54 protein-coding genes, 1 other RNA gene and 1 pseudogene (2 of these 56 cut by a window edge) are annotated in these 55,024 nt (G+C 69.0%); 34 read left to right on the top strand and 22 right to left on the bottom strand.

Annotated elements, in window-relative coordinates; genetic code table 11:
- The 7 genes from AC1DSC_RS13715 to AC1DSC_RS13685 form a co-directional block, all read right to left on the bottom strand.
- Window positions 1-338, bottom strand: the 5' portion of a protein-coding gene (locus tag AC1DSC_RS13715; protein ID WP_012746000.1) for a TfoX/Sxy family protein. 25 nt of this gene lie to the left of the window's left edge; only the first 338 of its 363 coding nucleotides appear in the window; it begins with the start codon at window positions 336-338; the stop codon falls past the left edge of the window.
- A gap of 76 nt (window positions 339-414) precedes the next feature.
- Window positions 415-1,596 carry an amidase gene (locus AC1DSC_RS13710; protein ID WP_018903681.1) on the bottom strand — a complete coding sequence of 394 codons (1,182 nt, stop codon included), beginning with the start codon at window positions 1,594-1,596 and terminating at the stop codon, window positions 415-417.
- A gap of 34 nt (window positions 1,597-1,630) precedes the next feature.
- Window positions 1,631-2,623 (bottom strand): ABC transporter ATP-binding protein, encoded by a 993-nt coding sequence (locus AC1DSC_RS13705; protein ID WP_436289895.1) that lies wholly within the window; start codon window positions 2,621-2,623, stop codon window positions 1,631-1,633.
- A gap of 52 nt (window positions 2,624-2,675) precedes the next feature.
- The gene (locus AC1DSC_RS13700; RefSeq protein WP_369664213.1) at window positions 2,676-3,713 is read right to left on the bottom strand and encodes an ABC transporter ATP-binding protein; all 1,038 of its coding nucleotides are present in this window, start codon (window positions 3,711-3,713) and stop codon (window positions 2,676-2,678) included.
- A 342-nt stretch (window positions 3,714-4,055) separates the two neighbouring features.
- The gene (locus tag AC1DSC_RS13695; protein ID WP_369664214.1) at window positions 4,056-4,970 is read right to left on the bottom strand and encodes an ABC transporter permease; all 915 of its coding nucleotides are present in this window, start codon (window positions 4,968-4,970) and stop codon (window positions 4,056-4,058) included.
- A 4-nt stretch (window positions 4,971-4,974) separates the two neighbouring features.
- Window positions 4,975-5,928, bottom strand: a complete 954-nt coding sequence (locus AC1DSC_RS13690; protein WP_018903677.1) for an ABC transporter permease — start codon at window positions 5,926-5,928, stop codon at window positions 4,975-4,977.
- Window positions 5,928-7,586, bottom strand: coding sequence for an ABC transporter substrate-binding protein (locus AC1DSC_RS13685; protein ID WP_018903676.1), 1,659 nt, complete (start codon window positions 7,584-7,586; stop codon window positions 5,928-5,930). The genes AC1DSC_RS13690 and AC1DSC_RS13685 overlap by 1 nt, the downstream gene beginning before the upstream one ends.
- Before the next feature lie 95 nt (window positions 7,587-7,681).
- On the opposite strand from AC1DSC_RS13685, the gene pyrC reads away from it, so the two are divergent.
- From pyrC to htpX, 4 genes are all read left to right on the top strand, one after another.
- A complete protein-coding gene (gene pyrC / locus AC1DSC_RS13680) occupies window positions 7,682-8,713 on the top strand; it encodes a dihydroorotase (protein WP_018903675.1) in 1,032 nt (343 codons plus the stop codon).
- Entirely contained in the window at window positions 8,710-9,534 is an 825-nt protein-coding gene (locus AC1DSC_RS13675; protein WP_018903674.1) for an NYN domain-containing protein, read from the top strand. Before pyrC ends, AC1DSC_RS13675 begins: the two co-directional genes overlap by 4 nt.
- Window positions 9,531-10,271 (top strand): DUF3025 domain-containing protein, encoded by a 741-nt coding sequence (locus tag AC1DSC_RS13670; protein ID WP_018903673.1) that lies wholly within the window; start codon window positions 9,531-9,533, stop codon window positions 10,269-10,271. Before AC1DSC_RS13675 ends, AC1DSC_RS13670 begins: the two co-directional genes overlap by 4 nt.
- A gap of 152 nt (window positions 10,272-10,423) precedes the next feature.
- Window positions 10,424-11,296: a protease HtpX gene (htpX, locus tag AC1DSC_RS13665; protein ID WP_012746012.1), complete on the top strand. Its 873-nt coding sequence runs from the start codon at window positions 10,424-10,426 to the stop codon at window positions 11,294-11,296.
- A gap of 78 nt (window positions 11,297-11,374) precedes the next feature.
- Here the strand turns inward: htpX and AC1DSC_RS13660 are convergent, their stop codons facing one another.
- From AC1DSC_RS13660 to cysK, 6 genes are all read right to left on the bottom strand, one after another.
- On the bottom strand, window positions 11,375-11,920 hold the full coding sequence (locus AC1DSC_RS13660; protein WP_018903672.1) for a hypothetical protein: 546 nt from the start codon (window positions 11,918-11,920) through the stop codon (window positions 11,375-11,377).
- Window positions 11,917-12,360 (bottom strand): hypothetical protein, encoded by a 444-nt coding sequence (locus tag AC1DSC_RS13655; RefSeq protein WP_012746014.1) that lies wholly within the window; start codon window positions 12,358-12,360, stop codon window positions 11,917-11,919. The genes AC1DSC_RS13660 and AC1DSC_RS13655 overlap by 4 nt, the downstream gene beginning before the upstream one ends.
- Window positions 12,361-12,505: 145 nt before the next feature.
- Window positions 12,506-13,393 carry a ProQ/FINO family protein gene (locus tag AC1DSC_RS13650; protein WP_018903670.1) on the bottom strand — a complete coding sequence of 296 codons (888 nt, stop codon included), beginning with the start codon at window positions 13,391-13,393 and terminating at the stop codon, window positions 12,506-12,508.
- A 56-nt stretch (window positions 13,394-13,449) separates the two neighbouring features.
- Window positions 13,450-14,079, bottom strand: coding sequence for a flavin reductase family protein (locus tag AC1DSC_RS13645; RefSeq protein WP_018903669.1), 630 nt, complete (start codon window positions 14,077-14,079; stop codon window positions 13,450-13,452).
- Window positions 14,080-14,090: 11 nt separating this feature from the next.
- Window positions 14,091-15,731 (bottom strand): NAD(P)/FAD-dependent oxidoreductase, encoded by a 1,641-nt coding sequence (locus AC1DSC_RS13640; RefSeq protein WP_369664215.1) that lies wholly within the window; start codon window positions 15,729-15,731, stop codon window positions 14,091-14,093.
- Window positions 15,732-15,803: 72 nt separating this feature from the next.
- Complete coding sequence (cysK, locus tag AC1DSC_RS13635) at window positions 15,804-16,724, bottom strand: cysteine synthase A (RefSeq protein ID WP_018903667.1); 921 nt, start codon at window positions 16,722-16,724, stop codon at window positions 15,804-15,806.
- Window positions 16,725-16,817: 93 nt separating this feature from the next.
- Between cysK and rnpB the strand changes: the two genes are divergently transcribed.
- From rnpB to AC1DSC_RS13600, 7 genes are all read left to right on the top strand, one after another.
- Window positions 16,818-17,165: RNase P RNA component class A (gene rnpB / locus AC1DSC_RS13630), an RNA gene on the top strand.
- Between the two features lie 103 nt (window positions 17,166-17,268).
- A complete protein-coding gene (locus AC1DSC_RS13625; protein WP_018903666.1) occupies window positions 17,269-17,748 on the top strand; it encodes a MarR family winged helix-turn-helix transcriptional regulator in 480 nt (159 codons plus the stop codon).
- Window positions 17,749-19,827: an FUSC family protein gene (locus tag AC1DSC_RS13620; protein WP_018903665.1), complete on the top strand. Its 2,079-nt coding sequence runs from the start codon at window positions 17,749-17,751 to the stop codon at window positions 19,825-19,827.
- A complete protein-coding gene (locus AC1DSC_RS13615) occupies window positions 19,824-20,030 on the top strand; it encodes a DUF1656 domain-containing protein (RefSeq protein ID WP_018903664.1) in 207 nt (68 codons plus the stop codon). The genes AC1DSC_RS13620 and AC1DSC_RS13615 overlap by 4 nt, the downstream gene beginning before the upstream one ends.
- 10 nt (window positions 20,031-20,040) lie before the next feature.
- On the top strand, window positions 20,041-20,976 hold the full coding sequence (locus tag AC1DSC_RS13610; protein WP_018903663.1) for an efflux RND transporter periplasmic adaptor subunit: 936 nt from the start codon (window positions 20,041-20,043) through the stop codon (window positions 20,974-20,976).
- The gene (locus tag AC1DSC_RS13605; RefSeq protein ID WP_018903662.1) at window positions 20,973-22,463 is read left to right on the top strand and encodes an efflux transporter outer membrane subunit; all 1,491 of its coding nucleotides are present in this window, start codon (window positions 20,973-20,975) and stop codon (window positions 22,461-22,463) included. The genes AC1DSC_RS13610 and AC1DSC_RS13605 overlap by 4 nt, the downstream gene beginning before the upstream one ends.
- Before the next feature lie 2 nt (window positions 22,464-22,465).
- The gene (locus AC1DSC_RS13600) at window positions 22,466-23,680 is read left to right on the top strand and encodes a multidrug effflux MFS transporter (RefSeq protein ID WP_018903661.1); all 1,215 of its coding nucleotides are present in this window, start codon (window positions 22,466-22,468) and stop codon (window positions 23,678-23,680) included.
- A 10-nt stretch (window positions 23,681-23,690) separates the two neighbouring features.
- On the opposite strand, the gene AC1DSC_RS13595 is transcribed toward AC1DSC_RS13600, so the two are convergent.
- The 3 genes from AC1DSC_RS13595 to AC1DSC_RS13585 are packed head-to-tail and all read right to left on the bottom strand — an operon-like array spanning window position 23,691 to window position 26,681.
- The gene (locus AC1DSC_RS13595; RefSeq protein ID WP_012746025.1) at window positions 23,691-24,239 is read right to left on the bottom strand and encodes a hypothetical protein; all 549 of its coding nucleotides are present in this window, start codon (window positions 24,237-24,239) and stop codon (window positions 23,691-23,693) included.
- A gap of 58 nt (window positions 24,240-24,297) precedes the next feature.
- Window positions 24,298-25,011: an RNA pseudouridine synthase gene (locus AC1DSC_RS13590; RefSeq protein WP_018903660.1), complete on the bottom strand. Its 714-nt coding sequence runs from the start codon at window positions 25,009-25,011 to the stop codon at window positions 24,298-24,300.
- The gene (locus AC1DSC_RS13585; protein WP_018903659.1) at window positions 25,008-26,681 is read right to left on the bottom strand and encodes an MBL fold metallo-hydrolase; all 1,674 of its coding nucleotides are present in this window, start codon (window positions 26,679-26,681) and stop codon (window positions 25,008-25,010) included. Before AC1DSC_RS13585 ends, AC1DSC_RS13590 begins: the two co-directional genes overlap by 4 nt.
- A 119-nt stretch (window positions 26,682-26,800) precedes the next feature.
- Between AC1DSC_RS13585 and AC1DSC_RS13580 the strand changes: the two genes are divergently transcribed.
- Window positions 26,801-27,844 (top strand): Bug family tripartite tricarboxylate transporter substrate binding protein, encoded by a 1,044-nt coding sequence (locus AC1DSC_RS13580; protein WP_012746028.1) that lies wholly within the window; start codon window positions 26,801-26,803, stop codon window positions 27,842-27,844.
- Here the strand turns inward: AC1DSC_RS13580 and AC1DSC_RS13575 are convergent.
- A complete protein-coding gene (locus AC1DSC_RS13575) occupies window positions 27,831-28,787 on the bottom strand; it encodes a DMT family transporter (RefSeq protein WP_051127990.1) in 957 nt (318 codons plus the stop codon). The genes AC1DSC_RS13580 and AC1DSC_RS13575 overlap by 14 nt on opposite strands.
- A 138-nt stretch (window positions 28,788-28,925) precedes the next feature.
- Between AC1DSC_RS13575 and AC1DSC_RS13570 the strand changes: the two genes are divergently transcribed.
- The 5 genes from AC1DSC_RS13570 (at window position 28,926) to AC1DSC_RS13550 (ending at window position 34,209) form a co-directional block, all read left to right on the top strand.
- Window positions 28,926-30,128: an amidohydrolase family protein gene (locus tag AC1DSC_RS13570; RefSeq protein WP_369664218.1), complete on the top strand. Its 1,203-nt coding sequence runs from the start codon at window positions 28,926-28,928 to the stop codon at window positions 30,126-30,128.
- 116 nt (window positions 30,129-30,244) lie between these two features.
- Window positions 30,245-30,529: a hypothetical protein gene (locus AC1DSC_RS13565; protein ID WP_018903656.1), complete on the top strand. Its 285-nt coding sequence runs from the start codon at window positions 30,245-30,247 to the stop codon at window positions 30,527-30,529.
- A 54-nt stretch (window positions 30,530-30,583) separates the two neighbouring features.
- Window positions 30,584-31,327, top strand: a complete 744-nt coding sequence (locus tag AC1DSC_RS13560) for a hypothetical protein (protein WP_018903655.1) — start codon at window positions 30,584-30,586, stop codon at window positions 31,325-31,327.
- Window positions 31,328-31,568: 241 nt separating this feature from the next.
- Complete coding sequence (locus tag AC1DSC_RS13555) at window positions 31,569-31,799, top strand: hypothetical protein (protein ID WP_018903654.1); 231 nt, start codon at window positions 31,569-31,571, stop codon at window positions 31,797-31,799.
- Between the two features lie 43 nt (window positions 31,800-31,842).
- Window positions 31,843-34,209 carry a phosphocholine-specific phospholipase C gene (locus tag AC1DSC_RS13550; RefSeq protein WP_436287284.1) on the top strand — a complete coding sequence of 789 codons (2,367 nt, stop codon included), beginning with the start codon at window positions 31,843-31,845 and terminating at the stop codon, window positions 34,207-34,209.
- Between the two features lie 22 nt (window positions 34,210-34,231).
- On the opposite strand, the gene AC1DSC_RS13545 is transcribed toward AC1DSC_RS13550, so the two are convergent.
- Window positions 34,232-35,203, bottom strand: coding sequence for an alpha/beta hydrolase (locus tag AC1DSC_RS13545; protein WP_018903652.1), 972 nt, complete (start codon window positions 35,201-35,203; stop codon window positions 34,232-34,234).
- A gap of 391 nt (window positions 35,204-35,594) precedes the next feature.
- On the opposite strand from AC1DSC_RS13545, the gene AC1DSC_RS13540 reads away from it, so the two are divergent.
- Together AC1DSC_RS13540 and AC1DSC_RS13535 are read left to right on the top strand one after the other, a co-directional pair.
- Window positions 35,595-36,407, top strand: a complete 813-nt coding sequence (locus AC1DSC_RS13540; RefSeq protein WP_018903651.1) for a TSUP family transporter — start codon at window positions 35,595-35,597, stop codon at window positions 36,405-36,407.
- 63 nt (window positions 36,408-36,470) lie between these two features.
- Window positions 36,471-36,830: a hypothetical protein gene (locus AC1DSC_RS13535; protein ID WP_018903650.1), complete on the top strand. Its 360-nt coding sequence runs from the start codon at window positions 36,471-36,473 to the stop codon at window positions 36,828-36,830.
- 325 nt (window positions 36,831-37,155) lie between these two features.
- Here the strand turns inward: AC1DSC_RS13535 and AC1DSC_RS13530 are convergent, their stop codons facing one another.
- Window positions 37,156-37,305 (bottom strand): hypothetical protein, encoded by a 150-nt coding sequence (locus AC1DSC_RS13530; protein ID WP_412510422.1) that lies wholly within the window; start codon window positions 37,303-37,305, stop codon window positions 37,156-37,158.
- 440 nt (window positions 37,306-37,745) lie between these two features.
- Between AC1DSC_RS13530 and AC1DSC_RS13525 the strand changes: the two genes are divergently transcribed.
- Window positions 37,746-39,881, top strand: a complete 2,136-nt coding sequence (locus tag AC1DSC_RS13525; protein WP_038106759.1) for an alpha/beta hydrolase domain-containing protein — start codon at window positions 37,746-37,748, stop codon at window positions 39,879-39,881.
- On the opposite strand, the gene AC1DSC_RS13520 is transcribed toward AC1DSC_RS13525, so the two are convergent.
- Entirely contained in the window at window positions 39,844-40,536 is a 693-nt protein-coding gene (locus tag AC1DSC_RS13520; RefSeq protein ID WP_230537745.1) for a LysR substrate-binding domain-containing protein, read from the bottom strand. The genes AC1DSC_RS13525 and AC1DSC_RS13520 overlap by 38 nt on opposite strands.
- Before the next feature lie 92 nt (window positions 40,537-40,628).
- Window positions 40,629-40,772 (bottom strand): annotated as a pseudogene (locus AC1DSC_RS13515) (helix-turn-helix domain-containing protein); the annotation flags it as partial.
- Between the two features lie 61 nt (window positions 40,773-40,833).
- Between AC1DSC_RS13515 and AC1DSC_RS13510 the strand changes: the two are divergent.
- From AC1DSC_RS13510 to AC1DSC_RS13475, 8 genes are all read left to right on the top strand, one after another.
- Window positions 40,834-41,211 carry an I78 family peptidase inhibitor gene (locus tag AC1DSC_RS13510; protein WP_038106754.1) on the top strand — a complete coding sequence of 126 codons (378 nt, stop codon included), beginning with the start codon at window positions 40,834-40,836 and terminating at the stop codon, window positions 41,209-41,211.
- Between the two features lie 17 nt (window positions 41,212-41,228).
- The gene (locus AC1DSC_RS13505) at window positions 41,229-41,888 is read left to right on the top strand and encodes a 2-hydroxychromene-2-carboxylate isomerase (RefSeq protein ID WP_018903647.1); all 660 of its coding nucleotides are present in this window, start codon (window positions 41,229-41,231) and stop codon (window positions 41,886-41,888) included.
- A 7-nt stretch (window positions 41,889-41,895) separates the two neighbouring features.
- Window positions 41,896-42,780, top strand: a complete 885-nt coding sequence (dapF, locus tag AC1DSC_RS13500) for a diaminopimelate epimerase (protein ID WP_012746049.1) — start codon at window positions 41,896-41,898, stop codon at window positions 42,778-42,780.
- Window positions 42,777-43,475, top strand: coding sequence for a DUF484 family protein (locus AC1DSC_RS13495; RefSeq protein WP_012746050.1), 699 nt, complete (start codon window positions 42,777-42,779; stop codon window positions 43,473-43,475). The genes dapF and AC1DSC_RS13495 overlap by 4 nt, the downstream gene beginning before the upstream one ends.
- Before the next feature lie 29 nt (window positions 43,476-43,504).
- Window positions 43,505-44,110 carry a YdcF family protein gene (locus tag AC1DSC_RS13490; RefSeq protein WP_012746051.1) on the top strand — a complete coding sequence of 202 codons (606 nt, stop codon included), beginning with the start codon at window positions 43,505-43,507 and terminating at the stop codon, window positions 44,108-44,110.
- Window positions 44,094-45,164, top strand: a complete 1,071-nt coding sequence (locus AC1DSC_RS13485) for a tyrosine recombinase XerC (protein WP_018903646.1) — start codon at window positions 44,094-44,096, stop codon at window positions 45,162-45,164. The genes AC1DSC_RS13490 and AC1DSC_RS13485 overlap by 17 nt, the downstream gene beginning before the upstream one ends.
- The gene (locus AC1DSC_RS13480) at window positions 45,165-46,385 is read left to right on the top strand and encodes a class I SAM-dependent rRNA methyltransferase (protein ID WP_018903645.1); all 1,221 of its coding nucleotides are present in this window, start codon (window positions 45,165-45,167) and stop codon (window positions 46,383-46,385) included.
- Window positions 46,386-46,470: 85 nt separating this feature from the next.
- Entirely contained in the window at window positions 46,471-47,520 is a 1,050-nt protein-coding gene (locus AC1DSC_RS13475; protein WP_018903644.1) for a CobW family GTP-binding protein, read from the top strand.
- Window positions 47,521-47,646: 126 nt separating this feature from the next.
- Here the strand turns inward: AC1DSC_RS13475 and AC1DSC_RS13470 are convergent, their stop codons facing one another.
- Complete coding sequence (locus AC1DSC_RS13470; protein WP_230537744.1) at window positions 47,647-49,125, bottom strand: YdgA family protein; 1,479 nt, start codon at window positions 49,123-49,125, stop codon at window positions 47,647-47,649.
- A gap of 756 nt (window positions 49,126-49,881) precedes the next feature.
- Here AC1DSC_RS13470 and dksA point away from each other — a divergent pair.
- The 6 genes from dksA to rsmH form a co-directional block, all read left to right on the top strand.
- Window positions 49,882-50,505 (top strand): RNA polymerase-binding protein DksA, encoded by a 624-nt coding sequence (dksA, locus tag AC1DSC_RS13465; protein ID WP_012746056.1) that lies wholly within the window; start codon window positions 49,882-49,884, stop codon window positions 50,503-50,505.
- Window positions 50,506-50,550: 45 nt separating this feature from the next.
- A complete protein-coding gene (locus AC1DSC_RS13460; RefSeq protein WP_012746057.1) occupies window positions 50,551-52,233 on the top strand; it encodes an STAS domain-containing protein in 1,683 nt (560 codons plus the stop codon).
- 74 nt (window positions 52,234-52,307) lie between these two features.
- The gene (gene hslV, locus AC1DSC_RS13455; protein ID WP_436287285.1) at window positions 52,308-52,853 is read left to right on the top strand and encodes an ATP-dependent protease subunit HslV; all 546 of its coding nucleotides are present in this window, start codon (window positions 52,308-52,310) and stop codon (window positions 52,851-52,853) included.
- A 2-nt stretch (window positions 52,854-52,855) separates the two neighbouring features.
- Complete coding sequence (hslU, locus tag AC1DSC_RS13450; protein ID WP_012746059.1) at window positions 52,856-54,184, top strand: ATP-dependent protease ATPase subunit HslU; 1,329 nt, start codon at window positions 52,856-52,858, stop codon at window positions 54,182-54,184.
- 270 nt (window positions 54,185-54,454) lie between these two features.
- Complete coding sequence (gene mraZ / locus AC1DSC_RS13445) at window positions 54,455-54,883, top strand: division/cell wall cluster transcriptional repressor MraZ (RefSeq protein ID WP_012746060.1); 429 nt, start codon at window positions 54,455-54,457, stop codon at window positions 54,881-54,883.
- 8 nt (window positions 54,884-54,891) lie between these two features.
- Window positions 54,892-55,024, top strand: the beginning of a protein-coding gene (gene rsmH / locus AC1DSC_RS13440) for a 16S rRNA (cytosine(1402)-N(4))-methyltransferase RsmH (RefSeq protein ID WP_018903640.1). It continues 791 nt past the right edge of the window; the window shows 133 of its 924 coding nt (coding positions 1-133); it begins with the start codon at window positions 54,892-54,894; its stop codon lies beyond the right edge, outside the window.

The raw sequence follows: 55,024 nt of genomic DNA, 5'->3' as shown, positions 1-55,024 counted from the left end.
TTTGTCTTCAGGCCTTGCGCCGCGAGAACGGCTTCCCTTGCCAAGGCCGCCAGTGCCTCATGGTCCTCGATGATCTCGATGGGAACCTCGAAATACTTGCGCACCTGGACCCGCCGCGCCTTCGTGTCGTAGGCAAAGCAGGTGCTGCCCAGCTTCTCGTACCTGGGCCGCGTGTCCTTGTCCACGACGAAGTAGAGGCTGCCGCCCATGACCATCGCGAACTGCGTGGCGTGGGCCGAGAGGCCGGTGCCGCCGAAGAAGCGGTTTGTCGTGATGCCGTCGATTCCGGAGAGCCGGTCGACGATGAAATCCACGAATTGCGGCGAGGCCTGCGACATGTTGCTGTTCCTGCGCTCAACGCATGATGGAAGGCCGCAGTGTCGCCCAAGTCAGGGCCAGGGCGCGATGGCCGCGTCAGCCGCCGGCAATGCGCTCCGCCAGCCCGATCAACGACCGGTCCGACCCCGCCGGTCCGAGCAGCGAAATGCCCAGCGGAGCACCGTGGCGCTGCGCGAGCGGCATCGACAATTGCGGAAAGCCGGCAAGGCCCGCAATGCACAGCATCCGGATCGCGCGGTTGCGGTAGTCCTCCAGGCCGGCCTCGCCTTCGCTGCGCAGCGGCGCGATGTCGGGCATGGTCGGCATCAGCAGCACGCCGTCGCTGCCGAGCAGCTTGGCCAAGTGGCTGCGGAAAGCGATGCGGAAGGCGCGGCCCGCGACGATCTGCGCATCGGTCACGCCGCGCGACCAGGCGAAGCGCTCGGCCACGCCCGGGCCCAGCGGCGGCGCGTAGCGCTCGATCAGCGGGCCGTCGGTGAGCCAGGCCTCGTGCGACTGCACGTAGCGGAAGTTCCAGTACATCGCGTCGAAGGAGTCGAGCGCGACCTCGATGCCCGCCGCATCGCCGAGCACGCGCTGCGCGCGCGCGGCCGCATCCGCCAGCGCGTCGGCCGCGGCCGGCACCGCGAGCGACCACACGTCCTCGGGCCGCAGCAGCCGCACGCGCGCGGGCAGCGCGGCCGTGTCGGCACCCAGCAGCACGTCGGCCACGCGCGCGAAGGTGCCGATGTCGCGCGCGAACCAGCCGCAGGTGTCGAGGCTGGGCGCAAGGTCGAGCGCGCCTTCGAGGCTCACGCGGCCATGCGTGGGGCGCAGGCCGTACAGGCCGCAGTGGTTGGCCGGCGCGCGCACCGAGCCGCCGGTGTCGGTGCCGAGCGCAAAGTCGCACAGGCCCGATGACACGGCCGAGGCCGAGCCCGACGACGAGCCGCCGGTGATGCGGTCCTTGGCCGCGCCGTTGATCGGCGCCCCGAAGTGCGCGTTGTTGCCGTTCATCGAGAACGCGAGTTCGTCGGTCACGGTCTTGCCCGCGAAGCGCGCGCCCGCATCGAGCAGCTTCTGCACGGTGGGCGCGGTGCGGGTCTTGATGCCCGACATCGCCAGCACGATCGGGCTGCCGCCGCCGGTGGGATAGCCGGCCACGTCGAACAGGTCCTTGGCTGCAAAGCGCAGGTCGGCCAGCGGGCCGGTGGGCGCATGCGGCACCGGCGCGTCGGGGTACGGAACGAAGGCGTGGGCGGGGTCGTGCAGGGGCATGGCGTGTCGTGGTGTGTGCGTGTGCAGGTGCGGCTCAGGCGGCCAGCGTGGGTGCGATGGCGGCAGCGGCATCGGTATGGATGCAGCGCGCGCGGTGCTTCGGCGCAAGCTCGACCACCGGCGGCTGCGCGGCGCGGCAGGCATCGGTGGCGAGCGTGCAGCGTTCGGCAAAGGCGCAGCCGGGCGGCAGCGCCGACAGGTCGGGCGGCGCGCCGCCGATGGTCTCCAGCCGCGCGCCGCGCGCCAGAGCGCCGTGCGCGCGGCTCTTGAGCAGCGCGATGGTGTAGGGGTGGCGCGGCGAGCGGATCAGCTCGCGCGCCGTGCCTTCCTCGACGATGCGGCCCGCATACATCACGGCGATGCGGTCGGCCACCTCGACCGCGGCGCCAATGTCGTGCGTGACGAAGATCACCGACAGGCCGAGGTCGCGCTGCAGTTCGCGCAGCAGCAGCAGGATCTGGATCTGCACCGTGGCGTCGAGCGCGGTGGTCGGCTCGTCGGCCAGCAGCAACTGGGGTTTGCATGCCAGCGCCAGCGCGATCATCGCACGCTGCCGCATGCCGCCCGACATCTCGTGCGGATAGGCTGCCAGGCGCCGCTCGGGGCTCGGGATGCGCACGCGTTCGAACAGCGCAAGCGCACGCTGCTGCGCCTCGGCCGCCGTGGCCTTCCTGTCGTGCCGGCGGATCGACTCGACGATCTGCGCGCCGACCGAATACACCGGATCGAGCGCGAGCAGCGGCTCCTGGAAGATCATCGAGGCGACCTTGCCGCGGAAGTCGTCGAGCTCGCGCGCGGGCATCGCGAGCACGTCGCGCCCGGCCACCTGCACCTGCCCGCCGATGCGCGTGCGGCGCTCGGGATGCAGGCGCAGCAGCGTGCGCAGCGTCACGCTCTTGCCGGAGCCCGATTCGCCGATCAGCGCGACCACCTCGCCGCGCTGCACCTCCAGGCTCACGCCGCTCACCGCATGCACGGGCTTGCGGCCGCCGCTGAACGTGACACTGAGGTCGCGCAGGCGGACCATCGGCTCGGAGGAGGAAGAGGTCGGGTTGCTCATCGTTGTCGTCATCATGCGTTCAGGCCGCCCGGGCCAGCGGCACGGCCATCGGATGTCCGCTGCCGGGCTCGTGGACCAGGCAGCTCGCCGCATGCCGCGCGCCGGTGGCGATGGGCTCGGGCACGATCTGGCTGCACACCGGTGCGGCCAGCGCGCAGCGCGGATGGAAGCGGCAGCCCGTGGGCGGGTTGATCGGGTTCGGCGGGTCGCCGGCCAGCGCCGCTTGCTCGGTGCGGTGATCGGGGTCCATCGAGGGCATCGACGAGAGCAGCGCGCGGGTGTAGGGATGCGCCGGCGCATCGTAGAGCGCGTCGGCCGGACCGATCTCGGCCACCTGGCCCAGGTACATGACCATCACGCGGTCGCTCACGTAGCGCACCACGTTGAGGTCGTGGCTGATGAAAAGATAGGTGAGGCCGAATTCGGCCTTGAGGTCGAGCAGCAGGTTGATGACCTGCGCCTCCACCGACTTGTCGAGCGCCGACACGGCCTCGTCGAGGATCACCATGCGCGGCTGCAGCGCGAGCGCGCGCGCGATGTTGACGCGCTGGCGCTGGCCGCCCGAGAGTTCGTGCGGATAGCGTTCGGCAAAGCGCTGCGGCTCGAGCCCGACGCGCGCGAGCAGGTCGCGCGCACGCGCCACGGCCTCGCGCCGGCCGACGCCGTGCACCTGCGGACCGAAAGCCACCGAGTCCTCGATGGTGAGGCGCGGGTTGAGCGAGGCGTAGCTGTCCTGGAACACCATCTGCACCTGGCGCCTGAACTCCTTGAGCGGCAGTTCGCGCCCGCCGACTTCGCGGCCGTCGAAGATCACTTCGCCCCGCGTTGGTGCAATCAGCTGCATCAGCAGCCGCGCGGTGGTCGACTTGCCGCAACCCGATTCGCCGACCACGCCGAGCGTTTCGCCTTTGAGCACTTCGAAGTCGACCCCATCGACCGCGCGCACCACGCCACCGCCGCGGCCCAGCGGATCTTTCTTGAGCGGAAAGTGCTTGACCAGGCCGGTGATGGTGAGCAGCGGTTGTGCGGGGCCGCCGATGTCTTTCAGTGCGTCCATGGTGTCCTTTGTCGCTCTTGTTTTTGCGCTGTTGTTTGTTCTTGGCGCTCTTGTTCGGGGCGCGTGCACAGGCCACCGGGTACTCCCCTCCGCGAATGTCCCCCGGCCTGCGGCCTCCTCCTTGATTTCGCTGCGGGGAGCACCCGATGCCCTGTGCACCAGGACACGCTGCTGGTGTACCGCCGATCAACAACTGCTCTGTCCAACGCTCCCGTCGATGGGGTGCCTTGCGCAGCGAAATCAAGGAGGAGGCCGCAGGCCGGGGGACATTCGCGGAGCAAGGTACCCCGTCGGCGGGAGCGCGCCCCGAACAAAGAACCTCAAACACAACGCAAAGCATCCTCACCCCTTGTTGTCCATCGCCGACCGCAACCCATCGGACAAAAGATTGAAGGAGATCGACGTGATGAAGATCATCGCGCCCGGCAACGCGGCGACCCACGGCTGCACATAGATCGCGGTGCGCAGCGTGTTGAGCATCAGGCCCCACTCCGGCTCCGGCGGCTTCACGCCCAGGCCCAGGAACGACAGGCCCGAGGCCAGGATCATCGACACCGCGATCAGACTCGTTGCGTAGACGAAGATCGGACCGAGCACATTGCCCAGCACATGCACCCGCACGATCGTGAACGGGTTCGCGCCCGAGGCGCGCGCCGCCTCCACGTAGTCGCGCGTGCGCACCTGCGTCGTCACGCTCTCGGCCACGCGCGCGATCTGCGGAATGAAGACGATGGTCAGCGAGATCAGCGAATTGACCACGCCCGCGCCCAGCGTGCCCGACAGCGCAATGGCCAGCAGCACCGAGGGAAAGGCGTAGAACACGTCGATGGTGCGCATGATCAGCGTGTTGGTGAAGCCGCCCGCATAGCCCGCAACGATGCCGATCACTGTGCCGAGCACGAAGGCGCAGATCACCGGCGTGATGCCGATGAACAGCGACAGCCGTGCGCCGACGATCAGGCGCGACAGCATGTCGCGGCCCAGTTCGTCGCTGCCGAAGGGCAGGCCCTCGGTGCCGATCGGCTTGAGCCGCTTGAGCATCGACGAGGCGTAAGGATCGGCCGGCGCGAGCCACGGGCCGAACACGGCCAGGCCGATCAGCAGCAGAACCACCAAGGCGGCACCCATCGCGACCGGATCGCGCGTGAAGCGCAGCAGCGCCGAGGTCCAGTAGCCGCGGGAGCATTGCATCGGCGGCAGCGGCTTCACGTCGGCGGCGGCGGAGGAAGAAGAAGAGGGGAGGGGCAGTGCGCTCATGTCTTCAGGCCCGAGCGATGCGCGGGTCGAGCAGCGTCTGCAGCACGTCGACCAGCAGGTTGAGCAACACGAAGAACAGCGCCAGCACCAGGATGGTTCCCTGCAGCAGCGGCAGGTCGCGCTGGAAGATCGCGGAGTTCAACAGAAAGCCGGTGCCGGGCCACGAGAACACGGTCTCGATCAGGATCGAGCCGCCCAGCAGGTAGCCCAGCTGCAGGCCCATCACCGCGAGCGCGGTGGGCGCCGCGTTCTTCACCATGTGGCGGAACACGCCCCAGTGCGTGAGGCCCTTGGCGCGCAGGCCGACGATGAATTCCTGGTCGAGGATGTCGGCCACCAGCGCGCGCACGGTGCGCGCGATGATGCCCATGGGAATCACCGACATCGTGAGGGCCGGCAGGATCAGGAACTGCAGGTGCGCCCAGTCCCAGGCCCAGTCGCTCGAGCCGCCCGGGCCTGCGCCGGTGGCGGGCAGCCACATGAGCTGCGACGAGAACACGATCACCATCACCATGCCCAGCCAGTAGTGCGGCACGCTCACGCCCAGCACCGACAGCATCGAGGCAAGGCGGTCGAGCCATGAGTTGCGGAAGTAGCCGGCCACGAAACCGAACAGGCAGCCCAGCACGAAGCCGATGAAGGTCGCCACCACCGCGAGTCGCAGCGTGTTGCCCACGGCCGTGAACACCTCGCCCGCCACGGCGCGGTTGCTTGCGATGGACACGCCCAGGTCGCCATGCAGCGCACGCCAGACCCACATCGCGAACTGCTCGGGCAGCGAACGGTTGAAGCCGTAGAGCTCGCGCAGCTGCGCCTGCAGGTCGGCCGAGGCGTCGGGCGGCAGGATCGACACCAGCGGATCGCCCGGCGCGATGTGCACCAGCAGAAAACACACCAGCGCCACGCCGACCATGATCGGCACGGCGTAGACGATGCGGCGCAACAGATAGGCGAGCATCAGTCCATCGTCATGGTGGCGATGTCGATGAACCAGCTCTTGGGCTGGACGACGTTCTTGACCTTGGCCGACATCGCGCGCGGCCCCACGTCATGCGCGATCCAGACGAAGGGCGCGTCGTCCACGATGTGCGTATGCAGCCTGGCCAGCGCAGCGTCGCGCGCCTTGTCGTCGAAGCTGGTGCGCGCATCGGCCACGAGCTTGTCGACTTCGGCGTTGCCGTAGTAGCCCCAGTTGTTGGACACCGGCGGAAAGGCCTTGGTGCTCACGAAGCGCACCATCGCGAAGAACGGGTCCATCGCCGCGAAGCTGATGTTGACCGCGTTGGCGCTGTTGGCCGAGGGGTCCTTCGCGCCCTTGCGCCAGTTGGTGAAGAGCGTGTTCCATTCGATCACGTCGAACTGCACGTCGAAGAAGCACTGCTTGAGCGACTGCTGCGCGAACTCGTTCATCGGCAGCGGCTGCATCTGGCCCGAGCCCGAGGCGGAGATCTGCACCTTCACCTTGATGGGCTTGGCGGCCGAATAGCCGGCCTGCGTCATCAGCGCCTGGGCGGCCTTCACGTCGTACTTGATGTCGAAACCCGGCGTGCCGAACCACGGATGGCCCGGCGGCACCGTACCCTTGGGCTCGGCCATCATGCCGCCGAGCAGCTGCTTCATGCCGCCGCGGTCGATGCACAGGTTGGCGGCCTGGCGCACGCGCTTGTCGAGCCAGGGCGACCCCTCGGCAAACGACAGCTGCCACGGCCACACATGCGGCTGCGCGTTGGAATAGATCTTGAAGCCGCGCTGCGTGATCTGCGCCATGGCGTCGGGCGCGGGCGCCTCGATCCAGTCGACCTGGCCGCCCAGCAGCGCGGCGGTGCGCGCATTGGCCTCGGGCATCGGCAGCATCACGACCTTGTCGATCTTGGGCACGCGCTTCGCGTCCCAGTAGGCCTTGTTGGCGGCCAGCTCCAGGCGTTCGCGCGCCACGAAGCGCGTGACCTTGAACGGGCCCGAGCCCGCGGGGTCGGCCGCGAAGGCGGTCCATGCGGCCTTGGACTTGTCGGCGGGCGTGGCGCCGGCCGCGGCGTCGAATTTCTTCTGCCACTGCGCGGGCGAGGCCATGAACAGGTTGCTCAGGTTGATCGGCAGGAAGGCGTCGGGCTCGCTCGTGGCGAGCTCGACCGTCATGTCGTCGATCTTGCGCGCGGTGCGCAGCGTGGGCATGCGCGATGCGGTCACGCCGACCTGGCTGGGATCGAACTGCGGCGCGTCCTTGTCGAGCACCTTCTGCACGTTCCACACCACCGCGTCGGCATTGAAGGCCGAGCCGTCATGGAACTTGACGCCGGGGCGCAGCTTGAAGACCCACCTGGTCTTGTCCTTGGCGTCGACGGCCCAGGAACTGGCCAGTGCCGGGATCAGCACGCTCGGCGCGTCGGCCTTGGACAGGTCCCACTGCGTGAGCGAGTCGTAGATCGGAATGCCGGTGAAGCGGTTGCCTTCGAAGCCCTGGTCGGGCTGGCCGAGCGTGCGCGGAATGTCGGCCGCGGTCATGGCGATGCGCAGCGTCTTCTCCTGGGCCAGGGCCGGCGTTGCGAAGGCCAGGGTGGCGAGCACCGCGCAGGCGGCCAGGGGTTTCAGGATCGAGGCAGGAACGGCACGCTTCACAGGAGCTCCTAGGGGTGAAAGGGCAAAGGGATCGAACCGGTGGTGAAGCACGACGTGTGCCAGCCGCAAGGCCGCGATGCGACAATGGCCCTCCCATGACAGACACCCTCACCATCACCCGCCCGGACGACTGGCACCTGCATGTGCGCGACGGCGCCGCCCTCGAAGCCGTGGTGCCGCACAGCGCGCGCCAGTTCGGCCGCGCGCTGGTCATGCCCAACCTGCGCCCCCCTGTGACCACCGCGGCGCAGGCTATTGCCTACCGCGACCGCATCCGCGCGGCGGTGCCGCCGGGCACGGCCTTCGAGCCCGTGATGTCGCTCTACCTGACCGACAAGCTGCCGCCCGAGGAAATCGCGCTGGCCGCGGAAGCCGGCGTGCGCGCGCTCAAGCTCTACCCGGCCGGCGCCACCACCAACAGCGATGCCGGCGTGACCGACATCCGCCACACCTACAAGACGCTCGAAGCCATGCAGAAGCACGGCCTGCTGCTGCTGGTGCACGGCGAGGTCACCGACCCGGCGGTCGACCTGTTCGACCGCGAGGCCGTCTTCATCGACCGCGTGATGATCCCGCTGCGCCGCGACTTCCCCGAGCTCAAGGTGGTGTTCGAGCACCTCACCACCCAGGAGGGCGCCCACTACGTGCGCGATGCCAACCGCTTCACGGCCGCCACCATCACCGCGCACCACCTGCTGTACAACCGCAACGCCATCTTCACCGGCGGCATCCGCCCGCACTACTACTGCCTGCCCGTGCTCAAGCGCGAGACGCACCGCGTGGCGCTGGTCCAGGCGGCCACGAGCGGCAGCGACCGCTTCTTCCTGGGCACCGACAGCGCGCCGCACCCGGCCCACCTGAAGGAACATGCGCTCGGCTGCGCCGGCTGCTACACCGCGCTGACCGCCATCGAGCTCTATGCCGAGGCCTTCGACAGCGTGGACGCGCTCGACAAGCTCGAGGGCTTCGCGAGCTTCCATGGCCCCGACTTCTACGGCCTGCCGCGCAACAGCGGCACCATCACGCTGAAGCGCGAAAGCTGGACCGTGCCCGAGACCGTGCCCTACGGCGACGCCACGCTCAAGCCGCTGCGCGGTGGTGAAACCATCGGCTGGAGACTCGCATGACGCCCGCGCTGCGGGTGATGCTGCTGATCGATGCCGACAACGTCTCGGCCGACGTGATCGAGCAGGCCGTGCAGCGGACCCTGGCCGAGCACGGCGCGGTTCATGTGCGCCGCGCCTATTGCAACGCCGAAACGGCGCTCAAGCAGCAGGCGCTGTTCAAGCGGCTGTCGGTGCGGCCGATGGTCAACCTCTCGGCCGGCAAGAACAGCACCGACATCGCGCTCGCGGTCGATGCGCTCGACCTCGTGATCGCCGAGCGCCCCGACGTGGTGGTGCTGGTGTCTTCCGATTCCGACTTCGCGCCGCTCGTGATCCGGCTGCGCGAAAAGGGCTGCCGCGTCTGCGGCCTGGGCCAGCAGGGCAAGACCGGCGAGGAGACCGTGGCGGTCTACGACGAGTTCACCGACCTGCAGCACCACGGCGCGCCGGTCGCGCCCCGCACCGCGCCGGCGAAGAAGGCCGCGGCCAAGGTGGCCGCGAAGCGTGCGCCGGCCAAGACGGAAAAGACCGCGAAGAGTGCGGCCACGCAGCCGGCCCGCAAGGCCGCGGCCAAGGCCCCGGCCCGAAAGACCGCCAAGGCAGCAGCGAAGCCGCCCGCGCCGCAGCCGCCCTCCGAGGCCGCCGAATTCATCCTGCGCGCGGCACCCGCGCTGCGCAGCGGTGCCGACGTGCCGCTCAACGACGTGGCCCAGGCGCTGCGCGCGGCCGGGCTGCTCGGCAAGCACGGCAGTTCGCTCAAGCTGTTCGACAAGCTCCCGGCGGAGTTCGCCGTGCTGCAGCACCCCGACCGCATCCGCTGGACCGGAGCCGCCGCGCCTTGAGCCTGGCGGCGGTCGACTGGGCGCAGCCCTGGCTCGCGCCTTACCGCGCCATCGGCCAGGCGGCGGCGCAGGCGGCACTCCACAGCCCGGTCGCAGCCGCGCTGCAGCGGCAAGCGGCGCCCGATTCCAGGCCCGCCTTCGTGCCGCAGTCGGCGCTGTCCGCGGGGCAGGCCTATGAGGCCCACATCTTCCAGACCGGCACCGTGCCGACGCGCGACAACCTGCACGACTTCTTCAACGGCCTCGTCTGGCTCGCCTTTCCGGAGGCCAAGCGCCGCCTCAACGAACTGCAGGCCGCCGAGATCGCCCGCGCGGGCATCGGTGCCACGCGCGGCCCGCTGCGCGATGCGCTCACGCTGTTCGATGAGAACGGCGCCGTGCTCGATGCGCCCGAGCCGCTGTGGCGGGCGCTCGCCGCGCGCGACTGGCACACGCTCTTCGTGACGCAGCGCGCGCTGTGGTCCGGGGCGCGCCTCTGGGTGTTCGGCCATGCGCTGCTCGAGAAACTCGCCGCGCCGCGCAAGGCGCTCACCGCGCATGTGCTGCGGCTGCCGGCACCGGCTGCGGGCGGTTCGGCGGCGTCCTGCGACGGGGCGCTGGCGCGCAGCCTCGCGCCGGATCACCTGGCGCAAAAGCCCTTTGTTCCGCTGCCCGTGCTCGGCGTGCCGGGCTGGTGGGCCGGCAACGCGGCGGCGAATTTCTACGACGATCCCAAGGTCTTCAGGCCCGGTCCGTAGAACTTTTGCTCCTATCATCGCTCTACCCGCAAGCCGCGGTGCGGCTCCTCCAGAACCCCAACAACACAGGAAGAGCGCCATTTCCTGCACGGCTTGAAGGGGGCCATCCGGTCCTCATCTAGGCGGCAGCATTCCCCCACGGAGAATTCAACTTGAAACGTATCCTTCTGTTCGTTTTGACCAATGTGATGGTCGTTGCAGTGCTCGGCATCGTCGCCAGCCTGCTCGGCGTCAACCGCTTTCTGACGGCCAACGGGCTGAACCTCACGGCGCTGCTCGGCTTCGCGCTCGTCATGGGCTTTGGCGGCGCGATCATTTCGCTCCTGATCAGCAAGCCCATGGCCAAGTGGACGACCAAGCTGCACATGATCGACAACCCCCAGTCGCCGGACGAGGCCTGGATCGTCGGCACGGTGCGCAAGTTTGCCGACAAGGCCGGCATCGGCATGCCCGAGGTCGGCATCTTCGAGGGCGAGCCCAATGCCTTCGCGACCGGCGCGTTCAAGAACTCGTCGCTGGTGGCGGTGTCCACCGGCCTGCTGCAGAACATGACGCGCGAAGAAGTCGAGGCCGTGATCGGCCACGAAGTGGCGCACATCGCCAACGGCGACATGGTCACCATGACGCTGATCCAGGGCGTGATGAACACCTTCGTCGTGTTCCTCTCGCGCGTGATCGGCTATGCGGTCGACAGCTTCCTGCGCCGCGGCGACGACCGTTCGTCGGGCCCGGGCATCGGCTACTACGTGAGCACCATCGTGCTGGACATCGTGCTGGGCTTTGCCGCCGCCATCGTGGTGGCGTGGTTCTCGCGCCAGCGCGAATTCCGCGCCGACGCCGGCTCGGCCGCGCTCATGGGCCAGAAGCAGCCGATGATGAACGCACTCGCGCGCCTGGGCGGCCTGCCGGCCGGCGAACTGCCCAAGGCGGTGGAAGCCATGGGCATCACGGGCAGCATCGGCAAGCTCTTTGCCACGCACCCGCCGATCGAAGAGCGCATTGCGGCGCTGCAGAACGCGCGCTGAGCACTGCGCGAAGGCATGAAAAAAGGGGCTGGTGATTCACCAGCCCCTTTTTCATTCACTGAGCAGTCGATCGCTCGATCAGAGATTGAGCGCCGCGACGGCTTCCAGGCCCTGCTTGATGTTGTTGCGTGCGGCACCTTCCACCGACATGCGCAGGCGGGTCGTGCCGACGAGCGAATCGAAGGCGCCACCCGTGTAGGTCGACTTGATGACCTGGCGCATCGCCACCGACTTGTCAGAGGTCTTGATGAGCGACCAGCCCGCTTCCATGTCGACCGTGAACGCGGCGCCGAACATGGGCTTGGTCAGCTTGACGATCGAGACCGAGAGTTCGTAGTCGCCGCTCTTGCCCTTGACGACTTCCTTGAACAGGGTCGATTGCGTCACCGCCTTCTCGATGGCGGCAGCCAGGTCCTCGTTGGCGATATCCGAGCTCCACAGCGGATTCGTTTCATTGCCGCCGCCGGTCTTCACCGACAGCGAGTAGGGCAGCTTCTTGCTCGAGGCGATGCTGGTGGGCGTCATGGCCTCCCGGTTGGCTGACGAAGCGCAGCCCGCGAGCACGACGACGATGGAGAGAACGGCCAGGGCGCTTGCGCGGCGAAGGGTGGCGGTGCTGATCATTTGGATTTTTCCGATTCTTTGAAGATGTTGCCGACCACCTCGTCGACCATTTCCGGCGGCGAGAGGCGTGTGAGGGAGGAGTGGAGCGAGTTGCCGGTGGCCAACGGAAAGTCGGACTTGGGCTCGCGGACCGTGACGGTGAGCTCGAACAGGTACATCGTGATGTCCCACATCCACTTGTCGACGTACGTCACGACTGCATCGACCTTCTCGGGCGGCTTGGCGTCCTCCGACACCTCGTACCCGCGTTTTCGCAGATTGCTCGCGATCAGTTTCTGGACCGTGCCGTCTTCACCCTCAAGCTTCCTGACCTGCACCACGCGCAGCTTGTCGAGGTTTGCCGAAGGGTCGACGGTGGCTGTTGCGCGGTTGACGGCGCAGCCGCTCGCGAACACGGAAACAGCCACGGCTGCGAGAAGCAGCCTGATGACTCTTTTCAAATTAACTTCTCCTCCGCCCGGAATGGGCCGGAGGAATGTAGCTGGAAATGTATGAAAACGTTTCTTGAACGCCGGTTCCAGCGAAAAATTTCGCCGCGCTGCGGTCAGACTGCACAGTTGCGGCTTGCCGGCCGCTACGGGGCGTTCAATTGCCGGTGGCGGCGGGCTGGTCGGACCCGGTGGCGTCCGGCGCCGCTGCGGCGGCAGGCGCGGCGGTCTCGGCCGCAGCCTGCGCCCGCTTGTTGTCGTCACGCGCCCGTTGCAGCGTGCGTGCGACCTCGCCGGCATCCATGCCGTACATCTCGGCGAACTCCTGCTCGCTGCTGCGGCCGCTGGCCTCGAAGGCGCGCAGCAGCGCCTCGCGCTTGGCGGCCTGGCGGGCGAGCTCGGCCAGCGCTTCGTCGAGCACGGCGTTGGTTTCCTCGTCGCGCGAGCGCACCAGCACCGCGTAGGCCTCGCGGTCCAGGCCCGAGGCTTCCACGGCGCGGGCGATGCGCGCCACCAGCTGCGGGCGCAGGTCCTCGCCGGGGTTGCGCTGCACGCGGCGGCGGTGCAGTTCGAGGATCGCGTGGTGCACATGCTCGGGCGCGACCGGCTCCACCGCGTTGCCGTCGAGGTCGTGGCGCGCAAGGCCCGCGGCCACCGCCTCGAGATAGCGCGTGGAGCGTGCGTGCAGGCCCAGCGCAACCTTCAGCTCGTCCTTCTTGAAATCGTCGGGGTGCTTCTCGAGCAGGTCCTGGAACACGCCGAGCTTGAGCGGCAGGAAGCGCGCGCCGAACATGTTGGGGTACAGCTCGAACAATTTCTCCAGCGCCGGGTGCACCTTGCGCGCGCGCTGCGGCTGTGGCTGTTGCGCGGCCTGCCTGGGCTTCTGCTTTTGTTGTTGCTGCTGCTGCCGCGGCTGGCGCGGCGCGCGGGGCGGGCGGGCGCCGGCCTTCGGCTGCTGCTGCGACTGGTGCAACTGGGCGGTGCCCTCGGCTTCCGCCGGCTGGACTTCCTGGATTTCTTCTTGGGGCGTGGCGGTGTCGGTCATCGGTCGGTTCTTGTCAGGTTGGCTGGCAGCGGCGGAGAAAAATGGATTCCGCGCATTCAGCGCGGGCGGAACATCTTGAAGAGATTGTCGGGGCTGATCTCGAAGTAATCAGCCGGGCCGCCGCCGCGCAGGATGGGCTGCGCCGCGGCGGTGTCGTAGATGCCGTTCTTCAGCAGGTGGCGCGCAATGTGCACGCCCACCACTTCGCCGAGGATCAGCCAGGTGGGCACCGGCACGCCGTCCACGCCCTCGAGCTGCAGCAGCTGCGTGAGCCGGCATTCGAAGGACACCGGGCTCTCGGCCACGCGCGGCACCGCAATGTGGCGCGACGCCGCGGGCGTGAGGCCGGCGAGCTCGAACTCGTTCACCTCGGGCGGCACCGCGGCGCACGACTGGTTCATCTGCTCGGCCAGCGGGCGGGTGGCCAGGTTCCAGCCGAACTCGCGTGTCTGGCGGATGTTGTGCAGGCTGTCCTTGGCGCCGATGCTCGCAAAGCCCACGATGGGCGGCGTGTAGTTGAAGGCGTTGAAGAAGCTGTAGGGCGCGAGGTTGAGCGCACCGTTTTCGTCCTGCGACGAGATCCATCCGATCGGCCGCGGGCCGACCATGGCATTGAACGGATCGTGCGGCAGGCCGTGGCCCTTGGCGGGTTCGTAGAAGTGGAAATCGTCGTTCGGCACGGCCATGGGTTCCTTGCTCATGTTCCGGCGACGCTGCGCGCCACCGCTTCGGCCACCTTGATGCCGTCGACGCCAGCCGACAGGATGCCGCCCGCGTAGCTCGCGCCTTCGCCGGCGGGGTAGAGGCCGCGCACGTTGAGGCTCTGGAAGTCGTCGCCGCGCGTGATGCGGATCGGCGAGGAGGTGCGCGTTTCCACGCCGGTGAGCACCGCATCGTGCAGGTCGAAGCCCTTGATCTTGCGGCCGAAGGCGGGGAAGGCTTCGCGCATCGCCTCGATGGCGTAGGCCGGCAGCGCCTGGTGCAGGTCGGTGGGCGTGACGCCGGGCTTGTACGAGGGCGTCACGCTGCCGAGCGCGGTCGAGGGCCTGCCCGCGATGAAGTCGCCCACCAGCTGGCCGGGCGCGCGGTAGTCGCCGCCGCCGAGCACGAAGGCGTTCGACTCGAGTTCGCGCTGCAGCGCGATGCCGGCAAGCGCATCGCCCGCGGTTTCGGGCGTCCAGCCGGGAAAGTCGCGCGGGTCGATGCCCACCACGATGCCCGCGTTGGCGTTGCGCTCGTTGCGCGAATACTGGCTCATGCCGTTGGTGACCACGCGGCCGGGCTCGCTGGTGGCCGCCACCACGGTGCCGCCGGGGCACATGCAGAAGCTGTAGACCGAGCGGCCGTTGCTTGCGTGGTGCACCAGCTTGTAGTCGGCCGCGCCGAGCAGCGGATGGCCCGCATGGCGGCCCCAGCGCGCGCGGTCGATCAGGCCCTGCGGATGCTCGACGCGAAAGCCGATGGAAAAGGGCTTGGCCTCGATGTGCACGCCGCGCGCGTGCAGCATGGAAAAAGTGTCGCGCGAGCTGTGGCCGAGCGCCATCACCACGTGGTCGGCGCGCAGCTCGCTCGTTTGGCCGGTGGCCTGGTCGAGCACGGTGAGGCCGCGAATCTGGCCGTCTTCGATCTGCACGTCGGTCACGCGCTGCTCGAAGCGGATCTCGCCGCCGAGCGAGACGATCTGCTCGCGGATGTTCTCCACCACCTTCACCAGCTTGAAGGTGCCGATGTGCGGATGCGCGACGTAAAGGATCTCCGGCGGTGCGCCGGCCTTGACGAACTCTTCCATCACCTTGCGGCCGAGGAAGCGCGGGTCCTTGATCTGGCTGTAGAGCTTGCCGTCCGAGAAGGTGCCGGCACCGCCTTCGCCGAACTGCACATTCGACTCGGGGTCGAGCACGCTCTTGCGCCACAGGCCCCAGGTGTCGCGGGTGCGCTGGCGCACGGTCTTGCCGCGTTCGAGCACGATGGGCTTGAACCCCATCTTCGCAAGCATCAGCGCCGCGAAGATGCCGCAGGGGCCGAAGCCGATCACCACCGGCCGGGGCGCGCCTTCGGGTGCCTGCGCGGGCGGCGTGTAGCGCATGTCGGGCGCGGCCTGGATGTGCGGATGCGCAGCGTGCTTCGCGAGCAGTGCGGCTTCGAGCCCGGCGTCGGCCAGCTGCACGTCGGCGATGTAGACCGTGAGCAGGTCGGCCTTGCGCGCGTCGAAGCTGCGCTTGAAGACGGTGTGGGAAGCGATCGCTTCGAGCGGGACGTCCAGCGTCCGGGCGATCAGGGCGGCCAGCGCCTCGGGGGCGTGGTCCAGCGGGAGTTTGAGTTCGGAGATTCTCAGCATGTCATGGGGCTTGTGGTTATCAAGCAGGCCACGGATTTTACGCGCCGAGGCGCTATGAAAGAGATAGCTGGGTCAGGCCGGCAAAAAGCCTTCGACCGAGAGATAGCGCTCGCCCGTGTCGTAGTTGAAACCCAGCACCACCGCATCGGGTGCCAGCGAGGGCAGCTTCTGCGCGATGGCCGCGAGCGTGGCGCCCGAGGAAATGCCCACCAGCATGCCTTCCTCGACCGCGCAGCGGCGGGCCATTTCGCGCGCCGGTTCGGCGTCGACCTGCAGCACGCCGTCGAGCAGCGAGGTGTCGAGGTTCTTCGGGATGAAGCCCGCGCCAATGCCCTGGATCGGGTGCGGCGAGGGCTGGCCGCCCGAGATCACCGGCGAGGCCACCGGCTCCACCGCGAACACCTGCAGCTTCGGCCACTTCTTCTTGAGCACCCGCGCCACGCCCGTGATGTGGCCGCCGGTGCCCACGCCGGTGATCAGCACGTCGATGCCGTCGGGGAAGTCGGCCGCGATTTCCTCGGCCGTGGTGCGCACGTGCACGTCGATGTTGGCGGGGTTGTTGAACTGCTGCGGCATCCACGCGCCCGGCGTGCCGGCCACGATTTCCTCGGCGCGCGCAATGGAGGCCTTCATGCCGCCCGCGCGCGGCGTGAGGTCGAAGGTGGCGCCGTAGGCCAGCATGAGGCGGCGGCGCTCCACCGACATGCTGTCGGGCATCACGAGGATCAGCTTGTAGCCCTTGACGGCCGCGACCATGGCCAGGCCGATGCCGGTGTTGCCCGAGGTGGGCTCCACGATGGTGCCGCCGGGCTTCAGCGCGCCGGACTTCTCGGCGTCTTCCACCATCGACAGCGCGATGCGGTCCTTGATGGAGCCGCCGGGGTTGGCGCGCTCGGACTTGATCCACACCTGCTGCTTCGCATTGCCGAACAGGCGGTTGATGCGGATGTGCGGCGTGTTGCCGATGGTCTGGAGGATGTTCTGGGACTTCATGGGATCTCCTTGGGCTTTTGTCGGGGCAGTCGAAGCGCCATTGTGGAGCGGACGGCCGGCGCCCGCGAGGTATCGAGCGATAATCCCCGGCGTGAAGCACGCCAGACCGCCGCTGGTGCAAGCCCGCAAGGGGCGACGCCGCAAGGCGCCGCGTCGAAAGACCGCACTGGAGGAACGTCCGGACTGCACAGGACAGCGCAGGAGTTAACGACTCTCCACCGTGAGGTGAGGATCAGAGCAACAGAGACGAGCCGATTCAGTTCGGGTGAAACGGGCAATCTCTGCGCGCAGCAACACCAAGTAGGCCAGTATCGAGGTGGTTCCGCTGAGCTGGCGGGTAGGTGGCATCGAGCCGTTTGGCGACAAGCGGCCCAGAGTAATGGCGGTCACGTTGGGGGCAACTCCAACGCACAGAATCCGGCTTATCGGCGGGCTTCACACTTTTCTTCTTTCTTGATTTCCCCCTGGGGTTCTTCCATGGGGCGCTGCAGTGCTGCGGCTTTTCTCCTAAAATAGATAGCAAGCTAACTAATTTGAGAGAGCCATGGCCCACGTCTCGAAGACCCGCGAAGCCGCGCTGATGTCGCTCGGCATGGCGCTGTCGCCGCTGCAGCGCGGCTACCGGGCCGCGGCCGACAAGGCGGTGGCGCATGTCGGGCTTTCGCAGTCGCTGGCGTGGCCGATCGTGATGATCGGCCGCCTGCACGGCGGCGTGCGCCAGGGCGTGCTTGCCGAGGCGCTGGGCATCGAGGGGCCTTCGCTGGTGCGCTCGATCGACCAGCTGGTGGAGGCCGGCTTCGTGGAGCGCCGCGAAGACCCGGCCGACCGCCGCGCCAAGACGCTGCATCTCACGCCGGCCGGCGAGGCCGCCTGCCAGCCCATCGAGGCCGCGCTGCGCGGCATGCGCGCCACGCTGTTCGAAGGCGTGGCCGACGAGGACATCGCCGCCTGCCTGCGCGTGTTCGCGGTGCTGGGCGAGCGGCTCGGCCGCGCTGCGCCGGGGCCGCAGGAAGGACGCAGGTAGATGGCCGCCTTCCGGCTGCCGCGCTTCAGCCGCGCGGAGCTTCTCTTTTCTGCCAAGAGCTTTGCCGCCGCGATGCTGGCCATGTACCTGGCCAGCCGCGCCGGCCTGCCGCGTCCGTTCTGGGCCTTGATGACCACCTACGTGGTGGCCCATCCGCTGGCCGGCGCGGTGCGCTCCAAGGCGCTCTACCGCTTCTGCGGCACCTTGATCGGCTGCGTGGCCACGGTGCTGCTGGTGCCTGCCTTGTCGAACGCGCCGGAGCTGCTCACGCTGGTGCTCGCGCTGTGGGTGGGCCTGTGCCTGTGCATTTCGCTGTTCGACCGCACGCCGCGTTCCTATGTCTTCATGCTGGCGGGCTACACCGCCGCGCTGATCGGCTTTCCTTCGGTGCAGACGCCGCTCGCGCTGTTCGACACCGCGGTGGCGCGGGTGGAGGAAATCGGCCTGGGCATCCTGTGCGCCACGCTGGTCCACAGCATTGCGTGGCCCACGGGCCTGGCGCCGACCGTGCTGGGCCTGCTCGACCGCACGCTGCAGGACGCGCGCCAGTGGCTCGGCGACCTGCTGCAGTCCGCCGGACGCCGCGCCGATGCCGATCCGCAAACGCTCGCGGCCGACCGCCGCCGCCTGGCCGGCGACATCACCCAGCTGCGGCTGCTGTCCACCCACGTGCCGTTCGACACCACGCACCTGCGCTGGACCGCCGGCGCGATCCGCGCCATGCAGGACCGCGTGGCCGCGCTCACGCCCGCGCTGTCGGCCGTGGAGGACCGGCTGCTGGCGCTGGAACAGGCCGAAGGCGCGCTGGCGCCGGACGTCGCCGCGGTGCTCGCGCAGGCCGCGCAATGGCTGCAGGAAGACGATGCAGCGAGCGCGCAGTCGCTGCAGCTGCTGCGCCGCTCGATCCAGGCGCTGGGCGCGACGCCGCAGCACAGTCCCTGGAGCCGCGCCTTGCGCATCGGGCTCGCGGGCCGGCTTGAGGAACTGGTCGAGGGATGGCGTGCCTGCGCGCGGCTGCGCATGGACATCGACGAGGGCCTCCAGGGCGCGCTTGCGCCGCGCCGCACGGCCGCGCTCGGCAGCCGCGTGCTGCACCGCGACCACGGCATGGCGCTGCTGTCGGCGCTGGCCGCGGTGCTTGCCATCTGCCTGTGCGGCGCCTTCTGGATCGTGACGGGCTGGCCCATGGGCTCGGCCGCCACCATGATGGCCGCGGTCTTCTGCTGCTTCTTCGCGACCATGGACGACCCGGTGCCCGCGATCCACGGCTTCCTGAAGTACACGCTGTGGTCGATTCCTGTCTCCGCGCTCTATGTGCTGGTGCTGATGCCGCTGGTGCAGGACTTCGGCATGCTGGTGGCGGTGTGCGCGCCGGCCTTCCTGCTGCTGGGCGTCTACATGGCGCGGCCGGCGCATTTCATGGCGGCCATGGCGCTGCTGTTCGGCGTGGCCGGCACGCTGGCCATGCACGACACCGCCAATGCCGACCTGGTGAGCTTCATCAACAGCATGCTCGGGCAGGTCATCGGCGTGGTGGTTGCCGCGCGCGTCACGCGGCTGGTGCGCTCGGTCGGCGCCGACTGGAGCGCGCGGCGCATCCAGCGCGCCACCTGGCGCGAGCTCGGCGAGATGGCCGGCGCTGCGCAGCGCCAGGGCGCGCAGGGCGACGCCTACGCCGTGCGCATGCTCGACCGCATCGGCCTGCTCGCACCGCGCATCGCGCAGGCCGGCGGCAGCATCGAGGGCGTGGCCGCCAACGACGCGCTGCGCGACCTGCGCACCGGCGCCGACATCGACGTGCTGCAGCGGGTGCGCACGCAGCTGCCGCCGGCCTCGGCCTCGGCGCTCCTGGGCGGCATCTCGCAGTTCTTCCGCCAGCGCGGCAGGGGCCGCATGCAAGCGCGCCCCGCCAGCCTGCTGCCGCAGATCGACGAGGCGCTGTCGGCCGTGCTTGGCGCGCAGCATGCGCCGTCATCCGCATCGCGCAGCGCAGTGACCGCGCTGGTGGGCCTGCGCCGCAATCTCTTTCCCGATGCACCGCCGCGCCTGGCCGCGGCCGGACAAGGAGCCTCCAGATGATTGGCGAAGCAAGTTTCTACGGCCTCTACCTGCCATGGCTGCTGGTGCTGGCCGGCGTTGCGCTGGCCGCCCTCTGGGGCGTGCGCCATCTGCTGGCCCTGGCCGGCCTCTACCGCTGGGTGTGGCACCCCGCGCTGTTCGACATGGCGCTTTATCTGCTGCTGCTCTACGGCATCAGCCGTGCGGCGTCCTTCCTTCAATGACGAGATCCAGATGAAAGCCCCTCTTTCCACCGACAGCTCCTGGCCGATGCGCCTCGGGCGCATTCTTCTCACCGCGGCCGTGGTGGCGGCCGCCGCATGGGCCGGCTTGCAGCTCTGGGACCACTACGAGCTCGCTCCCTGGACGCGCGACGGCCGCGTGCGCGCCAACGTGGTCCAGATCGCGCCGGACGTTTCCGGCCTGGTCACCGCGGTGCCTGTGCGGGACAACCAGGCCGTGCAGGCCGGGGCCCTGCTGTTCGAGGTGGACCGCGCGCGCTACGACCTTGCCGTGCGCCAGGCCCAGGCCGCGCTGGCGGCGCAGCGTGCCGCCAGCGCGCAGGCGCAGCGCGAGAACGCGCGCAACACGGGGCTGGACGCGCTGGTGTCGCAGGAGACCCGTGAACAGACCCGCGCCCGCGCGGAGCAGGCGCGCGCCGCCGTCGCGCAGGCCGAGGTGGCGCTCGATGCGGCGCGCCTCAACCTGCAGCGCGCCGAGGTGCGCGCGCCGGCCGACGGCCTGGTGACCAATCTCGACCTGCGCACCGGCAGCTATGCATCGGCCGGACGGCCGGTGCTGGCGCTGGTCGATGCGCATTCGTTCTTCGTCGAGGGCTACTTCGAGGAAACCAAGCTGCCGCGCATCCACCTGGGCGACCGCGTGCGCGTGACGCCGATGGGCGGTGGCGCGGTGCTCGAAGGCGCGGTCGACAGCGTGGCCGCCGGCATTGCCGACCATGACCGCTCGACCAGCGCCAACCTGCTGCCCAGCGTGAACCCGACCTTCAACTGGGTGCGGCTCGCGCAGCGCATTCCGGTGCGCATCAGGCTCGATCCGCTGCCGCAGGGCGCACGGCTCGTGGCCGGCCAGACCGTGACCGTGCAGGTGCTCGAGCATCCGCCGGCGCGCAACGCCGGTGCACCGGCCGCCGAGCCGAAGAAGGGATGAGCGCCATGTGCCGTCTTGCATTTCGCATGGCTTCGCTCGCGGTTGCGGCGGGGCTCGCGGCTTGCGCGGCCGTCGGCCCCGACTACCGCCAGCCGCCCGAGGCACTGGCCAGCCAGCCCGGCGCCACGCGCCCGTTCGCCGAGGTGCCCGCCAACGCCGCGCCGCTGCCCGCGCACTGGTGGCGGCTGTACCACGACCCGCTGCTGGACCGGCTCGTCACGCAGGCCCTCGCGCACAACACCGACCTGCGGCAGGCGGTCGCAAACCTGGAGCGCGAGCGCGCCATCGAGGCCGAGGTTGCCGGCGGCCAGCGCCCCACGCTCGGCGTGAGCGGCGGCCCTTCGTTCGGCCATGCGTCGGGCCTGTCGATGCTGCAGAAGGGCTATGAGCCGCCGAGCCGCTTCAACTACAGCGCGGCTGCCTCCCTGTCCTACCAGGTCGACCTGTTCGGCCAGATACGCCGCAGCATCGAAGCCGCGGGCGCCAACGCCGAGGCCGCCGCGGCCGCGCTCGACCTCGTGCGCGTGAACGTGGCCGCGGGCACCGCGCGCGCCTACGCGCAGGCCTGCTCGACCGGACTGCGCCTGCAGATCGCGCAGAAATCCGTCGCGCTGCAGCAGGACGCCCTGAACGTCACCGAGCGCCTGCAGCGCGCGGGCCGCGCCGGTGCCATCGACGCCAACCGAGCGCGTGCGCAGCTGGAGCAGCTGAATGCCGCGCTGCCGCCGCTGCAGGCCGAGCGCCAGGGCGCGCTCTACCGCCTGGCCACGCTGACCGGCGCCCTGCCGCAGGACTTCCCGCGCGAGGTGGCCGGCTGCACCGTGCCCCCGCGCGTGGCCGGCACGCTGCCGGTGGGCGATGGCGCGGCCCTGCTGCGGCGCCGCCCGGACATCCGCCAGGCCGAGCGCAGCCTGGCGGCCTCCACCGCACGCATCGGCGTGGCCACGGCCGATCTCTATCCGAAGGTGACGCTGGGGCTCTCGGCCTCGTCGGCCGGGCCAGCCAGCGATTTCGGCCGCAAGGACACCATTGGCTGGAGCATGGGCCCGCTGATCTCCTGGACCCTCCCCAACACCGGCATCGCGCAGGCCCGCATCGCCCAGGCCGAGGCCGGCACGCGCGCCGCGCTCGCGAAGTTCGACGGCACCGTGCTGACCGCATTGCGCGAAACCGAGACCGCGCTCGGCACCTATGCGCGCGAGCTCGACCGCCGCGCCGCGCTGCAGGCTTCGCGCGACGAAAGCGCCAAGGTGGCCGCGCAGGCGCGCCAGCTCTACCAGGGCGGCCGCACCGCGTACCTCGAGGCGCTCGATGCCGAACGTTCGCTGGCCGCGAGCGACGCGGCGCTCGCGGCCAGCGAGGCGCAACTGGCCGACGACCAGGTGGTGCTGTTCATGGCGCTTGGCGGCGGCTGGGAGCCGGACGATGGCACCGGCCTTGCGGCCAACGAAGCCGCGCCCGCGTCCACCTCCGTCAAGGCCCGCTGACCATGGCCGCTGCCGCACTTTCCTCCACGCCGCGCCGGCATGCGCCGCTGTGGCTGCTGGCGCTCGTCACCTTCAGCGGCACGCTCGCCATGCACATCTTCGTGCCCGCGCTGCCCGTTGCTGCGCAGGGCCTGGGCGCCGGCATGGGCGCGATGCAGATGACCGTGAGCCTCTACATCCTCGGCCTGGCCGTGGGGCAGCTCGCCTACGGCCCGCTGGCCGACCGCTACGGCCGCCGCCCGGTGCTGCTGTGCGGGCTTGCGCTCTATTCGGCCGCGGGGCTTGCTGCGGCGCTCGCACCCGATGTCCATGCGCTCATCGCCGCGCGGCTGTTCCAGGCCATGGGCGGCTGCGCGGGGCTGGTGCTGGGGCGCAGCATGGTGCGCGACACCGCCGAGCCGCAGGAAGCCACGAAGCGCCTCGCGCTCATGAACCTCATGGTCACGGTCGGCCCGAGCATTGCACCGCTGCTCGGCGGCGCGCTGGCCAGCGCTTTCGGCTGGCGCTCGATCTTCCATGCGCTGTTCGCGCTCGGCCTCACGGGCCTCGTGTTCGCATGGAGGCTGCTGCCCGAGACCGGCATGCCGGGCATGCGCGTCGAAGGCCGGGTGTTGGCGCGCAACTACCGCCTGCTGCTCGCGTCGCCCGCGTTCCTCGGCTTTTCGATCGGCGGCGGCTGCGCCACCACGTCGATGTATGCCTTCATCGCGTCGGCACCCTTCATCTTCGTCGACCAGCTGCATCGCCCTGCGCACGAGGCCGGCATCTACCTTGCGATATTGGTGTCGGGCGTGTGGCTTGGCAGCTTTCTCACCAGCCGCCTGATCGTGCACGCGAACCTCGACCGGCTCATGACGCGCGCCAACCTGCTGAGCTGCGCTGCGGCCTTCGTTCTGCTGGGCGCAGCGCTCGCGCAGCGGCTGTCGGTGCCGCTCATCGTGGCGGCGATGTTCCTCTACACCGTGGGCGCGGGCATGGCTTCGCCGGCCGCGCTCACGCGCGCCATCGGCGTCAATCCGCTCGTGATCGGCTCGGCTTCAGGGCTCTATGGCGCCACGCAGATGGCGGTGGGCGCCGCATGCACCGCGCTGGCGGGGCTGGGGCACCGCAACCCCGCGATGGCGGCGGCGCTGGTGCTGGCCGGTGCCAGCATCGTGGCGCAGGCCTCATTCGCGGTGGCGCTGCGCGCGCAGAAGAGGGCGGAGGCGGCTGCGTAGCCTGCGCGCGTCAGCGCGTGAAGAGCCAGCCGCCCCTGGGCTGGCGCGTCAGCTCATGCCGCCGGACCGAGCGCTCCTCGCCGTCGTCGCCCACGTACACCACTTCGAAGCGCAGCCGCTTCGGCGACACCATCTTCCAGTTCTGGATGCGCTTGACCGTCACGCAGGCGGTCTTGTCGTGGTACTGCATATCGGCCATCGGCCCGCCCTGGAAGCCGGTGCCGTCGAACAGCCGGCCCGGCGCCGCGAACGGGCTGAGCACGGCGCCGTTGCGCGCGGTGATGCAGCCTTCGGTCCGCACGAAGGATTCGATGGTGGGCGCCGCGCTTTGCACCACCTTGGCCACGGCCGGCGTGGGCGGCTTGGTCACGATGGCTTCGCGGATGCGTTCCACCTGCTCCTCGGTGATCGGCGCGAGCCCGCTGGGCGACACGACCGGCGGCGGTGCCGGCGGTGGCGGCGGCGCGTACGAGGGCAGCAATGGCGCGAGATAGCTGCAGCCTGCCAGCGCCAAAGGGGCGGTGCAGGCGAGTGCGGCGGTCCGGGTTCCGAACTTCATGGATGGGTCTCCTGTCGTCGATTCCTCTTCGGGCCTCTTGCGTGCCTCTTCTTCGATGTCAAAAGCGTTCGTGCGGTGAAAGATAGCGCCACTGGCCGGGCTCCAGCCCCGCCAGCGGCACGCGGCCGATGCGGATGCGCCGCATGGCCAGGATGCGCAGGCCGGCTTCGTCGCACAGGTGCGCGATCTGCCCGGGCCGCGCGCCCTTGAGCGCAAAGCGCAGGCCGGTCTGCTCGTCGGCCTGGCGGCCGATGCTCACGCGCGCGGGCGACCGCTCGAAGCGCGCGAGCTGCTCGGGGCTGAGCTTGCCGGCCACGTCGACCATCACCTCGTGTTCGAGCACGCCCGCGTCCTCCTGCAGCTTGCGCTCGATGCGCCATTCCTGGGTGTAGACGACGAGGCCGCTGGCGCCGGTTTCGAGTGGCGTCATGCAGCGCTGCGCCTTGGCGTGCGCGGGCAGAAAGCGCATGCCCGCGCGCTCGGGCTCGTGGTGGTTGGCGGCCACCAGCAGCCGGTGCGCGGTGTCGGTGGCCATGCCGGCCGGCTTGTGCAGCAGCAGGGTGACGGGCACCACCGGCTCCGGCTTGGCGCCGGGCTCGATCTCGACCTTCTGACGATCGTGCACGCGCGACTGCGGCAGCAGCGCCGGCACGCCGTCGACACGCACCGCGCCGTTCTCGATCAGCAGCTCGGCCTCGCGCCGCGAGCAGCCCGCGATGGCGGCCACGCGCTTGGCCAGGCGGATGCCTTCTTCTTCGGCCGCGCGGCTCATGGCGCGGAGGCCCGTTGCCGGATGCGCGCCACGTGCGCGGCCAGCGATCGGGCGGCCACCGGCCACATGCGCTCGGGCACGTCGTCGTAGGCCAGCGGCAGCCAGTCGTCCGGCGTGCCCTGGGGCAGCCTTTGCATGGCCGCGGCGATCTTGGCTTCGCGCTTCAGGCGGTGCGCCTTCAACTGCGCGATGGCGCTGCGTGCGCTGCCGATGACATGGCCGTGCGCGGGCAGGATGAAATCGATGCCGCCGGCCTCGCAGGCCGCATCGAGCTTGTCGAGCGAATCGAGGTACGCGTTCATGTCGCCGTCGGGCGGATCGACCACCGTGGTGCTGCCGTTCAGGATGTGGTCGCCGGAGAACAGGAGTCCGTCTTCCTCGAGCACCAGGCACAGGTGGTTGGCGGCGTGGCCCGGCGTGTGGATGGCGCGCAGCGTGTGGCTGACAGGTTCGCCTTCGGCCGTGGTGCCGCTGAGCACCAGGCGCTCGCCGTCGCGCAGTTCGCGCTCCGCGGCAAAGCGCGCCGACGAACGCGCGGTGGGCGCCGAAGACAGCCCGAGGATCGGCGGCTTCTGCTTGCACAGCGCCTGCAGCGGCGCCGCGCCGGGCGAATGGTCGGCATGCGAATGGGTGCACACGATCATGCGGATGTTTCCTTCGGTGGCACGCCACAGCCGGTCGATGTGGGCCGCGTCGTTCGGGCCCGGGTCGATCACGAGGTAGCCCGTGGCCGCATCGCCCACGATGTAGCTGTTGGTGCCCGGGCCGGTCATGGCGCCGGGGTTGGGCGCGGTCAGGCGCTGCACGTTCCTGAGCAGCGGCACGGCGCGCTCGCTCTGCCAGTCGAGCGCATGCAGCAGCTGCCCGTCGGGACACACCAGCGCGAGCTCGCCGTACGGCGAATCGCTTTCCATGTAGCGCGCGTCCTGGCCGCGCAGCAGGCCCGCGCGCGGGCAGCTGGTCCACAGCGGCTGCTCGGCGCCGCCCCGGGGAGCGCAGGCCTGCAGCACCGCGTCCACGCTGGCATAGGCCGCGAGCCGCTGCAGCGTGCGCACGGTCGGAAAGATCATGAAGAAGCTGCCTGCCGCGTGGCGCGCCAGCGCATCGGCCGGCCGCACCCAGCAGGGCTCGAACTGCTCGCTCTCGTCGGCCGTGGGCACCTGGCCCTCGGGCATGCGCGCCACCAGGAAAGGCACGTCGAAGCGCTTGGGCAGGTCGCGGTCGGTGATCCAGTGCGCGAGGGTGAACACCTGGTCGCAGGCAAGCACCAGCCCGCGCGTGGCGCATTGCTCGGCAAAGGACACGGGCGACGCGGTGCTGCGGTCCATCGAGGCGATGTCCTGCGCGCTCACGGGCCGGCCGTCGGCATGGCGCGCGAGCAGCACGCCAAGCTCCTCGAAGCCTTCGCGGATCGCCGCAATGGCCTGCGTGAGCTGCAGGCTGCTCTGGGTGGGCCGCCGTGCGGCGATGCGCGCGGCGGCTTCATCGGCTGCATCGATCTGCCCGCCGGGGAACACATAGGCGCCTGGCGCGAAGCTTGCGGTGCCGGAGCGGCGCGTCATCAGCACTTCGATGCCGGCCTCTGAATCGCGCAGCAGCAGCACGGTGGCTGCCGCGCGCACGGGCGCGGGCTCGCGTGCGGGGTGGAGTTGTTGGGTGGGACGGACCATGCGGCGATTATGGAGAGATCGCTCGATGCGGTTGCGTGCCGCATAAGCTCATACCGGATCGGGCATGAACCGCGCGCCACAATCCCGGGCTGCACCGCCCGCATCGAGGAAAGACATTCATGATCCATTCTCCCTTCACTCGCCACCTCAGGTTCTCGTCGTCGTTCTTCGCGCGGCGCCTGCGCCCGGCCTTGCTGCTGGCAGGCGCCGCCCTGGGTGCGGCCGCATCGTCCGCTGCGTTTGCGCAGGGCGACTGGCCGCAGCAGCCGGTCACGCTGATCATGGGTTTTCCGGCCGGCTCGGGCGTCGACGTGGTGGCCCGCGCCATCCAGGAGCCGCTCGCGCGGCAGCTCGGAAAGCCCGTGATCATCGACTACAAGTCAGGCGCGGCCGGCAACATCGCGAGCGAGTACGTGGCCCATGCCAAGCCCGACGGCTACACGCTTTCGTTCGGCACCGCCGCCACGCATGGCAGCAACGCCGCGCTCTACAAGAAGCTGCCGTTCGACGTGGAGGCCGACTTCGTGCCGGTGGCGCCGGTGCTCGACGTCTCGAACGTGCTCACCGTCAACCCGGAGGTGATCAACGCCAGGACCTTGAAGGAGTTCGTTGATCTCGTCAAGGCCAACCCCGGAAAGTACAACTATGCGTCTACAGGCAACGGCGCCGGCACGCACATGGCCTTTGCCGAGTTCAATTCGCGCCTCGGATTGAACATGGTGCACGTGCCCTACAAGGGCGGGCCCGAGGCCATCACCTCCGTGGTGCGCGGCGAGACCTGCTGCATCATGAACCAGGTGCAGACGGTGCTGCCGCACTACAAGGCCGGCAAGGTGCGCCTCCTGGGCGTGACCACCGCCGCGCCGGTGGCCGCGGTCAAGGAGGTGCCGACCATCGCCTCCAGCGGCCTTCCGGGCACCAAGGGCTTCGACAGCTCGATCTGGTTCGGCATCTTCGCGCCCAAGGGCACCGACGCGCAGATCGTCGACAAGCTCAACGCCGCCGTGAAGGCGGTGCTCGAGCAGCCCGAGATCCGCGAGCGCTTCGAAAGCCAGGGCAACACCGTGCGCATCGAATCGCCCGCGCAGTTCAAGAAGACGGTGCACGACAACCGCGTGAAGTGGGCCGAGGTGGCCAGGGCTGCGAACATCAGCATCGATTGAGGGGGCGCCGCGGCTGCGGCGCCGGGGTGCCGCCGCGTGCTGGCACCGTCATCGCGACCACGCCCGCCACGATGCACGCGAGCCCGGCCCACGCGGTGGGCGAGAGCGCTTCGCCCAGGAACACCACGCCGATCATCACGCCGATGGGCACGCGCAGGTAGGCCTGCGCGGCGGTCGACATCGGCCCCAAGGTCTTGATGAGCCGGAAGTAGATCGTGAAGGCGAGGGCCGTGGAGAGCACCGCGAGCGCCAGCACGGCAATCATCGACGCGGCCGATGGCGCGAGCGTCCACGGCCGGTCGATCGCGAGGCTCGCGGGCAGCAGCATCGCCGCGCCGCAGAGCAGCGAGCCTGCGGCGGGCACCATCGGATCGAGTCCCTTGAACACGCGGCCGAACATGGCCGCGCAGCCGTAGCAGACGGCTGCCGCCACCAGTCCCAGTTGGGCGAGCAGCGAATGCCCGAGCCCGTGCAGCGCCTCGACGCCGACGATCATGCAGATGCCCGCGAGGCCCGCCGCCACGCCGAAGAGCCGGCGCAGCGTCGGCTTCTCCGCACCGCCCACGCCCAGGCCCAGCAGGAAGATGAAGATCGGCGAGGTCGAGTTGAGGATGGTGGCAAGCCCGGCATCCACGCTGCGCTCGGCCCACGCGATGAGCGTGAACGGCAGCACGCTGTTGAGGCAGGCCTGCAGCGCGAAGCGGCGCCACATTGCGGGCTCCCGCGGCAGCCGCACGCCGCGCAGGCGCAGCAGCGCGAGCAGCAGCAGGCCGGCGATCAGCGTGCGCGCCGCGATCAGCGTCACGGGCGGCAGCGTCTGCACGCCGATCTTGATGAAGGTGTAGGAGGCGCCCCAGCAGGTGGCGAGCACGGCGAGCAGCATCCATTCGAAGGCGATGCGGGGAGCGGGCTTGGCGGCGGCGGCGAGCGGGGTCGTTGGCATGGTGCGTCGATCATCGAGCGTTCGCAGCGCGGACACTTCGGCCTGCAACGAAACGTGCGCGTGGTGACCGCGGGCCCGAATCTGGGTACGCTGCGCACGGCCCTGATCCCCACGCATTCAACGACCGACCGACCTTCCATGCCTTCGCTCCTGATCCGCAACGTGCGCCCCATGGGCGCTTCCCCCGTCGATGTGCTGGTGCGCGATGGCCGCATCGCGAAAGCCGGCGCCGCGCTGTCCGCGCCCACCGATGCAACGGTCGAGGAGGGCGGCGGCGCCTTGCTGCTGCCCGGCCTGGTCGAAGGCCACACCCACCTCGACAAGACGCTGTGGGGCATGGACTGGTACCGCAACGAGGTCGGCACCAAGCTCATCGACAAGATCGAGAACGAGCGCGCCTTCCGGCATGCGAGCGGGCATGACGCGGCCGCCCAGTCGCTGGTGCTGGCCAAGGCCTTTCTCGCGCGCGGCACCACGCGGCTGCGCACGCATGTCGACGTCGACACGCAAGCAGGCCTGCGCCATCTCGAAGGCACGCTGCGCACGCGGCAGACGCTCTCGGAGGTGCTGCAGATCCAGGTCGTCGCGTTTCCGCAGTCGGGCCTGCTGGGCCGGCCGGGCACGGCCGAGCTGCTTGGCCAGGCGCTCGCGCAGGGCGCGGATGTGCTGGGCGGCCTTGACCCCTGCGCGATCGACGGCGACCCGGTGCGCTCGCTCGATGTGCTCTTCGGCATTGCCGACAGGCACCAGCGCCCGCTCGACATCCACCTGCACGAGCCCGGCGCCATGGGCGCGTTCTCGCTCGAGCTGATCCTGCAGCGCACCGAGGCGCTGGGCATGCAGGGCAAGGTCGCGGTGAGCCACGGTTTCTGCCTGGGCGACCTGGCCGAGCGCGAGCGCGACGCATTGCTCGCGCGCATGGCCAGGCTCGGCGTGGTGCTGGTCACCAGCGCGCCGCCATCGCGCAGCGTGCCGCCGCTCATGGCCTGCCGCAAGGCCGGCGTGACGGTGCTCGGCGGCAACGACGGCATCCGCGACACCTGGTCGCCCTACGGCAACCCCGACATGCTGGAGCGCGCGATGCTGATCGGCATGCGCTACAACCTGCGCCGCGACGACGAGATCGAGGTGGCGCTCGACACCGTCACCCACGCCGGCGCGCGCGGCTGCGGCTTCGAGGCCTATGGCCTGGACGCCGGTTGCCGCGCCGACCTGGTGCTGGTCGATGCGCAGACGGTGGCCGAGGCCGTGGTCGCGCGGCCGGTGCGCAGGCTGGTGGTGGCGGGCGGCCGTGTCGTGGCGCGCAACGGCGTGCTGCAGGCCGAGGTGGCGTCGTTGTAGCCGCGCCGCCATGTGCGCCCTCGGCCTACGCGAAAGTCCGCTGCCGGCTGTAGGGCGCCGGGCCGACGCCGGGAGAGTCTTCGCGGCCAACCCCATCCTCGAACGAAAGGCTTTCCATGCGCGCCAATGACAAATTGCTGTCCGGACCCGTTGCCGATCAACTGACGCCGCTGGAAATTTCCCAGGCCGTGCTCCAGGGCGAAGAAAACCCGAACACCGCGCGGCCGCTCACGCCGCTCGAGCAGGCCGCCACGGGCATAGCAACGGGCAGCGGACAACGCTCGCCGCTGGCCCGCATGCTGTGCAGCCCCGCGGTGGCCTGGGGTGCCGCAGCCATGGCGGGCCTGGGCCTGCTCGCCGCGCTGGCCCATGCGAAGCGGGAGCCCACGCTCCGGCCCTGACGCCGCCGGCGGCGACCGCGGGCAGGCGCAACCCGCCTCACTACACTGCTGCGGATGAGCCTTTCCCCTGCACCGCATCGCGTGCGAGAAGACCGCCTCGTTTCCTACTTCCTGAGCGGCGATGCCATGCGCAGCCGCAGCGTGAGCGATGTGGTGCTGTCGGGCAGGGTCGACGTGCCCGTGCCTCCCGCGCGCCTGGTCGCGGATTGGGAGCGCGAGGTGTCCTCGCGCCTGGCGCTCGAACCCGGCGACGTCGAGCCCTTGCCGCTGGCGCGCGCGCGTGCGCGCTGGCCGGACTACCGGCGCTGCGTGCAGGCGATGTCCGACTGGACGCGCACCATCGGTTGGCCCGAAGCGCTGCTTGCCTCCAGCGAAGTCGCCCTCATGGCCTGCCGCGGCGCCCGCTACCACCATGACGGCGCGCAGTACGGCGGCGCGGCCTTCTGCAATCTGTTCCTCAGCGAAGACAGGCAGCTGGATGTGCACTTTCCGTTGACGGGCCACCGGATTCCGCTCGCCCGCGGCACGGTCCTGGTGTTCGACACCGGCCAGCCGCACGCCGTTGTCGAGCGCGGCCGCAGCGGCTTCGACGCGGCACGCTTCGCGCCCGGGCGCGACTGCACCCAGGTGTTCCTGAGCTGGGAGCTTCCGATCGAGGATGCGCATGTCGGGCGCGCGCTTCGCATTGCCTTCGACGTCGATGCGCCGACCGCCTCGCAGCTTGATGAAGAGCAGGTCCGCGTCAACGGCGAGCCGGCGAGTCTCTGCCCCGAGTCCGGCCGCTGGCGCCGCGGCTGAGCATCGCGCGAGCGCGGGCCCGGCTGCAGTTTTTCGTAGTCCTTCGCACGGGCTGTAGAACGTTTGGATTCGGCGGGTTTTCCTTGTAGACGATGCAGGCGCCGAGCGCAGAGACTGCGCCCGCGCGTACGAAAAGAAGCTTGGCAGGCACGCCGTCATCGCCGCTACATCGCGATGTCACAGCTCTTTCTTACGCTGGAGGCCATCCCACCGCCTCGAGAAAAAAGGAGTGTCCTCATCCATGCATCCACGATTCATCCTGCGCGCGCCGCTCGCACTGTCGGTACTGGCCCTTGCATTGACCGCCTGCGGCGGCGGTGATGGCGGAGGCGGCAGCAGTGGCTTCAGCGGCGGCGCCGCCGCTTCGGGCAAGGCGCTCGCCTCCGACCAGCCCAATGCAGGCACCGCCGGCAAGACCGATGCCGCCTCGTCCGGCGCGGGCAGCGAGCCCAGCGTGAGCTACGCGCCCTGACGCCACCCGCGTCCCGGCATTCCCACGACCAAGAACAAACCCCATGACCACACGCCGCAAGTTCCTCCAGACTGCCACCGGCTCCGGCATTGCCGCTGCCACGCTGGCCACCTTTCCGCCCAGCATCCGCCGCGCGCTGGCCATTCCCGCGCACCACGAGACCGGCACCATCAAGGACGTCAAGCACGTCGTGCTGCTGATGCAGGAGAACCGTTCCTTCGACAGCTATTTCGGCACCTTCAAGGGCGTGCGCGGCTACGGCGACCGCTTTGCCGTGCCCGCGCCCAACGGCAAGACCATCTTCCACCAGACCTACACCAAGACCACGCCGCCCAGCACCTACACGCCCTACCGGCTCGACGAGAGCAAGGGCAACGCGCAGCGCGCGGGCAGCACGCCGCACGGCTGGTCCGACTCGCAGGCCGCGTGGGACCACGGCCGCATGTTCAAGTGGCCCTACATCAAGAACCTGCTGTCGATGGGCTACTACGACACCGCCGAGGTGCCGTTCCAGCGCGCGCTGGCCGAGGCCTTCACGCTGTGCGACCACTACCACTGCGGCATGCACACCGGCACCATCGCGAACCGGCTGTTCTACTGGAGCGGCACCAATGGCCCCAACGGCATCAGCCCCGCCGACGGCAGCCAGGTGCAGCTCGCGGTGCTCAACAACCAGTTCAATGCCGGCAACGACATCGGCGCTTCCACCGAAGGCTGGACCTGGACCACCTATGCCGACCGGCTCGAGAAGGCCGGCGTGAAGTGGAAGGTCTACCAGAGCCTGATCGACAACTTCGGCTGCAACGAGATGATGAGCTTTCGCCACTGGCGCACCGCCATCGAGCAGATGCCGGCGGCGCGCCGGCCCGTGTACGTTCCCGCGACCGACATCACGCAGCCGGTGACCGCCGCCGGCCCGTTCTACGACCCGGCCATCGACGATGCGCTCAGCCCGCTGGCCAAGGGCTTCGGCAACACCATGCCACAGGGCTTTCTCGAAACCTTCCGCGAGGACATCCGCAACGGCACCCTGCCCGCGGTGTCGTGGATCATCTCGCCGTCGGCCTACAGCGAGCACCCCGGTCCCTCGAGCCCGGCCAAGGGCGGCTGGTACGTGCAGGAAGTGCTGGACGCGCTGACCTCCAACCCCGAGGTCTGGAGCAAGACCGTGCTGCTCATCAACTTCGACGAGAACGACGGATTCTTCGACCACCTGCCGTCGCCCGCGGTGCCGTCGCGCAACCCCGACGGTTCGCTGGCCGGCGCCACCACGCTGGCCGAGGCCGACACGGCCGTCGAGTACCACAACTACACGCCGGCCACGCCCAAGCAGCCCGCCATGGACGGCCGCCCCTACGGCCCCGGCCCGCGCGTGCCGATGTGGGTGGTCTCGCCCTGGAGCCGCGGCGGCTGGGTCAACTCGCAGGTCTGCGACCACACCTCCACGCTCATGTTCCTGGAGAAGTGCTTCGGCGTGGCCGAGCCGCAGATCAGCAAGTACCGCCGTGCCGTCTGCAGCGACCTCACGAGTGCCTTCAACTTCGAGCGCCCCAACGACGAGCCGCTGCCCGTGCTGCCCGGCCGCAAGACCAAGGCCGAAGCCGATGCGCTGACCGCCGCGCAAGAGGCGCTGCCCAAGATCGTGCCGGCGGCCGACGCCGAGCTGCCGGTGCAGGCCACCGGCGTGCGCCCTTCGCGCGCGCTACCCTACGAGCTGCACACCAGCGCGCGCAGCGACGCCCTCAACGGCCGCGTCCAGCTGCTGTTCGCCAACAGCGGCCGCGCCGCCGCCGTGTTCCACGTCTACGACAAGCTGCACCTGTCCGACCGCCTGCCGCGCCGCTACGTGGTCGAGCCCGGCAAGCAGCTCGACGGCCACTGGAACGCCATGGCCGACGACGCGGGCCTGTACGACCTGTGGGTGCTCGGCCCCAACGGCTTTCACCGCCAGTTCAAGGGCGACCTGAACCGGCTGCGCGCCGGCAGCGCGCCCGCGCCCGAGATCCGCGTGGGCTACGACGCGCGCCGCGGCGACCTCTACCTGCAGTTGCGCAACGACGGCCGGCGCGATTGCCGCTTCACCGTGCAGCCCAACAAGGCCTACCCGCGCCCCGACGCCTACCAGGCCGGCGGCAGGGACCGCAACGGCAACAACGGCCATGGCAACGATGGGCACGGCAATGGCGACAACGGCACCTACGGCCACAACCCCGACGGCTCGTGGAGCATCCGCGTCAAGGGCGGCGGCGAGACCGGCATGCGCTGGAGCCTGGACGCGAGCGGCCAGTGGTACGACTTCGTCGTGACCTGCGATGCCGATCCTTCCTTCTACCGGCGCCTGGCCGGCCGCATCGAGACCGGCCGGCATTCGGTGAGCGATCCGGCCATGGGGCTGCAGGACCGCTTCTGAGCTGGCAAGGGGCTGCTTGCCGCTAGGGCAGCAGCCTGGCGATCGCGTCGGCGAACGACGGGATGTCGGTCTGGGTGTGCGTCGTCGAGTAGGTGGTCTCGGTGATCGACAGGCCCGGGTAGCCGCGCGCCACGAGCCGCGCATGCATTCGGCCCACCGGTTCGAAGTTGCACTCGTCCCGGTTGTCGCAGCGCGTGAGAACCAGCGTTGCGGGCAGCGGCCGGTCGCCCAGCGCATCGTGCATTCGCTGCTCGAGGTCTTCGTACTCGGCTGTCTGGAAGTCGAACGCGGCCTCGAACGCCAGGAAGTCCGAGAACACCAGGCTGCCCGCCGCGCCTTCGAGGAACAGCGCAATGCCGGCCATGCTCCCGCTCAGCGAAAGCCCGGTCAGCATGCGCTGCTTTGGATCGGCGCGGTACTTCGCTTCGATGAACGGCACCAGTTCGAGCGCGAGGAAGTCGTGGTAGGCCACGGCGCCCGGCATCGTGTAGTCCTGCTCGCGGCGGGCCGTGCCGCCGATGCCGACCAGGATCGCTTCGGTGCGGCGCTGCTCGAGGATGTTCCTGAGGTCCGAAAACCGCGTGTCGGGCGGATTGAAGACCCCGTCCGCGTCCATTGCGTAGATGACCGGATAAGCCGCCGAGCTGCCATCGTAGGAGGCCGGCAGGTAGATCTCGAGCGCGTAGCTTGCGCCTGTCTTGGCCGAGCTGATGGTGTCGGAAACGACGCGGCTGGCGGCGGGCGGCGATTCGGCAGGCGTCGCGTTGGGCTCGGGCACCGGTGCTGGCGCAGGCTCGGGTGGCGCGGCCGGCGCATCGGTGGCAGGCGGCGTGGCCGGCGGATCGGCCGGCGGCGTGGCAGTGGCCACCGGCGCGACCGGCACGAAGGCGCCGCCACCGCCGCCTCCACCTCCTCCGCCGCAACTCCACATTCCGAGCGCGAGCGCCCAGCTTCCGACCCATACGAACGCACGCGTCCTTTGCCCAAGCTGCATCGGAGTTTTCCTCGAAGCTGGTGGCTTGAAGAGACGCATCAGGGGCGTCGCGCCAAGAAAAAACGCGCCGGTCCGATGCGGGCTTTTCAGGATGCCACGGGAAGCCGTGGGTGCGGTGCTCTTCGGGGTAGATGGAAAACGAAAAAGTCGTATCTGTCCCAATCCTGAAGAGACAGAAGAAAGAAGCGTCCATTCCCAGTGGGCGAGACTTCGAGCTTGGACGCAGGAGCGCGGCACAAGATACTGGGCCTCCGCCCGGCATTCGATCGCAATGGCCCCGGGCTTCTGAGTCAACAGGGAGCCGATCGATGAGTGTCCAGCGCGAGCCGCGTGGAGAAGAAAGCGCGTGGCTGATCCGGGCGATGGAGTCCGCCCATCCGGTCCCTGCCTCATGGACATGATCGGCTTCCTGGCAGGCGACCATTCGCTTTCCATCCTGTGCATCCTTGCCGGGGTCGCTTTCATTGCGGGGGCCTTCGACGCCATCGCAGGTGGCGGCGGATTGGTGACCGTGCCCGCGCTGGTGATCGCGGGGCTCGACCCGGTCTCGGCCATCGCAACGAGCAAGCTGCAAGCGACCCTGGGGGCGGTCTCCGCGACCACGAGCTTCGGGCGCGCAGGCCTGATCGAGTGGCGGCGGATCTGGCCCGCGGCCCTCCTGGCTTGCGTGGGTTCGGTCCTTGGCGCGCTGGCGGTCAGTTCGGTTCCGCAGCAGGTGGTGAAGACCGGACTACCCTTTCTACTGATCGCCATGGCGCTGTACTTCGCCCTGTCGCCCACGATGACCGACGAGGACGCCGGGCAGAGAATTTCGATGGCTGCCTTCTGTGCCACCGCCGCGGTCGTGATCGGGTTCTACGACGGGGCCTTCGGTCCGGGCACCGGCTCCTTCTTCATGATCGCGTTCGTCCTGCTGCTGGGCTGGGGCGTGGTACGGGCCACCGCGCACACCAAGCTGCTCAACCTCGCGTCGATCCTGGGGTCGCTTTCCATCTACCTCTTTCACGGGCTTGTGCACTGGCGCATCGGCGTGGTGATGGGCCTGGGGGCGTTCATCGGTGCGCTGGTGGGGTCCAGGTTGGCGATCCGTGCCGGCGCCAGGCTCATCCGGCCGCTGCTCATGGTGGTTTGCTGCGCCATTGCCTTCAAGCTGATGCTGGCTCCGGCGCACCCCGTCCATCAGTGGCTTGCGGGCAGGATGTGAGAGCCCCCACTGCGCTCGCATGCACGTGGTTGCCGGCCTAGGGGGCACTTACACTCCGGCCATATGAGAAGCGCAAGGGACGTTCAATGCGGCCTGCAGCCCGTGGTGGAGCTGCGGAAAGAGGCTGCGTCGTACGCCTATTCCGTTCGCGCGCCGCGTTCGAAGGGCGTGATCCCGCCCAGCTCGTACAGCAACGGCGGTTTCGTCACACTCGCCGACTGCCTGCTCGACGTGGCGCGCGCACTCGGCGGCGACTTCAAGCGCATCTACGTGCGTCTCGACGGCTACTGCGTTGGAGAGCGCGACATCACCGAACTGCGCCGCGGGCCGCAAGAGGTTGCGGCCGCATTGAGGGCCGCCTGCGACGCGGTTGCGAGCGCCGCCGAAGCGGGTGCTGCCGCATCGGAAGCCAACGATCCCTGAGCTCGCGGCTATGGCTTGATGGTGAGCCTGTCAGCTGCCATTGCGACGAACTCTGATGCGGTAGGCTGGGGCGCGAGCGACGCGCGTCATCTTGGGGTGCCGCTCGGGCGAGCCGCTGCGTTCTCCCCGGATTCCTTCCACGCCGCCCAGCACTGCTGGCTGCAGCATGGCCACCAACCGAGCGGGCCGCATTCCGCGGCCTCTCCGCAGCCCGTTCGGCACCAGACGGTGAGCCGCCGCGACGCGGATGCGCCGGCTTGATCCGGCCTTCGTCCCAACTGCCTCACCGCCAACGCGAACGGTGTTCCATCGACTGGCTGGTCCATCACTTGTCGTCCTTGGGATCGCCCGTCTGCTGCCAGTACGTGCCGCCGAAGGAACTGCGCTTGATGATGGGCAGGATCACGCGCCTTCTCATGGACGCGGGCGACCTACGGGCGCGGGCGAGCGAGCTCGCACGATCGAACATTGACATGAAAGCTCCCTGGCCGCCCTCAGAAGCTGGGGGGCCGTTTTGTCGGGAGATTATGTAAGCCGCTGTTGCAGGCCAGGAAGCTGCCCAAAGTAGTCATCGCAAACGCATCCGCCCAAAGCGTGAACGAATGCACGGCGCCGTGTGGCGCGAGTCGCGTATCGGCACTCGGTGGACAGCCGCTCTGCTAGATTCCGCCCCGGTAGCCATCCATTCGAAGAGTCTTGACTCTGTTCTCCCTGAACCCTTCAATGAAGGTTTTTTTGGCTACCCCTCAACCCGCTTCGGCGGGTTCTTTTTTGGGCAGAACAGTCCCGCAGGAAGCCTCCTTAACCATCGGTTAAGACCGGCTAAACCAGACGCGAATTGCCGTCATGCCCTCGAATCGTGAGGATGCAGAGCGCCGGCGCCGTCGGATCCGCACAAAAAAGACAGGAGACAACATGCATCCCAGAAGCCCAATAGGGCGCCAGCCGCGCCTGCACTGGCTCGCGGCGGCGATGGCCACGGCGGCAATCGTCATTGTTGCCGCGCCGGCCGAGGCACGCGTCACCCGCATCGTGATCGACAGCGTCGCGCCGCTCGCGGGCCAGTCGATTCCATATGAGCAGATTCGCGGCCGCGCCTTCGGCGAGCTCGACCCGGATGATCCGCACAACAGCGTCATCACCGACATCAAGCTGGGCGCAGACGCCGACGGCAAGGTGCGCTACGAAACCACGTTCAACCTGGCGAAGCCGGTCGACATGAACCGCGCGAGCGGCTTCCTCTGGCATGACGTGCCCAACCGCGGCGGTGCCGGCACGCTCGCCGTCGAGGAACGCGAGCTGGGCGACGTCGGCCTGCGCAGCGGCTGGCAGGCGGACAACGCTGGCAACACGGGCGTTCCCGCCAACCAGGCCGAGGGCACGAATCACTGGGTGGCCGTGCCCATCGCCAAGGTCGATGGGCTGGCCGTCACGGGCCAGGTGTTCGCGCGGATCATCAACCAGGGCGGCGCGGGCTCCCAGCCGCTGATCGTGCAGACCAACCCCGTGCCCTACCTTCCGGCCACGCTGGACACGGCCAAGGCAACGCTGAAGACGCACACCAAGGAAACGGTCGATGGCGTTGTCACCGAAGGGCCCGCCATCGCGGCGGGCGACTGGGCCTTTGCCAAGTGCGATGCGGGCAATCCGTTTCCCGGCACGCCGATCGACAACGACCCCGCCCATGCGCCCGGCAACCTGCCGGTGCACATCTGCCTGCGCAACGGCTTCGACCCCAAGCTGCTCTACCAGGTGGTGTACCCGGCGCACAACGCCTATGTGTTGGGCGTGGGCATGGCGGCGTTCCGCGACGTCGGCAGCTTCTTCCGCCACGAGGCGGCCGACGACCTCGGCACGCGCAATCCGGTGGCCGGCTCCATCAAGGGCACGGCCGTGCGGGGCGTGTCGCAGTCCGGGAACATGGTGCGGCAGTTCATCTTCATGGGCCTGAACCAGGACGAGCGCAATCGCAAGGTCTACGACGGGGCCTGGCCGATCATCGCGGGCCGCCGCGTGGCCGCCAACTCGCGCTGGGCCCAGCCGGATGGCGTGCTGGAGCTCTACCAGCAGGGCAGCGAAGGTCCGCAGTGGTGGGTGGACTGGCCGGACCCGGTGCGCAATCAGCCGACCGGCAGCATCTTCTCGCGCTGCGATGCCAACGACACCTGCCCGAAGGTGATCGAGCATTTCGGATCGGCCGAGGTGTACGCGCTGAAACTCACGCCCGAGTGGATCGGCACGGCCGGCGACGCGGACATTCCGCTGCCGCGCAACGTGCGGCGCTACTACGTGCCGAGCAGCCATCACGGTGGCGGCACGGGCGGCTTCACGCACATGCCCGCGGCTGCCGCCGGCCCCGCCTGTCCCGGCAACAGCTTCGGCCGCGGCGCGCTGGCGGCCAACCCGGTGCCGCACACGGAGATCACCAACGTGCTGCGCCTGGCCATGCGCGACTGGGTGCTGAACGGCACGCCGCCGCCGCCCAGCCGGTGGCCCACGCTCGCGGGCAAGACGCTGGTCGACGCCAACATGAAGGCAATGGGCTTTCCGGTCGGCGTGCCCGGCATTCCGGATTCGATCTTCCTGCCGCAGAACTTTGCGTTTCCGGTGTTCGACTACGACTGGGGGCCGCAATTCAGTCATTCGGAAGCGTCCGGCGTGCCCACCAACGTGCCGCCGATCATCAGGAAAGTGATCCCGATGAAGGTGCCGAAGGTCGATGCCGACGGCAACGAGATCGACGGCGTTCCCACGGTGCTGGTGATGGCGCCGCTGGGTACCTACCTGGGGTTCAACATCACTGCCGAGGGCTTCCACCGCGGCCAGGTGTGCAACTACGTGGGCGGCTATGTGCCGTTCGCCCGCACGCGCGCCGAGCGGACCGCGAGCGGCGACCCGCGCCTGTCGCTCGAGGAGCGCTACGGCAGCCACGAGGGCTACGTGGCTGCAGTGCGGGCCGCCGCCGCAAAGGCCTCCGCCGAGGGCTTTCTTCTGCCCGCGGACCGCGACCGTCTCATTCGCCAGGCCTCGGAGAGTGCCGTGCTTCGCTGAAGGGCACCGCCATTTCGATCATGTCCACCAGGGCAGCCGCCGGCGTCGAGAGTTCCGCGCGGCTGCGCATGGCCAGCAGCAGCACGCGTTCCATCTCGATGCCTTCAAGGCCGACCTGCACCAGGCCGAGGGCCTGGGCATAGAGCGCCGCCGCCGCGCGCGGCAGGATCGCCAGGCCGAGCCCGAACGAGACCATGCGGCACATCGAATCGAAGCTGCGCACCTGCACCCGGATGCGTGGCGTGCGCTTGGCCGCGTCGGCCGCCGCCATCACCTTGCGTGTGAGCGATGCGCTGCGTGCCAGCGTGACCAGGTCGTGGTCGAGCACGTCTGCGAGGCAGGCGTTCTGCCGGCCGTCCAGCGCATGCCCCGCCGGCACCAGCAGCACCAGCTGGTCGACATTGCAGACGAGAGTCTCCAGGCCTTCGTGCGGCACGTTGTCGCCGATGACGGCCAGTTCCGCCGTGCCTTTCTGCACGGCGCGGATGCCGTCTTCGCTCAGGGCATCTTCCATGTCGATCACTACCTGCGGATAGCGGCGGGCGTACGCGGCCAGCACGCTGGGCAGGAAGCCGCCGAAAGCGGAGGGGTTGGCGCACAGCCGCAGGTGGCCGGTGGCACCTGATTGAAGATCGTCGACCGCCTGCACCGGCACGCGATCACCTCGATCGCGTGCCGGTGCAGGGTCTGTCCTTCCGGCGTGGCGGTCACGCCGCGTTGGCCGCGCTGGAGCAGCGCCATGCCGCAGTGCTGCTCGAGATCGGTGATGCGCTTGCTGGCCGCCGGAAGCGAGACGCCGAATCGATCTGCGCCCGCCGTCAGGCTTCCACCATCGACGACCGCGACAAAAAGCCGCAGGGAAGTGAGATCGAAACGGTTCAGATTGATCATGGCCGGTGGATTTGACCACTGGCGACGCTACGATCCATTGAAAGAAGGAAGACACCACACCATGCCCATCCTCCCTCCATCCGGTTTCATTTTTTTCCCTCGTACCCGCGGCATCCTGGCGGCCGCCGTTTGCGCCGCGTCGATGTTTATCGCGGGCTGCCAGACACAGCCCGAATTCCGCCCGCTCACCTCCGAGGCGCCGCCGCCGCCCACCTTCGTGACCGTGCCCAGCGAAGAAACCTGCCAGGCCGCGCAGGCGCGCTACGCGCTCGGCCAGGTGCTCGATCCGCTGTTGCTGGAGCAGATGCGCACGCGCACCGGTTCCAAATCGGCGCGCACCTCGGCCGTCGGCGCGCCGCTGCCGGTGCCGGCCGATCCGGCGCGGCTCAATGTCGACGTCGATCCGCAGGGCCGCATCACCGCCGCGCGCTGCGGCTGAACGTCAATAATTCCGGGATGACGATCAAGCCGACCACCCCCGCCATCGCGCTCGACTGCTACTACAGCCTTTCCTCGCCCTGGGCCTACCTGGGCGGGCCGCAGCTGCAGGACATCGTGCGGCGCCACCATGTGCGGCTCACGCTCAAGCCCTACGACTTCCAGGCCGTGGTGCCGCAGACCGGCGGCATTCCGCTGAAGACGCGGCCCGAGCCGCGCCGCAGCTACCACGCGCTCGAACTGGCGCGCTGGCGCGACTACCTCGGCATGCCGCTCAACCTGGAGCCCGCCTACTACCCCAAGGGTGCGCCGGTCGATCCGAACTGGAACAAGTACCCGGGCTGGATGGTGATTGCCGCGCAATTGCAGGGGCTCGATGCCCAGCCGCTCTCGCATGCGCTGCTGCGCGCGCTGTGGGCCGAGGAACGCGACACCTCCGAAGCCGCGGTGCGCATCTCGGTGGCCGAGGAAAACGGCTACGACGGCGCGGCGCTGCAGGCGCTGGAGCAGGCCGCCGAGACCTTGGCGATCTACCGCGCCAACAGCGCCGACGCCATCCAGGCCGGCGTGTTCGGTGCGCCGACCTTCGTGCTCGACGGCGAGCGCTTCTGGGGCCAGGACCGCCTGGCCTTTCTGGACCGGGCGCTCGACAGGCGCCGCCAAGCCACGGGCGGATAATCGCCCGATGCGAATCCGCTTTACCAAGATGCAGGGTGCCGGCAACGATTTCGTCGTGCTGGACGAGACGCGCGGCACGCTGGGCCTCACGGCCGCGCAGTACCGCTTCCTGGCCGACCGCCATTTCGGCGTCGGCGCCGACCAGATCCTCACGGTGCGCCCGCCCTCCAAGGGCGCGGCCGAGGGGGTCGATTTCCAGTACGTGATCCACAACGCCGACGGCGGCGAGGTGGAGCAGTGCGGCAACGGCGCGCGCTGCTTCATGCGCTTCGTGCGCGAGCACCACCTGACCGACAAGGACACGGTGCGCGTCGAAACGCTGGCCGGCATCATCGAGCCGCGCATGGGCGCAGACGGCCGCGTCACGGTCGACATGGGGCCGCCCATCTTCGAGCCCGCACGCGTGCCCTTCGACACCGCCGGCCTCGATCCGCAGCCCACGGGGTCGTGGCACACCTGGCACCTGGCCCTCGGCACGCATGCCGACTCGGCCATCGTGTCGGTCGCGGTGCTGTCGATGGGCAATCCGCACGCGGTGCAGGTGGTCGACAACGTCGACACCGCGCCCGTGGCCCGGCAGGGCCCGCTGATCGAGCACCACCCGCGCTTTGCGCAGCGCGTGAACGCCGGCTTCATGCAGGTGGTCGACCGCTCGCACATCAAGCTGCGCGTGTTCGAGCGCGGCGCCGGCGAAACGCTGGCCTGCGGCACCGGCGCCTGCGCGGCGGTGGTGGCGGGCATCCGGCTCGGCCTGCTGGAGCGCCGGGTCGACGTGCAGACGCATGGCGGCGTGCTCACGATCGGCTGGGAAGGCGAGGGCCATCCGGTGCTCATGACCGGCCCGGCCACCACGGTTTTCGAGGGAGACATCGAGGTGCCCGAGCTGCCATGACCCACTTCAGAAACAACAAAGACGACGCCATGAACCCGATCACCGAAGACGACATCGCCAACTACCTGGCGAACACGCCCGACTTCTTCGAGCGGCACGCACAGCTGCTGGCGCAGGTGCAGCTCACCAGCCCGCACGGCAACCGCGCCGTGAGCCTGCAGGAGCGCCAGGCCGAGATGCTGCGCGAGAAGATCAAGGCGCTGGAGCATCGCCTGATGGACATGGTGCGCCACGGCACCGAGAACGTGGTCATCGCCGACCGGCTGCAGCGCTGGACCAGCGGCTTGCTCACCACGCGCGACCCGCGCAGCCTGCCCTACCGCATCGCGGTCGACCTGCAGTCGCTGTTCCTGGTGCCGCAGACCGCCATCAAGGTGTGGGACTGCAGCGCCGACTACCTCAACGAGGCCTATGCGCAGTGGGTGAGCGACGACGTGAAGGCGCTGGCCACCTCGCTGACCTCGCCCTACTGCGGGCTCAACTCGGGCTTCGAGGCGGCCAACTGGCTGCCCGAGCCGGCCGGCGCGATGTCGATCGCGCTCATTCCGCTGCGGCCCGATGCCGAGTCGCCGGCCTTCGGCCTGCTGGTGCTGGCCTCGCCGGACGCGCAGCGCTTCAACGCCGAAATGGGCACCGACTTCCTCGAGCGCATCGCCGACCTGGCGTCGGGCGCGCTGTCGCGGCTGCGGCCTTGAGCGGGCGGCGCCGGTCCTGGCGGGCCGCCGTGCGGCCCGTGCTGTGGACGGTGCTGCTGGCCGGACTGCTGGCCTACCTCGTCATTGCCGCCGTCATCTGGCGGCGCGCGGCCGAGGCGCTGGCCAACCCGCCCCAGCGGCCGGCCGATGCCGCGCTGGTCCTGGGCAACCGCGCCTTCCTCGATGGCAAGCCCAATCCCTGCCTGACGGGCCGGGTCGATGCCGCCATCGCGCTGGCCGATGCGGGCCTCGCGAAGCAGCTCGTGCTGTCGGGCGGCGTCGACAAGGAAGACGGCCGCATCGAGGCCGAGGTGATGCAGCGGCATGCGCGCGCCCAGGGCTATGCCGGGCCGCTGCTGCTGGAGCCGGCATCGACCTCGACCCGCCTGAATCTTGCGATGTCGCGTCCGCTGCTGAAGGCGGCCGGCATCCATGGCGTGATCGTGGTGTCGGAGCCCTACCACCTGTGGCGCGTGGAGCGCCTCGCGCGGGCCAGCGGTTTCGACAAGGACTTCGACGTCCAGTACGCGGCGGCGAGCACGCGCTGCTGGCGCCGCTGGGGCATGGTCTTCAAGGGTGCGTTGCGCGAGCCTCTGGCTGTCGTGAACAATGCGTTCAATGGCTACCTCCACTGAGACGGCGGGGACCGGCTGGGTCGACAAGTACCTGGAGCATGTGCGCGTCGAGCGCCGGCTGGCGGCGCGCACGGTCGAGCTCTACGCCATCCACCTGCAGGCGCTCGCGGCCAACGCCGCCGAGGCCGGGCTCCCGCTCGACCGCGTGCAGACCGCGCACATCCGGCGCTGGATGGCGCAGCTGCACGGCGCGGGACGCGAGCCGCGCGGCATTGCGCTGGTGCTCTCGTGCTGGCGCAGCTTCTACCGCTGGCTCGGCAACGAGGGGCTGGTGGGCTTCAACCCCGTGAAGGACGTGCATGCACCCAAGGCCGCGCGGCCGCTGCCCAAGGCGCTGGCGGTCGACGACGCGGTGCGGCTCGCCGAACTCTACGACCCCGAGGCCGACCCCTGGACCGAGGCGCGCGACGGCGCGATCGTCGAGGTGCTCTACGGCTGCGGCCTGCGCGTGAGCGAGCTCACCGGCCTCGATGCGCGCGCCAGCAATACGGCCCGCGGCTGGGTCGATCTCGATGCGCTGGAAGCCAACGTGCTCGGCAAGGGCAGCAAGCGGCGCATCGTGCCGATCGGCAGCAAGGCGGCCGAGGCGCTGCGCGACTGGTTCGCGGTGCGCGGCGAATGCGCGGCGCTGTCGACGGCCGCGCTGCGCGACCCGGCGGGCGCGGCGGCGCTCTTCATCAGCGCCAAGGGCGTGCGCATGTCCTCGCAGGCCGTGTGGAAGCTGCTGCGCGAGCGCAGCCTCAAGGCCGGCCTTGCGGCGCCCGTGCATCCGCACATGCTGCGGCACTCGTTCGCAAGCCATGTGCTGCAGTCGAGCAGCGACCTGCGCGCGGTGCAGGAACTGCTGGGCCACGCGAACATCGCCACCACGCAGGTCTATACGCGGCTGGACTTCCAGCACCTGGCCAAGGTGTATGACGCGGCACATCCGCGCGCGCAGGCGCGCCCCGAGGGCACGCGCGCGCAGCCGCGCCCCGAGGGCACGCGCGCGCAGCCGCGCTCCGAAGGCGCACGCGCCAAGCCGAAGAACGACGACAACAAGCCAACCAAATAAATGAAAACCCTCCGCCTCAAGCCCGGCAAGGAGCGCTCGCTGCAGCGCCGCCATCCCTGGATCTTCGAATCCGCCATTGCACGCGGCGGTGCCGATTCGGGCGAGACGGTGCGCGTCGAATCCCATGACGGCGCCTTCCTGGCCTGGGCCGCCTTCAGCCCGGTGTCCAAGATCCGCGCGCGGGCCTGGAGCTTTGCCGAAACGCAGCGCATCGATGCCGCCTTCCTGGCCTCGGTGTGCGCCCGCGCGGTGGCGGCCAGGACGCTTTTCGACCTGCAGAGCGACGGTGTCCGGCTGGTCCACGGCGAGGCCGATGGGCTGCCGGGCCTGATCGTCGACCGCTACGGCGATACGCTGGTCGCGCAGTTCCTGTCGGCCGGCGTCGAGCGCTGGAAGGCCGCGATTGCCGATGCGCTGCTCGCGGCAACCGGCCTGCACAAGCTCTACGAACGCTCCGATGCCAGCGGCCGCGAGCGCGAAGGCCTCAAGCCGGTCACCGGCTGGCTGCGCGGGGAGGGCGCCACCGAGATCACGATCCGCGAGCACGGCTGGAAGCTTTCGCTCGATATCGCCACCGGCCACAAGACCGGCTTCTACCTCGACCAGCGCGACAGCCGCCAGCGCTTTGCCGAGTTCGCGCAGCATCGGCGCTTCCGGCGCGTGCTCAACTGCTTTTGCTACACCGGCGGCTTCACGGTGGCCGCGCTCGCAGGCCTGCGCGCGGCCGGCGCGGTGGAGGGCGCCGAGCTGGTGTCGGTCGATTCGTCGCAGCCGGCGCTCGAGCGGGCGCGCGCGCACCTGGCGCTGAACGGCTTCGGCGCCGAGGGTTCGGGCCTGAAGACGGAATTCCTGGACGCTAACGTCAACACCGTGCTGCGCGAATTCATCGAGCAGGGCCGAACATTCGACGCCATCGTGCTCGATCCGCCCAAGTTCGCGCCCACGGCGGCCCACGCCGAGCGCGCCGCCCGCGCCTACAAGGACATCAACCGCCTCGCGCTCAAGCTGCTGGAGCCCGGCGGCGTGCTGCTGACTTTTTCGTGCTCGGGCGGCATCAGCGCCGATCTTTTTCACAAGATCGTGGCTTCGGCGGGCATCGACGCGCAAGTGGACGGCTACATCAGCGAACGGCTGGGCGCCGCGCCCGACCATCCGATGACCATCGAGTTTCCAGAGGGCGAATACCTCAAGGGCCTGGTGGTGGTGAGAAAACCCGCTTGACCCCGCGCCAACGCAACTGAGTGGCATTGGCTAAACTGCCGGCCCATCCCCTTTTTCTTCCTGTTTTCCGCTTCCGGAGCACACCATGGCCCTCATTCCCGCCACCATCCTCACCGGCTTCCTGGGCTCGGGCAAGACCACGCTGCTCAAGCGCATCCTGACCGAGGCCCATGGCCAGAAGATCGCGGTGATCGAAAACGAGTTCGGCGAAGAGAACATCGACAGCGACATCCTCGTGACCGAATCGAAGGAGCAGATCGTGCAGATGAGCAACGGCTGCGTCTGCTGCACCATCCGCGAAGACCTGCGCGAGGCGCTGCAGCTTCTGGCCGCCAAGAAGCGCCAGGGCCTGCTCGACTTCGACCGCGTGGTGATCGAGACCACCGGCCTGGCCGACCCCGGCCCGGTGGCGCAGACCTTCTTCATGGACGACGAGATCGCCGAGAGCTACCTGCTCGACTCCATCCTGACGCTGGTCGACGCCAAGCATGCGCCGCAGCAGCTCAACGACCGCCAGGAGGCGCGCCGCCAGGTGGGCTTTGCCGACCAGATCTTCATCAGCAAGAGCGAGCTGGTGTCGGCCGAGGAAACCGATGCGCTCATCCACCGCCTCAAGCACATGAACCCGCGCGCGCCGCAGCAGAAGGCGCATTTCGGCGACGTGCCGCTCAAGGACATCTTCGACCTGCGCGGCTTCAACCTGAACGCCAAGCTCGACATCGACCCCGACTTCCTCAAGGAAGAAGAAGACCATCACGACCATGATCACGCGCATGGCGAACATTGCGACCACCCCTCGCACAAGCACGAGGGCCACGGCCACCACCACCACACCGACGACGACGTCAAGAGCTTCGTCTACAAGGCCGACCGGCCCTTCGACCCGGCCAAGCTGGAAGACTTCCTGGGCGCCATCGTCAACATCTACGGCCCGCGCATGCTGCGCTACAAGGGCGTGCTGAACATGAAGGGCACCGAGCGCAAGGTGATCTTCCAGGGCGTGCACCAGCTGATGGGCAGCGACCTGGGCCCGGAATGGGGCAAGGACGAAGCCCGCCAGAGCCGCATGGTGTTCATCGGCATCGAGCTGCCGCGCGAAATTCTCGAGCAGGGGCTCGAGCAGTGCCTGGTCTGAGGCCCTGACTTGCTCCTTCCCCCGCCGGGGGAAGGCGGGGATGGGGGCAGGCCACCGATCAGGCGCCGTGCTTTTTTGGGGCTCCCGTGCCCCCACCCCGGCCCTCCCCCGAAGGGGAGGGAGGAATTACCGGCCCGGCGCGCCCAGCGGCTTGCCGTTGAGCTTCAGGCTGCCTTCGGCATATTCGATCTGCGTGGTGACGTCATCGCCGTCGCGCTTGACGAAGCCCTTTTCCTCGCCTTGCTCGACCAGCCCCGCCATCATCTCGGGCGGCGGCGTCTGGCCGCTGCCGGCGCCGGCGGCGGCCATCTGCTCCAGCCACTGCATCGGCAGCCGCGCGCTGGCCTTGAGCACGCCGCGCTTCATGAGCAGCGCCATGCCGGGCGCCTGCAGGTCTTCGTCGGTGACGCCGGCCATGCCGGCCGTGTAGCTGAGCTCGCCGCGCTTGCCGCCGATTTCGACCAGCATCCTGTCGAGCCCGAATTCGGGGCTGTACTTGGCCATGGCCTTGAGGTCGGGCGCCAACTGGTCGAACAGCACCTTCATGGCCGCCTGCGAGGCCTTGTTGCCGCCCTTGCCGCAGCCGTTCGCGGCGCTCGACTGCATCCAGGCATCGGCCAGCTTCTTGTAGCCGGCGGCGTGGATGCGGCGTCCGCCGCTGCTCATCTCGAACTTGTCGATCTTGGTGTCGCCGATCTTGCCGGTGCCCTTGACCGTGCCGGTCGATGCGTAGAGCCCGTCCGCGATGCTGGCTTCGGCGAGCATGTCGATGTTCTGCAGCAGCACCGCCGGCAGGGCCTTGCCTTCGCCGCCCGCGGCGCTGCCCAGGCCCTTGGGAGCTGCGAATTCGAGGCTGTCGAGCCGGGCCTCGGTCTTGCCCGTGGCCAGGATCCAGCCGTCGCTCTTGTCCATGTCGGCCTTGCCGGCCAGCTTGCCCATCTTGAGCGTGGCGCCGGTGCGCGCATCGCTGACATCCAGCCCCGGCATCGCCAGTTCGTAGCGCACGTGGGTGCGGGCGCCGTTCATCTCGGCGCGGACCTGCGCGCCCTGCCAGGCGAAGCGGGCCTTGCCTTCCTCGGCCAGGCTGGCGGGCGCCACCGCCAGGTCGGTGGTGTAGCCGCCGTCGAACGCCACCTTGGTGTGCGCCGTCAGGGGCTTGGCCTTGCCGAAGATCTGCTCGGCCTTGGCCTGGCCCTTCACGTCGAACACCAGTTCGCTGTCGATGGTGGCCGCCGCCAGCGCGCCACCGGCCAGCGGGCCGTGGCGGATGGTGTCGCGGAAGGTGATGCGCACCGCCTTGAACGGCGTGGCGGCTTGCTCCACTTCTTCCTCATCCTCTTCCTCGCCGGGCTTGGCGGCAGGCACCTGCACCGCGGCGGCGGCATCGGCTGCGCAGCCGAGCTCGATCGTCACGGTGCTGACGGCGCCGAAGAAGCCGCGTTCGTAGCTGCGCTCGACCACGCGCACCAGCGCAGTCTGCTTCGGCACCTCGTCCAGCGCGGCTTCGTAGCTGGACTTTACTTTTGCGCCGGCCAACCACGTGCCGCCGCCATAGGCAAGTGCGATGGCCGCAGCCAGCACGCCCAGAACTGCTTTTTTGCTCAAGATTGATTTCTCTTTTGTATGAATGAGGTCGACCTGCATCGCTCCCCCGGCGATTCCGGCAGGTCTTGCTGCCCCCTCCGGCAGCGCTGGCGATGCTACCGGAGGCAAGGGGGTGCAGGCACATCACCCTTCGATTCGAGTTCTCTATACAATCGCGCGCCTGTTCCGGCAGCCACGCCTTCGTCCGATGGGGCGGGATGTGGTTGACGGTGCGGGGCGCCGCAGGTTCCTGGCGGGCTTTCGGGGGTATAACCCCGGGGTTCGTCACTGCGAGCACTCCGACGAGTGGAGCCCGCGCGGCCTGAAACCCGCGGTGGTTCCCTTGGGAGGAGACACCCAGTGAAAGCGCGTTCCAGTTCGTTCAAGGAGCCAGTCACCGTGAAGAAGCCCGCCGCCAAGGCTACGCCAGCAACCAAGCCCGCCGCCAAGAAAGCGGCGGCTGCAAAGCCGGCTGTACCCGCGGCAAAAAAGAGTTCTTCCGCTGCAAAGGCCCCGGCCACGAAACCAAAAAGCGCTCCAAAGAAGCCAGCAACGCCATCGGCCAAGGCCGCGACCGTTGCAAAGAAGCCCGTCAAGCCTGCAAAGTCTGCTGCGCCGTCGGTGGCATCCGCCCCGGACAAGAGCGCAACCAAAACTGCAGTTGCGGGTCAACTGCCATCCAAAACCGTCGGCCGCACTGCTGCCGTTCCTTCTGCCCCTCCGATCCCAATGAAAAAAACGGCTGCCGCCTCTTCTTCCGCCACGGCGACACCTTCGATGCCCGCTCAGACCGCCGCACCCGCCCCCGCGCGAGGTGGCCGCGTGTCCCGGCTGTCGCAGCTGACCGTGCCTTCCATGCCGCAATCGGTGGCTTCCACCGCGGCCAAGTCGTCGTTCTCGCAGGCGCCTTCCAATGCGCTGGTGCCGCCGCCCCCCGTCGCGGTCAAAAAAGACCCGAAGCTCGCCAACAACTGGAAAGCCAAGTCGGCTGCCGAGTTGACCGATGCCGAGGTGATCGCCATGCCCGACTCCGAGTACATGAATGAAAAGCAGATGGCGTTCTTCCGCCTGAAGCTGGTCGAACTCAAGCGCGGCATTCTCGAAAACGCCGGCGAAACCACCGAGCACCTGCGCGAAGACACCGTGGTGGTGCCCGATCCGGCCGACCGCGCCACCATCGAGGAAGAGCATGCGCTCGAGCTGCGCACGCGCGACCGCGAGCGCAAGCTGCTCAAGAAGATCGAGCAGTCGATCCAGCGCATCGATGCCGGCGACTACGGCTACTGCGACGAAACCGGCGAACCCATCGGCGTCGGCCGCCTGCTGGCGCGTCCCACCGCCACGCTGTCGCTCGAAGCGCAGCAGCGCCGCGAGCTCAAGCAGAAGATGTTCGGGGACTGAGCCAGCGGCCAAAGAAGAGAACCTGTTCGCCTCGAAACCTCGTCGATGCCAAAGGAAGAGTCGGGCCGCCTTTTTTCCAAGGTGGCGAAGTTCGTCCGCAATCCGCTCAAGGATTGGTCCGAGCTGAATGCGACTGCGGATTCCACGCTGCCCGAGCAGGCCTACAGCCGCGAAATGCTCAAGGAGATGATCGAGCGGCGCCAGCGCAACGATTTCGTTCGCCGGCGCGAGTTCGACATGCTGCGCAAGCTTCGCCAGCGCGAAGCCGCCGCCCACGCCTTCGAAGGAACGGTCACGCCGTCTTCCTTCAACCTGAACAGCACCACGGAAAAGTCCGAGGGGCGCGCGCTCACGCTCAAGAAGATCGACGAGATCGAGGAGCAGATGTCGCAGCAGTGGTGGAAGGGCCGCGGCCCCAACGGCGAGGTGCTGTCCAATGCGCCGCCCGATGCCGGCGCCGAGACCCTGCCGCCGCCCGTGGACGCGGCCGAGCTGGCCAGCCTGCTTGCCGCACCGGCCTACGGCTCCGCGCCGGCGCCTGCCGTCGTGCCGGCACCGGCGGTGGTTGCCGCGGCTGCGCCTGCCGCGCCCGCCGCAGGCGGCCCGGCGGCCAGCGGCACCTCGCTGCTGTCGGCGCGGCTCGCGCGCGACGGCGCGCTCGAAGAAGCCGTGATCCGCTTCGCGCACGGCGACGATGCCGGCGCCGAGGCCATTCTTCTCCAGGCCCTGGCCTCCGAAAGCGCGGCGGCCGAGGGCGACCACGCCACCGCCGAGCGCGACGACGCGCGCTGGCGCACGCTGTTCGACCTGTACCGCGCCACCGGCGATGCCGCCAGGTTTGCCGCGGCGCGCATGCGCTATGCCCAGCGCATGAAGCGCATGGGGCCCGACTGGGTCTCGTTCGACGAGCTGGCGCGCAGCGTGAAGGCAGTGGCCGCCAGCGAACTCGCAGAACTGGCGCCGGCCGGCGCCAACTGGGCCAGCCCGGCACGCCTGGCGCGCGACGGCTTGATCCAGCTCACGCGGGCGCTGTCGCAGGCCGGCTCGGTCTGGACGCTCGACTGGCGCGCGCTGGTCGCCATCGAGGCCGATGCCGCCGCGCCGCTGCGCGTGCTGTTTGCGCACTGGGCCGATTCGCCGGTCCAGCTGCGCTTCATCGGCGCCGCGAAACTGCTGGCCGTGCTGGCCGAGGCCACGCCCAACAGCGAGCGCGGCACGCCGGACATCTGGTGGCAGCTGCACCTGGCTGCGCTGCGCATGATGAACATGCCCGACGACTTCGAACTGGTGGCGCTCAACTACTGCATCACCTACGAGGTGTCGCCGCCGGCCTGGCAGGACCCCAAGGGCGCCTGCACCTCGGTGGCCGCACCGGCGGCAAGCCGTTCGAATTCCGTGTGGTCGCTGCTCTCGGTCAATGGCGAATCGGAGAGCTTTCCCACCACCGACACCGGCTTTGCCGCGCTGGCAGGCGATCTGCGCGGCGAGGCGCATTCGAGCCTGCAGCGGCTGGACACCGACCTGCGCAACACCACGGCGCCGGTCATCTCGTGCGCCGCGCTGCTGCGCATGGACCTGGCCGCGGCTGGCACGCTGCTCGGCTGGGTGCGGGCGCGCGACGCCGAGGGCGAGCGCGTGCAGTTCGTGGACGCCCACCGCCTGATCGCGGTGCTGTTCGACCTGGTCGGCATTGCCGACCATGCGACGGTGGCCCTGCGCAAGAACTAGGGCGCCTTGGCGCTTCGCACATTCGGTAGCAGCCCCGGGCTTGCATTGCCCTCTGGCATCCCCAGATGGCTTCGATGGAACAGTTTCACGGCACCACCATCGTGAGCGTGCGCCGCAAGACCCCCCAGGGCGACCAAGTCGCCATTGGCGGGGACGGGCAGGTCACTCTCGGCAACATCGTCATCAAGGGCACCGCGCGCAAGGTGCGGCGGCTCTATCACGGCAGGGTGCTCGCGGGCTTTGCCGGCGCCACGGCCGACGCCTTCACGCTCTTCGAGCGCTTCGAGGCCAAGCTCGAAAAGCACCAGGGGCACCTCACGCGCGCCGCCGTCGAACTCACCAAGGACTGGCGCACCGACCGCGTGCTGCGCAAGCTCGAGGCCATGCTGGCCGTGGCCGACGCCACCACCTCGCTCATCATCACCGGCAACGGCGACGTGCTGGAGCCCGAGGACGGCGTGATCGCCATCGGCTCCGGCGGCGCCTATGCGCAGTCCGCCGCCAAGGCGCTGATCGACAACACTGACCTCACTGCCGAACAAATTGTGCGCAAATCGCTGGCGATAGCCGGTGAAATCTGCATTTACACGAATATGAACCACACGGTGGAAGCGCTCTGACCATGTCCATGACCCCGCAGGAAATCGTCTCCGAGCTCGACAACCACATCGTCGGCCAGCCCGCCGCCAAGCGCGCCGTGGCCATTGCGCTGCGCAACCGCTGGCGCCGCCAGCAGGTCGAGGAAAAGCTGCGCACCGAGATCACGCCCAAGAACATCCTCATGATCGGCCCCACGGGCGTGGGCAAGACCGAGATCGCGCGCCGCCTTGCGCGCCTGGCGGATGCGCCGTTCATCAAGGTGGAGGCCACCAAGTTCACCGAGGTGGGTTATGTCGGCAAGGACGTCGATTCGATCGTTCGCGACTTGGCCGAGATCGCCGTCAAGCAGACGCGCGAGGCCGAAAGCGCCAAGGTGCGCGCGCGCGCCGAGGACGCCGCCGAAGACCGCATCCTCGACGTGCTGCTGCCGCCTGCGCGCGGTGCCGAGGGCGCCACGCCGGCGCTGGACGGCCCCAACCCCACGCGCCAGGCCTTCCGCAAGAAGCTGCGCGAGCACCAGCTCGACGACAAGGAGATCGAGCTCGACCTGGCCGAAGCCCGCGCGCCGCTCGAGATCATGGGTCCGGCCGGCATGGAGGAAATGACCGAGCAGCTGCGCGGCATGTTCGGCCAGCTCGGCGGCGGCAAGCGCAAGACGCGCAAGCTCAAGATCGCCGAGGCGATGCGCCTCCTGATCGACGAGGAAGCCGCCAAGCTGGTCAACGAGGACGAGATCCGCACGCAGGCCATCACCAACGCCGAGCAGAACGGCATCGTCTTCATCGACGAGATCGACAAGGTCGCCACGCGCAGCGAGGCCCAGGGCTCCGACGTGTCGCGCCAGGGCGTGCAGCGCGACCTGCTGCCGCTGGTCGAGGGCACGGCCGTGAGTACCAAGTACGGCGTGGTGCGCACCGACCACATGCTCTTCATCGCGAGCGGCGCCTTCCACCTGAGCAAGCCCAGCGACCTGATCCCCGAACTGCAGGGGCGCTTTCCGATCCGCGTCGAGCTGCAGTCGCTCTCGGTGTCCGATTTCGAGAGCATCCTCACGCAGACCCGCGCCTCGCTCGTGAAGCAGTACCAGGCGCTGCTCGCCACCGAAGGCGTCACGCTCGAATTCACGCCCGAAGGCGTGAACCGCCTGGCCACCATCGCGTACGAGGTCAACGAGCGCACCGAGAACATCGGCGCACGCCGTTTGTCGACCGTGATGGAGCGTCTGCTGGATGAGGTAAGCTTCGACGCGACCCGCATCGAGGGGCAGACCATCCGCATCGATGCCGCCTATGTCGACGAGCGCCTTGCGGCACTAAGTCACGACGAAGATCTTTCGCGCTTCATCCTCTGAAGCCCGCTTTGCGGCCCCTGTAACGGCGGCCGCGCTTCACGCATCACATTCATTGCGTGAGCTAAGTGCTTAATTCTCAACGAAATTCACCGATTTCCAGGTTTGGAAATCGGCGCTAAGTCGTTGATTCCATTACAAAAAATAGCACCAACGGCCAGTTGCGTCTGAAGTGTTTCCTGCTACAGTGCAAAAAAGTGCAGTTAAGTGGGAAAAAGTGCGGGTGGTGCCTCTTTCAGGTGCCGCGGCATTCCCAATACAGGGGTTCTGGTCGTGTTTCAAGGCGCTTCATCGCTCAGTCTGGATGCCAAGGGGCGGCTCTCCGTGCCGACCCGGCATCGCGACGTCCTGAGCGCCACGGCGGGCGGCCAGCTCACGATCACCAAGCATCCGCACGGCTGCCTCATGGTGTTCCCGCGTCCCGAGTGGGAGAAATTCAGGGAGCGCATCGCCGCGCTGCCGATGTCGGCACAGTGGTGGAAGCGCGTCTTCCTCGGCAACGCCATGGACGTGGAGATGGACGGCACCGGGCGCATCCTGGTGTCGCCCGAACTGCGTGCCGCCACGGGCATCGTGCGCGACACGCTGCTCCTGGGCATGGGCAACCACTTCGAGCTCTGGGACAAGGCGACCTACGAGGCCAAGGAGGCCGAGGCCACCCAGGGCGAGATGCCGGATGTGTTTCAGGACTTCGCGTTCTGAGGACCGACGTGAACACTCCATGGACCCATACGACCGTCTTGCTGAACGAAGCGGTGGAAGCCCTTCTTTCCGGCAGCACGGCAGCCACCGGCACCTACGTGGATGCGACCTTCGGGCGCGGAGGGCATGCGCGCGCGATCC

It is taken from the genome of Variovorax sp. 01N425, assembly GCF_056399465.1.
Note: the sequence above shows the minus strand (reverse complement) of the source record. Positions and strands in the feature narration are given on the sequence as shown.

Bases quoted from the DNA above. Each gene is read 5' to 3' on its own strand.
- AC1DSC_RS13710 (WP_018903681.1), bottom strand. From the start codon at position 1,596: ATGCCCCTGCACGACCCCGCCCACGCCTTCGTTCCGTACCCCGACGCG.
- dksA (WP_012746056.1), top strand. From the start codon at position 49,882: ATGCCCGCTCAGACCGCCGCACCCGCCCCCGCGCGAGGTGGCCGCGTG.
- AC1DSC_RS13545 (WP_018903652.1), bottom strand. From the start codon at position 35,203: ATGCAGCTTGGGCAAAGGACGCGTGCGTTCGTATGGGTCGGAAGCTGG.
- AC1DSC_RS13505 (WP_018903647.1), top strand. From the start codon at position 41,229: ATGACGATCAAGCCGACCACCCCCGCCATCGCGCTCGACTGCTACTAC.
- AC1DSC_RS13625 (WP_018903666.1), top strand. From the start codon at position 17,269: ATGGCCCACGTCTCGAAGACCCGCGAAGCCGCGCTGATGTCGCTCGGC.
- AC1DSC_RS13700 (WP_369664213.1), bottom strand. From the start codon at position 3,713: ATGGACGCACTGAAAGACATCGGCGGCCCCGCACAACCGCTGCTCACC.
- AC1DSC_RS13460 (WP_012746057.1), top strand. From the start codon at position 50,551: ATGCCAAAGGAAGAGTCGGGCCGCCTTTTTTCCAAGGTGGCGAAGTTC.
- AC1DSC_RS13615 (WP_018903664.1), top strand. From the start codon at position 19,824: ATGATTGGCGAAGCAAGTTTCTACGGCCTCTACCTGCCATGGCTGCTG.
- AC1DSC_RS13560 (WP_018903655.1), top strand. From the start codon at position 30,584: ATGAGCCTTTCCCCTGCACCGCATCGCGTGCGAGAAGACCGCCTCGTT.
- AC1DSC_RS13690 (WP_018903677.1), bottom strand. From the start codon at position 5,928: ATGCTCGCCTATCTGTTGCGCCGCATCGTCTACGCCGTGCCGATCATG.
- AC1DSC_RS13600 (WP_018903661.1), top strand. From the start codon at position 22,466: ATGGCCGCTGCCGCACTTTCCTCCACGCCGCGCCGGCATGCGCCGCTG.
- hslU (WP_012746059.1), top strand. From the start codon at position 52,856: ATGTCCATGACCCCGCAGGAAATCGTCTCCGAGCTCGACAACCACATC.
- AC1DSC_RS13645 (WP_018903669.1), bottom strand. From the start codon at position 14,079: ATGGCCGTGCCGAACGACGATTTCCACTTCTACGAACCCGCCAAGGGC.
- AC1DSC_RS13590 (WP_018903660.1), bottom strand. From the start codon at position 25,011: ATGAGCCGCGCGGCCGAAGAAGAAGGCATCCGCCTGGCCAAGCGCGTG.
- AC1DSC_RS13675 (WP_018903674.1), top strand. From the start codon at position 8,710: ATGACGCCCGCGCTGCGGGTGATGCTGCTGATCGATGCCGACAACGTC.
- AC1DSC_RS13595 (WP_012746025.1), bottom strand. From the start codon at position 24,239: ATGAAGTTCGGAACCCGGACCGCCGCACTCGCCTGCACCGCCCCTTTG.
- AC1DSC_RS13585 (WP_018903659.1), bottom strand. From the start codon at position 26,681: ATGGTCCGTCCCACCCAACAACTCCACCCCGCACGCGAGCCCGCGCCC.
- AC1DSC_RS13695 (WP_369664214.1), bottom strand. From the start codon at position 4,970: ATGAGCGCACTGCCCCTCCCCTCTTCTTCTTCCTCCGCCGCCGCCGAC.
- dapF (WP_012746049.1), top strand. From the start codon at position 41,896: ATGCGAATCCGCTTTACCAAGATGCAGGGTGCCGGCAACGATTTCGTC.
- AC1DSC_RS13550 (WP_436287284.1), top strand. From the start codon at position 31,843: ATGACCACACGCCGCAAGTTCCTCCAGACTGCCACCGGCTCCGGCATT.
- AC1DSC_RS13660 (WP_018903672.1), bottom strand. From the start codon at position 11,920: ATGATCAGCACCGCCACCCTTCGCCGCGCAAGCGCCCTGGCCGTTCTC.
- AC1DSC_RS13575 (WP_051127990.1), bottom strand. From the start codon at position 28,787: ATGCCAACGACCCCGCTCGCCGCCGCCGCCAAGCCCGCTCCCCGCATC.
- AC1DSC_RS13620 (WP_018903665.1), top strand. From the start codon at position 17,749: ATGGCCGCCTTCCGGCTGCCGCGCTTCAGCCGCGCGGAGCTTCTCTTT.
- AC1DSC_RS13650 (WP_018903670.1), bottom strand. From the start codon at position 13,393: ATGACCGACACCGCCACGCCCCAAGAAGAAATCCAGGAAGTCCAGCCG.
- AC1DSC_RS13535 (WP_018903650.1), top strand. From the start codon at position 36,471: ATGAGAAGCGCAAGGGACGTTCAATGCGGCCTGCAGCCCGTGGTGGAG.
- AC1DSC_RS13705 (WP_436289895.1), bottom strand. From the start codon at position 2,623: ATGGTCCGCCTGCGCGACCTCAGTGTCACGTTCAGCGGCGGCCGCAAG.
- AC1DSC_RS13510 (WP_038106754.1), top strand. From the start codon at position 40,834: ATGCCCATCCTCCCTCCATCCGGTTTCATTTTTTTCCCTCGTACCCGC.
- AC1DSC_RS13540 (WP_018903651.1), top strand. From the start codon at position 35,595: ATGGACATGATCGGCTTCCTGGCAGGCGACCATTCGCTTTCCATCCTG.
- hslV (WP_436287285.1), top strand. From the start codon at position 52,308: ATGGAACAGTTTCACGGCACCACCATCGTGAGCGTGCGCCGCAAGACC.
- AC1DSC_RS13640 (WP_369664215.1), bottom strand. From the start codon at position 15,731: ATGCTGAGAATCTCCGAACTCAAACTCCCGCTGGACCACGCCCCCGAG.
- AC1DSC_RS13555 (WP_018903654.1), top strand. From the start codon at position 31,569: ATGCATCCACGATTCATCCTGCGCGCGCCGCTCGCACTGTCGGTACTG.
- AC1DSC_RS13475 (WP_018903644.1), top strand. From the start codon at position 46,471: ATGGCCCTCATTCCCGCCACCATCCTCACCGGCTTCCTGGGCTCGGGC.
- cysK (WP_018903667.1), bottom strand. From the start codon at position 16,724: ATGAAGTCCCAGAACATCCTCCAGACCATCGGCAACACGCCGCACATC.
- AC1DSC_RS13525 (WP_038106759.1), top strand. From the start codon at position 37,746: ATGCATCCCAGAAGCCCAATAGGGCGCCAGCCGCGCCTGCACTGGCTC.
- AC1DSC_RS13565 (WP_018903656.1), top strand. From the start codon at position 30,245: ATGCGCGCCAATGACAAATTGCTGTCCGGACCCGTTGCCGATCAACTG.
- pyrC (WP_018903675.1), top strand. From the start codon at position 7,682: ATGACAGACACCCTCACCATCACCCGCCCGGACGACTGGCACCTGCAT.
- AC1DSC_RS13570 (WP_369664218.1), top strand. From the start codon at position 28,926: ATGCCTTCGCTCCTGATCCGCAACGTGCGCCCCATGGGCGCTTCCCCC.
- AC1DSC_RS13610 (WP_018903663.1), top strand. From the start codon at position 20,041: ATGAAAGCCCCTCTTTCCACCGACAGCTCCTGGCCGATGCGCCTCGGG.
- AC1DSC_RS13530 (WP_412510422.1), bottom strand. From the start codon at position 37,305: ATGTCAATGTTCGATCGTGCGAGCTCGCTCGCCCGCGCCCGTAGGTCG.
- AC1DSC_RS13485 (WP_018903646.1), top strand. From the start codon at position 44,094: ATGGCTACCTCCACTGAGACGGCGGGGACCGGCTGGGTCGACAAGTAC.
- AC1DSC_RS13580 (WP_012746028.1), top strand. From the start codon at position 26,801: ATGATCCATTCTCCCTTCACTCGCCACCTCAGGTTCTCGTCGTCGTTC.
- AC1DSC_RS13495 (WP_012746050.1), top strand. From the start codon at position 42,777: ATGACCCACTTCAGAAACAACAAAGACGACGCCATGAACCCGATCACC.
- AC1DSC_RS13605 (WP_018903662.1), top strand. From the start codon at position 20,973: ATGAGCGCCATGTGCCGTCTTGCATTTCGCATGGCTTCGCTCGCGGTT.
- AC1DSC_RS13480 (WP_018903645.1), top strand. From the start codon at position 45,165: ATGAAAACCCTCCGCCTCAAGCCCGGCAAGGAGCGCTCGCTGCAGCGC.